At 56.3% G+C, this 56272-nt stretch carries 58 protein-coding genes and 1 pseudogene (1 of these 59 cut by a window edge); 21 read left to right on the top strand and 38 right to left on the bottom strand.

Features of this window, described 5'->3' with window-relative positions:
* Positions 1 to 162 precede the first annotated feature (162 nt).
* From QLG21_RS18320 to gspC, 12 genes are read right to left on the bottom strand one after another with little or no spacing between them, the layout of a single operon-like run.
* Positions 163 to 960 (bottom strand): A24 family peptidase, encoded by a 798-nt coding sequence (locus tag QLG21_RS18320; protein ID WP_282484935.1) that lies wholly within the window; start codon positions 958 to 960, stop codon positions 163 to 165.
* Positions 957 to 1442 carry a type II secretion system protein M gene (locus QLG21_RS18315; RefSeq protein WP_006174356.1) on the bottom strand — a complete coding sequence of 162 codons (486 nt, stop codon included), beginning with the start codon at positions 1440 to 1442 and terminating at the stop codon, positions 957 to 959. The genes QLG21_RS18320 and QLG21_RS18315 overlap by 4 nt, the downstream gene beginning before the upstream one ends.
* Positions 1439 to 2578 (bottom strand): type II secretion system protein GspL, encoded by a 1140-nt coding sequence (gene gspL, locus QLG21_RS18310; protein ID WP_282484934.1) that lies wholly within the window; start codon positions 2576 to 2578, stop codon positions 1439 to 1441. Before gspL ends, QLG21_RS18315 begins: the two co-directional genes overlap by 4 nt.
* A gap of 15 nt (positions 2579 to 2593) precedes the next feature.
* The gene (gspK, locus tag QLG21_RS18305; RefSeq protein ID WP_282484933.1) at positions 2594 to 3604 is read right to left on the bottom strand and encodes a type II secretion system minor pseudopilin GspK; all 1011 of its coding nucleotides are present in this window, start codon (positions 3602 to 3604) and stop codon (positions 2594 to 2596) included.
* Complete coding sequence (gspJ, locus tag QLG21_RS18300) at positions 3601 to 4278, bottom strand: type II secretion system minor pseudopilin GspJ (RefSeq protein WP_282484932.1); 678 nt, start codon at positions 4276 to 4278, stop codon at positions 3601 to 3603. Before gspJ ends, gspK begins: the two co-directional genes overlap by 4 nt.
* Entirely contained in the window at positions 4275 to 4655 is a 381-nt protein-coding gene (gene gspI / locus QLG21_RS18295; RefSeq protein WP_006174344.1) for a type II secretion system minor pseudopilin GspI, read from the bottom strand. The genes gspJ and gspI overlap by 4 nt, the downstream gene beginning before the upstream one ends.
* Positions 4648 to 5133, bottom strand: coding sequence for a type II secretion system minor pseudopilin GspH (gspH, locus tag QLG21_RS18290; protein ID WP_006174343.1), 486 nt, complete (start codon positions 5131 to 5133; stop codon positions 4648 to 4650). The genes gspI and gspH overlap by 8 nt, the downstream gene beginning before the upstream one ends.
* Positions 5133 to 5582: a type II secretion system major pseudopilin GspG gene (gspG, locus tag QLG21_RS18285; RefSeq protein WP_282484931.1), complete on the bottom strand. Its 450-nt coding sequence runs from the start codon at positions 5580 to 5582 to the stop codon at positions 5133 to 5135. The genes gspH and gspG overlap by 1 nt, the downstream gene beginning before the upstream one ends.
* Before the next feature lie 3 nt (positions 5583 to 5585).
* A complete protein-coding gene (gene gspF / locus QLG21_RS18280) occupies positions 5586 to 6794 on the bottom strand; it encodes a type II secretion system inner membrane protein GspF (RefSeq protein WP_006174341.1) in 1209 nt (402 codons plus the stop codon).
* Complete coding sequence (gene gspE / locus QLG21_RS18275) at positions 6794 to 8272, bottom strand: type II secretion system ATPase GspE (protein WP_282484930.1); 1479 nt, start codon at positions 8270 to 8272, stop codon at positions 6794 to 6796. The genes gspF and gspE overlap by 1 nt, the downstream gene beginning before the upstream one ends.
* Before the next feature lie 14 nt (positions 8273 to 8286).
* A complete protein-coding gene (gene gspD, locus QLG21_RS18270) occupies positions 8287 to 10218 on the bottom strand; it encodes a type II secretion system secretin GspD (protein WP_006174339.1) in 1932 nt (643 codons plus the stop codon).
* 13 nt (positions 10219 to 10231) lie between these two features.
* The gene (gene gspC / locus QLG21_RS18265) at positions 10232 to 10963 is read right to left on the bottom strand and encodes a type II secretion system protein GspC (protein WP_282484929.1); all 732 of its coding nucleotides are present in this window, start codon (positions 10961 to 10963) and stop codon (positions 10232 to 10234) included.
* A 300-nt stretch (positions 10964 to 11263) separates the two neighbouring features.
* Between gspC and QLG21_RS18260 the strand changes: the two genes are divergently transcribed.
* Entirely contained in the window at positions 11264 to 12841 is a 1578-nt protein-coding gene (locus QLG21_RS18260; RefSeq protein WP_282484928.1) for a peptidoglycan-binding domain-containing protein, read from the top strand.
* On the top strand, positions 12841 to 13473 hold the full coding sequence (locus QLG21_RS18255; RefSeq protein ID WP_282484927.1) for a hypothetical protein: 633 nt from the start codon (positions 12841 to 12843) through the stop codon (positions 13471 to 13473). Before QLG21_RS18260 ends, QLG21_RS18255 begins: the two co-directional genes overlap by 1 nt.
* Here QLG21_RS18255 and QLG21_RS18250 read toward each other — a convergent pair whose 3' ends face one another.
* The 3 genes from QLG21_RS18250 to QLG21_RS18240 form a co-directional block, all read right to left on the bottom strand.
* Positions 13474 to 14097, bottom strand: coding sequence for a helix-turn-helix domain-containing protein (locus tag QLG21_RS18250; RefSeq protein ID WP_137848979.1), 624 nt, complete (start codon positions 14095 to 14097; stop codon positions 13474 to 13476).
* Positions 14098 to 14359: 262 nt separating this feature from the next.
* Positions 14360 to 15190 carry an N-acetylmuramoyl-L-alanine amidase gene (locus QLG21_RS18245; protein WP_137848980.1) on the bottom strand — a complete coding sequence of 277 codons (831 nt, stop codon included), beginning with the start codon at positions 15188 to 15190 and terminating at the stop codon, positions 14360 to 14362.
* The gene (locus tag QLG21_RS18240; RefSeq protein WP_006174327.1) at positions 15187 to 15510 is read right to left on the bottom strand and encodes a heavy metal-binding domain-containing protein; all 324 of its coding nucleotides are present in this window, start codon (positions 15508 to 15510) and stop codon (positions 15187 to 15189) included. The genes QLG21_RS18245 and QLG21_RS18240 overlap by 4 nt, the downstream gene beginning before the upstream one ends.
* A gap of 107 nt (positions 15511 to 15617) precedes the next feature.
* On the opposite strand from QLG21_RS18240, the gene QLG21_RS18235 reads away from it, so the two are divergent.
* From QLG21_RS18235 to artJ, 6 genes are all read left to right on the top strand, one after another.
* On the top strand, positions 15618 to 16136 hold the full coding sequence (locus QLG21_RS18235) for a lipoprotein (protein ID WP_006174325.1): 519 nt from the start codon (positions 15618 to 15620) through the stop codon (positions 16134 to 16136).
* A 226-nt stretch (positions 16137 to 16362) separates the two neighbouring features.
* Entirely contained in the window at positions 16363 to 17091 is a 729-nt protein-coding gene (gene artP, locus QLG21_RS18230) for an arginine ABC transporter ATP-binding protein ArtP (protein WP_282484926.1), read from the top strand.
* Positions 17092 to 17110: 19 nt separating this feature from the next.
* Complete coding sequence (gene artI, locus QLG21_RS18225; RefSeq protein WP_006174322.1) at positions 17111 to 17842, top strand: arginine ABC transporter substrate-binding protein ArtI; 732 nt, start codon at positions 17111 to 17113, stop codon at positions 17840 to 17842.
* Between the two features lie 6 nt (positions 17843 to 17848).
* On the top strand, positions 17849 to 18565 hold the full coding sequence (gene artQ / locus QLG21_RS18220) for an arginine ABC transporter permease ArtQ (protein WP_006174319.1): 717 nt from the start codon (positions 17849 to 17851) through the stop codon (positions 18563 to 18565).
* Positions 18565 to 19233, top strand: a complete 669-nt coding sequence (gene artM, locus QLG21_RS18215; RefSeq protein ID WP_282484925.1) for an arginine ABC transporter permease ArtM — start codon at positions 18565 to 18567, stop codon at positions 19231 to 19233. Before artQ ends, artM begins: the two co-directional genes overlap by 1 nt.
* 177 nt (positions 19234 to 19410) lie before the next feature.
* Positions 19411 to 20142, top strand: a complete 732-nt coding sequence (artJ, locus tag QLG21_RS18210) for an arginine ABC transporter substrate-binding protein ArtJ (RefSeq protein WP_006174316.1) — start codon at positions 19411 to 19413, stop codon at positions 20140 to 20142.
* Between the two features lie 87 nt (positions 20143 to 20229).
* On the opposite strand, the gene QLG21_RS18205 is transcribed toward artJ, so the two are convergent.
* The 11 genes from QLG21_RS18205 to nfsA all read right to left on the bottom strand — a co-directional run bounded on the left by QLG21_RS18205 (position 20230) and on the right by nfsA (position 30953).
* Complete coding sequence (locus tag QLG21_RS18205) at positions 20230 to 21696, bottom strand: ATP-binding protein (protein WP_282484924.1); 1467 nt, start codon at positions 21694 to 21696, stop codon at positions 20230 to 20232.
* Positions 21683 to 22390, bottom strand: a complete 708-nt coding sequence (locus tag QLG21_RS18200; RefSeq protein ID WP_058610357.1) for a response regulator transcription factor — start codon at positions 22388 to 22390, stop codon at positions 21683 to 21685. Before QLG21_RS18200 ends, QLG21_RS18205 begins: the two co-directional genes overlap by 14 nt.
* 121 nt (positions 22391 to 22511) lie before the next feature.
* Entirely contained in the window at positions 22512 to 23639 is a 1128-nt protein-coding gene (gene rlmC / locus QLG21_RS18195; protein WP_282484923.1) for a 23S rRNA (uracil(747)-C(5))-methyltransferase RlmC, read from the bottom strand.
* Between the two features lie 40 nt (positions 23640 to 23679).
* Entirely contained in the window at positions 23680 to 24177 is a 498-nt protein-coding gene (locus tag QLG21_RS18190) for a YbjO family protein (RefSeq protein WP_088207598.1), read from the bottom strand.
* A gap of 42 nt (positions 24178 to 24219) precedes the next feature.
* Entirely contained in the window at positions 24220 to 25065 is an 846-nt protein-coding gene (gene potI / locus QLG21_RS18185) for a putrescine ABC transporter permease PotI (RefSeq protein WP_058610359.1), read from the bottom strand.
* Positions 25062 to 26015, bottom strand: a complete 954-nt coding sequence (gene potH, locus QLG21_RS18180; RefSeq protein ID WP_282484922.1) for a putrescine ABC transporter permease PotH — start codon at positions 26013 to 26015, stop codon at positions 25062 to 25064. Before potH ends, potI begins: the two co-directional genes overlap by 4 nt.
* A 9-nt stretch (positions 26016 to 26024) precedes the next feature.
* Positions 26025 to 27158, bottom strand: a complete 1134-nt coding sequence (gene potG / locus QLG21_RS18175; protein ID WP_058610382.1) for a putrescine ABC transporter ATP-binding subunit PotG — start codon at positions 27156 to 27158, stop codon at positions 26025 to 26027.
* A 98-nt stretch (positions 27159 to 27256) separates the two neighbouring features.
* Positions 27257 to 28369: a spermidine/putrescine ABC transporter substrate-binding protein PotF gene (potF, locus tag QLG21_RS18170; RefSeq protein ID WP_282484921.1), complete on the bottom strand. Its 1113-nt coding sequence runs from the start codon at positions 28367 to 28369 to the stop codon at positions 27257 to 27259.
* A gap of 349 nt (positions 28370 to 28718) precedes the next feature.
* Positions 28719 to 29195, bottom strand: a complete 477-nt coding sequence (locus QLG21_RS18165) for a YbjN domain-containing protein (RefSeq protein ID WP_006174300.1) — start codon at positions 29193 to 29195, stop codon at positions 28719 to 28721.
* Positions 29196 to 29258: 63 nt separating this feature from the next.
* Positions 29259 to 30161 carry a 30S ribosomal protein S6--L-glutamate ligase gene (rimK, locus tag QLG21_RS18160; RefSeq protein WP_042319402.1) on the bottom strand — a complete coding sequence of 301 codons (903 nt, stop codon included), beginning with the start codon at positions 30159 to 30161 and terminating at the stop codon, positions 29259 to 29261.
* Positions 30162 to 30230: 69 nt separating this feature from the next.
* A complete protein-coding gene (gene nfsA / locus QLG21_RS18155; RefSeq protein WP_042319399.1) occupies positions 30231 to 30953 on the bottom strand; it encodes a nitroreductase NfsA in 723 nt (240 codons plus the stop codon).
* A 185-nt stretch (positions 30954 to 31138) separates the two neighbouring features.
* On the opposite strand from nfsA, the gene QLG21_RS18150 reads away from it, so the two are divergent.
* Complete coding sequence (locus QLG21_RS18150; protein WP_042319398.1) at positions 31139 to 31408, top strand: GrxA family glutaredoxin; 270 nt, start codon at positions 31139 to 31141, stop codon at positions 31406 to 31408.
* Between the two features lie 27 nt (positions 31409 to 31435).
* Here the strand turns inward: QLG21_RS18150 and QLG21_RS18145 are convergent, their stop codons facing one another.
* Entirely contained in the window at positions 31436 to 31807 is a 372-nt protein-coding gene (locus QLG21_RS18145; protein ID WP_202561914.1) for an inner membrane protein YbjM, read from the bottom strand.
* Between the two features lie 273 nt (positions 31808 to 32080).
* Between QLG21_RS18145 and QLG21_RS18140 the strand changes: the two genes are divergently transcribed.
* A complete protein-coding gene (locus QLG21_RS18140; protein ID WP_006174289.1) occupies positions 32081 to 33766 on the top strand; it encodes an aspartate:alanine antiporter in 1686 nt (561 codons plus the stop codon).
* A gap of 335 nt (positions 33767 to 34101) precedes the next feature.
* Positions 34102 to 34256, top strand: a pseudogene (locus QLG21_RS18135) (terminase); the annotation flags it as partial.
* Between the two features lie 387 nt (positions 34257 to 34643).
* On the opposite strand, the gene QLG21_RS18130 reads toward QLG21_RS18135, so the two are convergent.
* Positions 34644 to 36314 (bottom strand): hypothetical protein, encoded by a 1671-nt coding sequence (locus tag QLG21_RS18130; RefSeq protein WP_282484920.1) that lies wholly within the window; start codon positions 36312 to 36314, stop codon positions 34644 to 34646.
* A 557-nt stretch (positions 36315 to 36871) separates the two neighbouring features.
* Between QLG21_RS18130 and QLG21_RS18125 the strand changes: the two genes are divergently transcribed.
* The 3 genes from QLG21_RS18125 to arsC are packed head-to-tail and all read left to right on the top strand — an operon-like array spanning position 36872 to position 38967.
* Positions 36872 to 37189, top strand: a complete 318-nt coding sequence (locus QLG21_RS18125) for a metalloregulator ArsR/SmtB family transcription factor (protein ID WP_220711265.1) — start codon at positions 36872 to 36874, stop codon at positions 37187 to 37189.
* A gap of 44 nt (positions 37190 to 37233) precedes the next feature.
* Entirely contained in the window at positions 37234 to 38526 is a 1293-nt protein-coding gene (locus tag QLG21_RS18120; protein ID WP_282484919.1) for an arsenic transporter, read from the top strand.
* Positions 38527 to 38535: 9 nt separating this feature from the next.
* A complete protein-coding gene (gene arsC / locus QLG21_RS18115) occupies positions 38536 to 38967 on the top strand; it encodes a glutaredoxin-dependent arsenate reductase (RefSeq protein WP_006174283.1) in 432 nt (143 codons plus the stop codon).
* Positions 38968 to 38986: 19 nt separating this feature from the next.
* Here arsC and QLG21_RS18110 read toward each other — a convergent pair whose 3' ends face one another.
* Complete coding sequence (locus QLG21_RS18110) at positions 38987 to 39550, bottom strand: TetR family transcriptional regulator (protein WP_088207605.1); 564 nt, start codon at positions 39548 to 39550, stop codon at positions 38987 to 38989.
* A gap of 81 nt (positions 39551 to 39631) precedes the next feature.
* On the opposite strand from QLG21_RS18110, the gene QLG21_RS18105 reads away from it, so the two are divergent.
* Both QLG21_RS18105 and QLG21_RS18100 read left to right on the top strand, forming a co-directional pair.
* Positions 39632 to 40843: an MFS transporter gene (locus QLG21_RS18105; RefSeq protein ID WP_006174280.1), complete on the top strand. Its 1212-nt coding sequence runs from the start codon at positions 39632 to 39634 to the stop codon at positions 40841 to 40843.
* Positions 40833 to 41645, top strand: coding sequence for a Cof-type HAD-IIB family hydrolase (locus tag QLG21_RS18100; protein ID WP_282484918.1), 813 nt, complete (start codon positions 40833 to 40835; stop codon positions 41643 to 41645). Before QLG21_RS18105 ends, QLG21_RS18100 begins: the two co-directional genes overlap by 11 nt.
* A 36-nt stretch (positions 41646 to 41681) precedes the next feature.
* Here the strand turns inward: QLG21_RS18100 and QLG21_RS18095 are convergent, their stop codons facing one another.
* A complete protein-coding gene (locus QLG21_RS18095; protein WP_102891181.1) occupies positions 41682 to 42914 on the bottom strand; it encodes an MFS transporter in 1233 nt (410 codons plus the stop codon).
* Positions 42915 to 43081: 167 nt separating this feature from the next.
* Between QLG21_RS18095 and QLG21_RS18090 the strand changes: the two genes are divergently transcribed.
* The 3 genes from QLG21_RS18090 to deoR all read left to right on the top strand — a co-directional run bounded on the left by QLG21_RS18090 (position 43082) and on the right by deoR (position 45252).
* Positions 43082 to 43810 carry a phosphatase PAP2 family protein gene (locus tag QLG21_RS18090; RefSeq protein ID WP_042319381.1) on the top strand — a complete coding sequence of 243 codons (729 nt, stop codon included), beginning with the start codon at positions 43082 to 43084 and terminating at the stop codon, positions 43808 to 43810.
* Positions 43811 to 43817: 7 nt separating this feature from the next.
* The gene (gene ybjG, locus QLG21_RS18085) at positions 43818 to 44426 is read left to right on the top strand and encodes an undecaprenyl-diphosphate phosphatase (protein WP_282484917.1); all 609 of its coding nucleotides are present in this window, start codon (positions 43818 to 43820) and stop codon (positions 44424 to 44426) included.
* A 67-nt stretch (positions 44427 to 44493) separates the two neighbouring features.
* On the top strand, positions 44494 to 45252 hold the full coding sequence (deoR, locus tag QLG21_RS18080) for a DNA-binding transcriptional repressor DeoR (protein ID WP_088207609.1): 759 nt from the start codon (positions 44494 to 44496) through the stop codon (positions 45250 to 45252).
* A 375-nt stretch (positions 45253 to 45627) separates the two neighbouring features.
* Here deoR and dacC read toward each other — a convergent pair whose 3' ends face one another.
* Positions 45628 to 46833 carry a serine-type D-Ala-D-Ala carboxypeptidase gene (gene dacC / locus QLG21_RS18075; protein ID WP_058610372.1) on the bottom strand — a complete coding sequence of 402 codons (1206 nt, stop codon included), beginning with the start codon at positions 46831 to 46833 and terminating at the stop codon, positions 45628 to 45630.
* A gap of 235 nt (positions 46834 to 47068) precedes the next feature.
* Between dacC and QLG21_RS18070 the strand changes: the two genes are divergently transcribed.
* Entirely contained in the window at positions 47069 to 47695 is a 627-nt protein-coding gene (locus QLG21_RS18070) for a glutathione S-transferase family protein (RefSeq protein WP_088207610.1), read from the top strand.
* Here the strand turns inward: QLG21_RS18070 and QLG21_RS18065 are convergent, their stop codons facing one another.
* Positions 47696 to 48814 carry a PQQ-dependent sugar dehydrogenase gene (locus QLG21_RS18065; protein WP_282484916.1) on the bottom strand — a complete coding sequence of 373 codons (1119 nt, stop codon included), beginning with the start codon at positions 48812 to 48814 and terminating at the stop codon, positions 47696 to 47698.
* Between the two features lie 107 nt (positions 48815 to 48921).
* Positions 48922 to 49305: a biofilm formation regulator BssR gene (gene bssR / locus QLG21_RS18060; protein WP_282484915.1), complete on the bottom strand. Its 384-nt coding sequence runs from the start codon at positions 49303 to 49305 to the stop codon at positions 48922 to 48924.
* A 216-nt stretch (positions 49306 to 49521) separates the two neighbouring features.
* Between bssR and rimO the strand changes: the two genes are divergently transcribed.
* Positions 49522 to 50847, top strand: a complete 1326-nt coding sequence (rimO, locus tag QLG21_RS18055; protein ID WP_058610375.1) for a 30S ribosomal protein S12 methylthiotransferase RimO — start codon at positions 49522 to 49524, stop codon at positions 50845 to 50847.
* 58 nt (positions 50848 to 50905) lie between these two features.
* Here rimO and gsiD read toward each other — a convergent pair whose 3' ends face one another.
* The 5 genes in view from gsiD to iaaA are tightly spaced (at most 23 nt apart) and all read right to left on the bottom strand, a layout consistent with a single transcriptional unit that may run on beyond the window.
* Positions 50906 to 51817 carry a glutathione ABC transporter permease GsiD gene (gene gsiD, locus QLG21_RS18050; protein WP_058610376.1) on the bottom strand — a complete coding sequence of 304 codons (912 nt, stop codon included), beginning with the start codon at positions 51815 to 51817 and terminating at the stop codon, positions 50906 to 50908.
* 1 nt (position 51818) lies between these two features.
* Positions 51819 to 52739, bottom strand: a complete 921-nt coding sequence (gene gsiC, locus QLG21_RS18045; RefSeq protein WP_006174252.1) for a glutathione ABC transporter permease GsiC — start codon at positions 52737 to 52739, stop codon at positions 51819 to 51821.
* An 8-nt stretch (positions 52740 to 52747) separates the two neighbouring features.
* A complete protein-coding gene (gsiB, locus tag QLG21_RS18040; RefSeq protein WP_282484914.1) occupies positions 52748 to 54286 on the bottom strand; it encodes a glutathione ABC transporter substrate-binding protein GsiB in 1539 nt (512 codons plus the stop codon).
* A gap of 23 nt (positions 54287 to 54309) precedes the next feature.
* Positions 54310 to 56175, bottom strand: a complete 1866-nt coding sequence (gene gsiA / locus QLG21_RS18035; protein WP_137848992.1) for a glutathione ABC transporter ATP-binding protein GsiA — start codon at positions 56173 to 56175, stop codon at positions 54310 to 54312.
* Between the two features lie 11 nt (positions 56176 to 56186).
* On the bottom strand, positions 56187 to 56272 hold the end of the coding sequence (gene iaaA / locus QLG21_RS18030) for a beta-aspartyl-peptidase (RefSeq protein ID WP_282484913.1). Its footprint extends 853 nt past the window's final position; the window shows 86 of its 939 coding nt (coding positions 854-939); its start codon lies beyond the right edge, outside the window; it ends in the stop codon at positions 56187 to 56189.

The raw sequence follows: 56272 nt of genomic DNA, 5'->3' as shown, positions 1-56272 counted from the left end.
AACGACCCGTTACCAAAAACAATAATAATGTGCTGTATTCCTCCATAAAAAAACACAAGCCGCAATTCCGTGTAGCTTATGTTCTTTACGATACACATAAGGCAAAACAGATTCCTTCTGTTTGCTTATCGAAAAAGATTTAAAAAAAACTTGACCGTTTTTTTAGAAAGTGACAGAGAAAATTTGTCCTGCCATAACGGCAATGCCGGCAAACGCTAAATAAGGTCCGAAAGCAATTGTTTGGGTATTTTTATTCTGCGCAGCAAATACGAGATACCCAATAATACCGCTGAGCGCGGCCAGTAATTCAATTGTTGGCAGTGCCTGCCAGCCGCACCAGGTACCCAGCGCCGCCAGCAGCTTAAAGTCACCGTATCCCAGCCCTTCCCGGCCGGTCGTCAGACGAAACGCCCAGTACAGCAGCCACAGCGACAGATACCCCGCCACGGCGCCAAAGAGCGCATCACGCAGCGGCAGGCCCGTTCCGCAGGCATGGACCAGCAATCCGGCCCACAGCAGCGGCTGCGTCAGGCAGTCTGGCAACAGCTGATAGCGCCAGTCGATCATCGCTAACGGCAGCAAAAACACCGCCATCAGCCAGAGTGAAAACAGGTCCTGAAGGCCAGGAACGGCCCAGGCGGTGGTGCCGAAAAAGAGTGCGGTAATCAGTTCAATCAAAAAGAGGCGCAGCGGGATGGGGCGTCGACACTGGCTGCATCGTCCGCGCAGCAGAAGCCAGCTTACCAGCGGAATGTTTTCCCAGGCCGCCAGGGCGTGCTGACAGTCCGGGCAGTGCGAGGCGGGAAAAAGCAAATTGCCGCTCCCGTCCTCCTCCAGCACCATCGCCGGGACGCGCTCGGCCACCACGCCGAGGAAACTCCCGACTATCGCGCCTAACGCGGTACTCATCGCCGCAAACCCAATCGGGTAAACCTCCCGGATTGGCAGGAGCGTCATCATGCGTTCTTTTTCCAGGTAAGCTGAATCTCTGCCCGCACGTCGCTAAGATGATCGACAGGTTTCAGCGTCATCTTTTCCAGCCGGACGCCGGAGGTCTGGTTGATTTCCCGCAGCCAGTTTTTTAGCTCATACACGTTCACCCGGGGCACCACAAACGCCAGCGACTGCCCATCCTGATGCAGCTCCGTCAGGGAGAGATCAATCTCATGCGCGCTGCTTTCAATTACGCTGCGGGGATTATTGGTTTTGATCTGCTGCACCTGAAGATGGTTTTTATCAATTTCAGTGCGCATCCAGTTCAGCGTTTCCTGCTGGCGCGCCAGCGTTGATCGGCTATTTTGAATAATATTATCCAACGGGGTAACTCCTGCGTAATAAACCACGGCGCAGAACAGGGTTATCGCTCCGGCCTTAAATAATGTTTTTTCGCGTGCTGAATAGTTTTGATAACGTGATTTCAGCTGCGCAATTCGCTCTTTCATTTATATTTCCCTGTTATCATGGCGGTGTAAGGCGCGTCCTTCGAAATAGGCTGTAAGGTAAAATCAAATTTCGTATTCGCCTGATTAATAAATTCCTGTAACGCTGGCTGGTTTTGCGCGCTGACGCTCAGCGTTAATGCATCCTGATTGCTGTCATATTCCAGCAGGTCAATTTCCATCGCCGGGACTGACTGCTTAATCTGCGCCAGCTCGTCGAGCTGCAGGAAGAATCCTTTGCGCTGCTTCTTAAGATTCTGACCAAAGTGGTACTTGATGTTGGTTTGCTGGCGCATGCTCGGGAAGTGGTGCTGATAAACCTCCACAATCTCCTGCTGCACGCGGTTTTCCTGCTGCACCAGCATCCATGCCATCCCCACCCGCGGGCCTAACAGCAGGCCGAGCGACAGAATGCCCATCACCACCATCGCTCTTCTGATGCTTTTTTCCACCTTCGCACTGGCGGCTGCGTCGCTGAACTCGCCGTGCAGAAGCGTGATGCGGCATTTCTCCCACTGGGGCTGGATCAGCACCAGCGGGTGCACCCAGGGCAGCGTGTCTGCGTCAACGCCGGCAGGGGCGTCGCCGTAACAGCAGATCTCCCCCTCGCCCGCTTTTTGCATCAGCAGCGAAACGAGGGTGGCATCCACCTCCGTTGCGGTATGGTCGCCGAGCCGCAGCCAGTAGTTATCGTCCAGCGAAACCAGCGTACTGCCGCCCGCTGAAACGGGCAGCAGCCAGGCATCCGGCAGCGCCTGGATCACCTGAAGCCCGGCGTCGCGGCAGCGGGTCAGCCAGTGACGCAGACGCGTGGCGTCTATCGCCACCGCATCCACTTCGCGCCCTTTTTTGTGCAGCACCGTCCAGTGGAGATTATCCACGTCACCAATCAGCGTCTCTTCCGCCATCCAGGAGAACGCCGTCGCCTGCGAGGCCATCTTCTTTGGCAGCGTAAAGTGGCGGAAGATCATGTCACTGGCAGGCAGCAGCAGGCAGACGCGCGCCGCCAGAGGATGATCCGCCAGGGTGGCAAGCGCCTCCAGGCTGTCCAGAGTACCCACCTCCTGACTACCGGATCCGCACCACCATATTTTCCCGTCCTTGCGGCTGTCGGGACGAATAAAAAGCACCTGTTTCATAGAGTTCGACTTTGGTTATTCAATCATTCGGTAACGACGTTGCCACGTCACGATCTCACCGGCTTCGTTATTGACCTGAAGCTGGCTCACCACGCGAAGCGTTAGCTCGTCAGTGTTGCCGGTATAGTTGACGCGGAAATATCGGCTATTAATGGCTATCAGTTCAGCCACCTGGGGCAAATCATCTTTTAGCTGCGGAAAATTCTGTTCCAGCGCTTTGCTGAACGTTTCCATACTTTCCCATCCCTCTTCCGGACGGGCCTCAATCAAATGCCGGGCCTCTTCTTCGGTTAATTTCCCGGGGAAGAGCGCCGCGACTACCGCAGCCCGCGCCGGATCAAGGGTGTTGATGTCCACTTTGGTGGCCGTATCCGGCAGCGCACAGAGCAGTTTGCTGACCTTTGGCCACGCGGCGGCAGGAAACGCCGGAAGCTGCTTTATTTCAGCAATGGTGCGCATCATCTGGTTTGCCGGTTGCCGGGCGGGTATCACCCCGGCCCAGGCGTCGCTCTCCGCGCCCTCTTTCACCGTGGTCGCGTCACCGTCGAGATAATCCACCAGCTGCTGATACACCTCTTCGGCGTTCGCCTGGCTTAAGCCGCTTTCGGTGAGGAGTTGCTCAAGGCTCTTCTCTCTGCGCGGTTTTTCCGGCACGGCGGCCGCATCCGTCGCGGCGGGGGTTTTCTCCGCCGCCAGCAGGGTATTGACGTTAAAGCAGTCCTGCGCGTCCTCGACCTGGCCCACCACGGTGTAGTCTTCACCCTGGGTTTCCAGCGGCTGATGCCAGTCACCGTCGGGTGCCAGCGCTTTACTTTCGCCGCTCGCATCGGTCTGCAAACGGTCTTTTATCTCTTTTTCCTGCGCCTGAATGGCCCAGCGGATCTGCTGCTGGCCCACCTGATAATGGGTTTTCTGCAGGTTGCGGCAGAACTGCTGGCTGATTTTGGCGGCGAGCGCCGACATCATCACCAGCAGGATCAGCACCACCAGCAGCGCGACCCCTTTCTGTTTAGCGATGCGATTCATGGTTTGCTCCCGGGCACAGGCTGTGGCGCGACCGGCGGCGTTGCGCCGTTTGCAGGAGCCTTGTCACCAGACGGAGCAGGCGTTTCGCCGCCCTCTTTTGGCGCGACTTGTGGCGCAGGCAGATCCCCCGGGGTAGTAAACACCCAGCGCCAGGTATCGCCATTCTCCATTGTCAGCGTCGCCTCCACGCCATCAGGCTGATGGCCTGCATCCGTCCAGCTTTTCAGCCAGCCGTTGCGGTAGAAGCGCCACTCCAGGGATTTCACCTCGTTGACGATCGGCACCGCTTCCGGCTTGACGTCCGCCGGGCCGTCAATCGCGGGCCAGACATCGCGATACAGCCGCCCCTCCTCCAGCCGCCAGCGCACGCGTTCCAGCTGAACCGTGCCGCTCACGCCGTTGAGCGTGGTCATCTCCAGGCCGTTGTCATCCTGGCGAAACAGATCCGGCTCGTTGCGCGGCGCGCGCGCCTGAAGCTGAAAGAAGTCGCGCTCCATCAGGCTCCAGGCACGCTGGAGCTGGTTAAGCTTTGCTGCACTGGCATCGGTCGCGGAGCTGGTCCGCATGGCACCGTCGAGAATTTGCCAGGCCAGCGTGCTGATCACCGCAAAGATGGTCAGGGCAATCATGATCTCCAGCAGGGTAAAACCGCGCTGGCGTCGCGTGTTGTTCACTTGATCTCTCCCGGCGGAATAATCTGCAGCGTGATGGCCGGCTGGCTTTCGTCGCCTTCGGCATAGACGCGGATCTCATTGGCCCACACGCCATCGGCCTTCTTGATACGCTGCTTGCGCCAGTTCCAGCTGCGCCCGCCCATGGTCTCGGTTCCCTGCTGTTCGGCGTCGGGGAAATCTGATCGCGTGAGCTGCGCTTCCGCTAACTGGTTTTCCGCCACCCAGCTGGCCTGCAGCGTTTCGCCCAGCCCCTGGGTGAAACGCACGTTAAGCGACACCGAGTTCATCAGCGCCAGCGCGGCGGTAGAGAAGATGACCAGCGCGACCATCACCTCCAGCAGGGTCATCCCCTTTTGCGTTCTCTTGCCTTTAGTCATCGTTCTCTACCGATACCGGAGCGGCACCCTGCGACACCACGCGGAAGCGGTGCTGCTTGTCATAACTTTGCAGCGACAGCGTGAAGCGGCCAATCTCGCCGTCAGGTAAAAACACAATCTGCGGATCGGCATCGATCGTGGCGGCCAGCCGCTGCGGCGACAGAGAAACGTGCATCTCTTCGGGGAAATCACCTTTGGTCGTAATACGCCCTGCGGTTAACGGCACCCAGCGCTGTTCTGCGCTTTTAACGTCAAGCGTCACCAGCTGGTATTTATCCGCGGTAATCACTAACCCAACGATATTTCCATCCATCACCGCACGGTCAGAACCATAATCAACGAGGGCTTTTAACTGCTGGCCAAATATATCCGCACCGCTACGTGAAGGTATTGTCGACACCACCATCATGGCGCAACTGGCAAATATCACCAGCGCCAGAATAATTTCCAGCAGCGTAAACCCGCGTTGCTTATTCATTATTTCTCTTTTTTATCGAGAGACCAGTTAGTAATATCATCTGCGGTATTGGCTTCACCGTCAGGGCCTGCGGAAAATACGTCAACCGCGCCATGTTCGCCCGGGCTGACCATCAGATAGTCGCTGCCCCACGGGTCCTGCGGCAGGCGGCGAATATAGCCGTCAGCGCGGTAGCCGTTCGGAATTGGCGCGATTTCAGGTTTGGTGACCAGCGCCTGCAGGCCCTGTTCGGTGGTCGGATAACGGTGGTTATCCAGCTTATACATATCCAGAGAGCCTTCGAGCGCGACAATATCGCTGGTCGCTTTTTGCGAGTCAGCTTTCTCTTTATTGCCCATTAAGTTCGGTACCACCATACTCGCCAGCACGCCGAGAATAACAATTACCACCATTAATTCGAGCAATGTGAAGCCCGCCTGGCGAGCCAGGTTTTTACGTTTTATAGCCATTATTTACCCTACCATGTTATTAAGTTGCAGAAGCGGTTGTAATATTGACAGCACAATGAATAAAACAATTGTCGCCATACTGACCACCAGCGCCGGTTCAAATACCGACAGTGTTAACGTAATTCGATGCTGCAGCGCCGACTCCTGGTTTTCCGCCGCGCGGTCCATCAAATTGCCTAATTCGCCGCTCTCCTCACCGGAGGCGATCATATACAGCATGGTCGGCGGAAAGAGCTTCGCCTGTTCCAGCGCGGCATACAGCGAGGCCCCCTGGCGTACGGTATCCGCCGCCTGCTCCAGCACCTGCCGGGCATAGAGGTTTTCAATCCCGTCCATCGCGATGTACATCCCTTCCAGCAGCGGGACGCTACTGGCCTGCAGGATGCTCAGCGTGCGGATATAGCGCGCGCTGTTAATGGCGCAGACCAGCTTTTTAATCGGCGAACCGTTAACCAGCCAGCTGTGCCAGCGAAAACGGTTTTTGACGTTTCTGACCCAGGCTTTGAAGCCGACAATCCCCCCGCCGATGCCGCCCGCGATATAAATACCGTAAGCCTGCAAAAAATCGCTCACTGCAATCAGCGTGCGGGTGGTGATCGGCAGCTGCTGCTTCATGTGGGTGAACTGTTCGATCACCTGCGGCACCACCGCCACCAGCAGAATGCTGATCACCGCGATGGCGACCACCGTCAGGGTGATCGGGTAGACCATCGCCTGCGTCAGCTTGCTTTTCATCTTCTGACGCTGCTCGTTGTACTCGGCCAGCTTTTCCAGCACGTCGCCCAGGTGACCGGTTTTTTCACCGGCCATCACCAGGGTGCAGTAAAGCTTGTCGAAGGTGCGCGGGAACTGGCTGAATGCGTCAAACAGCGTATGCCCTTCCACCACCTTCTCGCGGATCTCCACCACCATCGCCGCCAGCTTTTTGTCTTCCGTCTGTTTGGAAATCGCTTTTAACGCGCTCTCCAGCGGCAGCGCCGCGTTGACCAGCGTCGAAAGCTGACGGGTGAACATCGACAGCACCGGCGTGGAGAGCTTCGTCCCGGTTTTGGCTTTTCCGGCCACCGCCGCTTCGCGCGTTTCGCTGATGCTCACCGGCATCAGCTTTTGCTCACGTAGCCACTGGCGAACCTGCTTTTGCCCTTCCGCCTGCAGCGTGCCGCGCTGGCTTTTGCCCGCCGCGTCCGTAGCCGTCCATGCGTAGAAGGCCATCAGACGTCTCCCCCGCGTTCGGCGGTAACGCGCATCACCTCTTCAAGGGAGGTCACGCCGCTAATCACCTTCAGCAGCCCGTTTTCACGCAGGCTGTAGGCCTGCTTAAAGAGCTGCGTTTCGATGGACATTTCGTCTTTATCTTCGTGAATGGCGCGGCGCATCGGCGTATCAACAACCAGGAACTCGTGGATACCCGCGCGCCCCTGATAGCCGCTCTGGCGGCAATGTTCGCAGCCAACCGCACGATAAATCGCCTTCGGTGGCGTGGGCATAAAGCTGAACAGCGCCTTTTCATTGTCATCCAGCGGACTGGTGGTGCGACAGTGGGTACACAGCCGACGCACCAGACGCTGGGCAATGACACCGAGCAACGATGATCCAATTAAAAACGACTCCAGCCCCATGTCGCGCAGACGCGTAATCGCGCCCGCGGCGCTGTTGGTGTGCAGCGTAGACATGACCAGGTGACCGGTCAGCGACGCCTGCACCGCGATTTGCGCGGTTTCACCGTCACGGATTTCCCCGATCATCACCACGTCCGGGTCCTGGCGCAAAATGGCGCGCAGCCCGCGGGCAAAGGTCATGTCCACGCGCGGGTTAACCTGCGTCTGTCCCACCCCTTCCAGCTCATATTCAATCGGGTCTTCAACGGTCAGGATGTTGCGTTCATGGCCGTTCAGCGCCGACAGAATGGCGTACAGCGTGGTACTTTTACCGGAGCCTGTCGGCCCGGTGACCAGGATAATGCCGTGCGGGCGGTCGATCAGCCCTTTTAACTTTTCCAGCTCCTCATCAATCAGCCCGAGCTTGTTGATATCCGGCTTCAGGTTGCTTTTATCCAGCAAACGCATGACCACGCGTTCGCCGTACTGTGACGGAATGGTCGAGACACGCACGTCGATGGCCTTGCGGCCAATGCGCAGCGAAATACGGCCATCCTGCGGCAGGCGTTTTTCTGCAATATCCAGTTTGGACATGACTTTAATACGCGACACCAGCAGCGGCGCGAGCTTGCGCGCCGGTTGCAGCACCGGGCGCAGCACGCCGTCGACGCGAAAACGGATGCTCAGGGTGCGCTCGAAGGTTTCGATATGAATATCCGAGGCCCCCTCTTTCACCGCTTCACCGAGAATGGCGTTGATCAGGCGGATCACCGGCGAGTTTTCGTCGTTATCCAGCAGATCCTCGTTGTCGGGGATCTCCTCGGTTAACGCCATTAAGTCGATGTCGGCATCCATATCGTCAACCAGCTGCTGCGACACGCCGCTGCTCTGCTGCCAGATTTTCGCCAGCAGCTCCTCGAACGCGTCCGGCGTCAGGGTGACGGGAACAAAGGACCGCCCCAGCACCCGACGCATCTCAAGCAGCGCAAACGCAGGCGCATCGTCACGGACATAGACGTCATCGTTATAAATCAGCACGCCGTTGTCTTTTGCGTAGCTACTGCTGCACAGGGTTTTGCTCAGTTCGTCCACGTTGCGCCTCCGCCTTATTGTTTAAACGGATTACGCGTCGTGGTTGCGCTGGCTTTCACCGGCGCAGCGCTCACTGACGGCTCGCTCGGATATGCGGGCATCACCGGGTTGTTGGCGTTCGTCACGATCCCAAGCTTCTGCTCTTCCAGACGCTGCTGCTGACGCGCGCGGATCTGGTCATATTTCTCCTTCGACGCGGCGCTGTAGTTATCGTCGTCGCGCAGCACCGTGGTATGGATAAACACCATCAGGTTACGCTTCGAGGTATCCTCGGAGGTGTAGCGGAACAGCTGGCCCACCAGCGGGATATCCCCCAGCAATGGCACCTTGGAGACGGTCTCTTTGGTGACGTTCTCCATCAGGCCGCCCAGCACCACGGTCTGGCCGCTGTGTACCATCACTTCGTTATTGATGGTACGGGTGTTAAAGGTCGGGCCGAGGCTCGCATCTTCGGTGGCGCTGGCGTCCACGCTGGACACTTCCTGCTCAATCTTCAGGTGGATCATGTCGCCGTCGTTGATCTGCGGCACAATCTTCAGCTTGGTACCCACCGTCTTACGCTCCACGGAGTTAAAGACGTTGTCGCCGCTGGTGGTCTGGGAACCGGACAGTACCGGCACATCCTGACCCACGTTGAACGACGCTTCTTTGTTATCCAGCGTCACGACGCTCGGCGTAGAGAGAATATCGTTCTTCGACCCGGTGGAGAGCGCGGTCACCAGCGCACCGAAGTCGCCGTTGAAGAAGCCGGTCGCCAGGCCGGTGAACGCGGTGCCTTTCATGGTGCCGTTTTTCACCTGGCTGATAGGCAGGCCCGTTGCGCCGAACTGAACGCCACCGTGCTTGCCGGTCCACTGCACGCCCAGATCCATGCCGTTACCGTCCTGCACTTCCGCAATGATGGCTTCCACCAGCACCTGCGGACGACGGATATCGAGCTTGTCGATCACTTTTTCCAGCGAGTTCATCACGTTAGGCTGGGCGGTGATCACCAGTGAGTTGGTGGACTCGTCGGCGGTAATGTTCAGATCGCTTGAGGCCGTGGCGGTTTTGCTTTTCGGCGCGCCCGGTTTGTCTTTCAGCTGCTCGCCGATGCCGGTCAACACCGGAACCACCTTGGCGGCGTTAGCATATTTCAGGTAGAACACGCGGGTGTTACCCTCGTTGTTCTGCTCGCGATCCAGCTGGCCGATCAGGGTACGGGTGCGCGAACGTGCATCTTCCGAACCGCTGATCACCAGGCTGTTGGTTTCGTCGTCGGCCACGACTTTGGTCGCCAGCTGCGGCGCGTTCTGCCCTTTTTGCTCTTCGTTGTTGAGGTTATTCAACATTTCCGACAGCTCTTTGGCAGAGGCGTAGCGCAGGGGCACAATCTCACGGCGCTGCACGCCGTCTCTGTCAACGCGCTGCACCAGGTCCACCAGGCGGTTCACCACCGAGGCTTTACCGGTTAACAGCAGCACGTTAGACGGCTCGAAATGCACCACGTTACCGATGCCCGAGGCGTCGTTAAGCTGGCGCAGCAGCGGGGCCAGTTCACGCACCGGCACGTTTTCCATCCGCACGACGCGGGTGATGATCTCATCGCCCTTGCCGGGGTTTTTGCTGTCCGCCAGCGGTACGCCAGCGGTACGTGCTACGCTTGAGCGCACCACTTTCACCATCCCGTTGTCCATCGGGATCACCGACAGGCCGTACAGGTCCAGCACGCTCAGGAAGAACTGATAATATTCATCTTCCGACAGCACGTTATAGGTTCTGACCGAGACCGTTCCCTGAACGGAAGGATCGACCAGAATCGTTTTATTAAGATTACGACCGACCGTATCGATAAATTCACGGATATCGGTATTTTTAAAACTTGCGCTAAAGTTAGCTGCAAACAGCGAACCGGAATATAACGACAATGCGGTCAGCGCCACGCACGCCCATGGAAATTTCTTCATGTCTGTACACTTGTTAATTGTTTAGAACATTAACCCGAATATTTTCAAGGTGAGCGTGACGTTTCACAACGACCTCCGCTTCTTTCATTTTTGACCAGCTGGCAATAATGTTTTTTGCTTCAGCTTGTTTGGTCATATCGACAGAATTGACTTTCACCGCCACATCGCCTTTTTGCAGGCCGGAGTGGCTATAAAAGGCAGAGGCATTGCGTGGATTGATGTTGTATCCCTCCAGTTCGCCCTTTTCGATTAACGGTTTTAGTACCAGATAATCATCCAGATGCAGATTTTCCGCGCCCGGATCTTTTGTCGATTTGGTTACCGGGCCGCTGTCGACGCCGCCCTTAAAGTAGTCTGGTTTTTTGAGCGCCAGCACCTGCTCGGTGCCTGCGTAGTTGACCACCACGTTATCGCGGTTAATTTCTTCGATATACGCATCGTCAAATCCAGTGAGGTTTTCCCCCTCCCGGTAGCTTTTCTGGCCCGCAGGCGTTTTAATCACGGCAAACGACAGCCACGCCTCGTCGCTGCTGACAATACCTTCGATTTCAGCAGCCAGTGGGGCTTTTGCCGCAGCGGGCAAACTTTGCTGACGGACGGCGGCAGTGAAAAGCGCAAACGCTTTTTCATCCTGACGTTTTTTTTGCGGTTTTACATTCGCGTTCGCCAGTTTGTTTGACACTCTTTTATAATCTTTAAAGATGACGTATCCCTGCTGACCGCAAAAAATCAGGGTCAAAAACATAATACAGGGCATCATCAACCGGGGAAGAAATGAGAACCTCATTATTCATCTGGCCTTTAGCAAAGCGATAATAAGCAGCATCGTGCTGCGCCAATATGTGACATAAATAGTAATTATCTGCTCGCGAAGCGACCACCTGCTTCGCCATTAACTTTGATGAAGAAAAATATTGACCGAGAAAAAACGGGATGTTAGAGGGTCACAACAGGTTATTTTTACCCTGATGGCAAATTGACCACCCGACGGGCTTAACGTACTTTTCTGCGCTGTTGCTATTCATGTGAAGAGACGGTAAGTCGTATGTATCAGAGTCATTTTAATTTCCAGAAGCCGCCGTTTAAAAAAGTCACTCGCGCCTCGGGTGATTTTTTTGTGCCTTATCATCAGGACATCTTTAATCTGTTGAAGGAAAAAACCCAGCAGGCGGGTATTACGGGACTCTTTTGCAACGATGCCCCCCTGCTCGGCGAATTCAGCGATGCGCTGAAATCTCACAGCCAGACGGTCCTTGCGATTAACGCTTTCCCTAAACTGAGCGCCAGTAGCCTGCTGTACAAGCTCAGTCCGGGTACGAAAGAGAGTAAAACCCGCATTCAGGCCATCGACGCCGTGATCCGCCAGTGGCAGGACTCCGCCTCTTCACGCAAACCTGCCGGCAAAGTGGTGATCGTCTCTCACATGGAAGCCATGAAGGATAACTGCCGTGAGGTCCTGGGCATGTTGTTGACCCGCGCACAGGAGCTGGAGTTTCGCTTGTCGATTGTGCTGATGGGGTCAGCCGAGCAGGAAGCGGTGCTGATGCAGCACTCCGGCCTTCAGGAGTATGTCCACACCCACCACACCCTGCGATCCATGACCTGCCGCGAAACCCTGAGCTATGTTCAGGCCCAGTGCGAAGACAACGGCGGTGAAACGTCACCGCTCGCCCCGGCCCGCGTGCGCAAAATGCATACGCTGACCAAAGGCAGCATCAGCAAATTCAACGCCCTGGCCCATCTCGCCCTGCTTGCCGCCTGGACAGAGCGTGCGTCGGCGGTGGGTCCACGTCATTTACGTCTGGCCACCAGCGAAATTTTACCGGCCAAAAAACACGGGACGCGCCTGGCGACCGTCGGTTTATTTGCGTCGGTGCTGTTTGCCGCCTGCGGCTGGTATATGACCTCGGCGATTACCGCAAAATTGCCGGTGCAGCTGCCCGTCCCGGTGAGCTGGAAACAGCAGACGCCGCATAAAACGGCGCCGGTTGTGCCGGTTATCGACCACGAAGTGGTTAACCAGCCGGATGCCATGCATCAGCTTTATCAGATGTGGGGGTATGAAGCTTCCGCCGACGATGCGCTGTGCCAGAACGCACCGAAGGTTAATTTGATGTGTCGCCAGGGCAACGCGCCGCTGAGCGAACTGGCAAAAGAGGGGTATCCGTGGGTCAGCGAAATGCACACCGGCGGCCACCTTAACTATGCCGTTGTCGCCCGCGTCGGGGATAACACCCTGGATCTCTTAATGAACGGTCGGACCTGGCAGGTGACCCGCAATTGGTATAGCCAGCACGCAACGGGGAACTACACCCAGCTGCATCGTCTGACGCCGCAGGGCAAAGACGAAATTAGCGCTGCCAGCAGCGGTAAAGATCTGGAATGGCTCGATCAGCAGCTGAGCCAGGCGCTTGCGGAGCCTGAAACCCACGCGCAGAGCTGGACCGCTGAAATGATGAAACGCACCCGTGAGTTCCAGCAAAAAATGGATCTCCATGTCGATGGCATCCCCGGCGAAGATACGCTGATGCAGTTGATGCGTGAAACCAATACTACCCCTAGCGTGCTGATCCAGGCATCGCAGTCGGGATCGGATGCGACCACGCAAGAGAAGAAATCATAATGTCTACGATATGTCTCGCTGCCCAGCGCAGCTACGAGACCGGGGAAGCGGTCTGGTTTTCGTATCGCTTCCCCGGCCTGAAAAAAATCTTCGGCACCACCTTCTTATGGCTGCTGGGGCTGTGCGTCCTGATTGGCGCAGGACTGTACGCGCACGTTTACTGGAACCTGCGCCACCCTGCGCCGGTCACAACGAAGGTCAACACGGTGAAGCCGGAAGCCACCTTGTCTGATATGCATTATATATATGTCAGCAAGCCGTTCCCGCATCCGCAGCCTAAGCCGATCCCGGTGCATGAGGATGTTCCCGCGATGCAGGATGTGCCGATTAACAGTGACGATGCAGACTGGCAGCAGGCGCCGGACGGCGTTGCAGAACCCGAGCACGATACCTCGCGGGATACCCTTCCCGGAACGGAAGAACATGACGCGGCGAACGCAGAGTCCGATGACGATTCATCGTCCCTGAAGACGTTGTTTATGAAGGCATTAAAAGAACAACAGCAAGATTATTCTCAAGGAAAAACGCCCGCGCCACCGATTGATGAAACGCAGGATATATCACATATTAACGATACTCATCAGGAAAAAGCGCCGTCTCCTTTAAGTCAAAAAGGAGATCGGCTGGAGTGATTAATATTTTTCTGGCAGCGTAGTGAGATTCAGGAGACGTCCTTTTTCCACCACGATATATTGACCTTTTTTCAGGTCGGAGAGAATTTTAATGATGGTACTGCGGGCCAGGTTGGTGTATTCCTGAATATAATCATAAACGTTAATATCGCGTTGATGATGAACAATCAGCTCATTAATTTCTAACAGGAATTCACGTACAACCGAATAGGCGCTGCGGGCAACGAGAACATCGTCACGCTTGCTGAGCATGCAGATGTACCAGGAGAGCACTTTCGTCAGCTGTGGCCACAGGTTTTTGTCGGTCATTAACGACATGAACTCTTCTTTGTCGATGGAGCGTACCACCGTGTTGGACCGCACCAGGCCGTACATATGGGAGGAGTTGTAGTAAATGGACGAGAGGCCGAAGATGCACTGCCCCTGCAGTGAGAACATGCACAGCTCGTCAGATTCTCGGCGGAATTCCACATCACCGCTGACGATGATATGGATTTTGCCTGAATCGGCTGTGGAAATTTTTTGCCATTTCTTTAAGGTTTTTTCTTCATAACCTGAGGTTGCAGAAATAATGGCTTCCATTTCCTGTTGTGGACGTAATTTTTTACCGTAAATACTTAACATTGTTATACCCGCATAAGATTAAAGTTAAAATAAAATGAGGTTACGGAAGAAACCGAAACCTAAAAAAGAGATCCTGATAGGCAAAAAAAAGAAAAGAGAGAAAATCGTCTTGTTTATTTTTATGATTACTTAGCAAGCTATGTGTCTATATTAAATGCGGGTAAATTTAAGTCAATTTACTAAAAATTAATTTAGATTGAATCTAGGATTAATCTGATGAAAGTAAATGTAAAACGACCAGGTTCGGAGTAATCCCGAAGGATTACCCCTGTCCGTATTTTTCTAAAAGCGCTTCGGCGATGGCCATCGTTTCCCGATCGGCAACACCGTCCCAGCGCTGCGGGCGAAAATGCATCTGGAAAGCCATAATGACGCGCTTTTGCTGCGCGGCAGTGCTGTTTTCCGGCACCTCGTAGCCATAGCGCGCCAGCAACCCGAGCAGTGCGGCGGTATCCACCGCCTGATAAGGCGGCTGTCCGTCCAGGTAAAAGGCGACGCGGTGCGGATCGGGCCAGGCGCCAATGCCCTGCTGCGCCAGCTCACGCCACGGGAAAAGCGGCCCCGGATCGTCTTTGCGCTGCGGGGCAATATCCGCATGGGCCACCACGTTTTCGGGCTTAATGTTGTAGCGGGCGACAATATCTTTGGCGAGCGGGATCAGCGCGGCGATCTGTGCCGGTTCAAACGGCGCGAAATACTTCATGCCAGCCGCTTTTTGCCAGCCGCGATTTTCCAGCTCAATGCCTATCGAGGTGTCGTTTATGCGATTGGTTCCGCGCCAGAAGCTGATGCCCGCATGCCAGGCCAGCTCGCTTTCGGGGACCAACTGCCAGATGCGCGGTTTGCCGTCGGGCGCGGGTGGGCGGGCGGGGATCAAATAGTGCGAACTGACATTTTTGTCCGTCAGCGTGGCAAGCGAGGTATCAAAATCATCGGCGGTATAGTGAATAACCAGCACCTTGATACGCGGGTAGGCCGCCTGCGCCTGATGGCGTGTATCCAGCTCGTAGGCACCTTTATCAACGATGCCTTTTTCCGTGGCACAGCCTGCCAGCATCAGCGCCAGCAGGAGCGTTGAGAGCGTACGTTTCATCGACGGGTTTTCACCGCCGTACCGCTGACGCTGACCATCAGCATACTGGCATCTTTGCCGACGGTTTCGTAGTCGATATCAATGCCGACTACCGCATCCGCCCCGAGAGCTTTCGCCTGCTCGCCCAGCTCTTTGAAGGCAATTTCTCGCGCCTTACGCAGCTCTTTCTCATACGCGCCAGAACGTCCGCCGACGATATCGCGGATCCCGGCAAAAAAGTCGCGGAAGATGTTGGCACCCAGAATGGCTTCACCCGTGACGACGCCGCAATATTCGGTAATAGGCTGCCCTTCCAGGGTTGGGGTCGTTGAAAATTGCATGGTTAATCTCCTTCTTTAGCGTTCAATGCCTTAGGCCATAACTTCATCAGCATTATCGGTTCGTTACGCTATGATTGAAAGGATAGTTAATAAATAAGGAAATCAACATGCGCTACTCTGCTTTAACGCTTTTAGTGCCTTGCGCGCTGGTGCTCAGCGCGTGCACCACCCCGGTGACACCCGCCTTTAAGGATATTGGTACCCGCAGCGGCCCCTGCATCGAGGGTGGCCCGGATGCCGTCGCGCAGCAATTCTATGATTATCGCATTCAGCATCGCGGTAACGACATGACTGCCCTGCGCCCTTACCTGAGCGACGGCCTGGCAAAACTGCTTAACGATGCGTCGCGTAATCCTCAGCATAACGCCCTGCTGAGCGCCGATCCGTTCTCAAGCCGTGCAACGCTGCCGGACAGCGCCGAGGTCTCAAGTGCGTCCACCATCCCAAACACCGATGCGCGCAATATTCCACTGCGCGTAAAACTGACCCAGGGCTCCCAGACCTGGCAGGATGAAGTGCTGATGATCCGCGAGGGCCAGTGCTGGGCCGTTGACGACGTGCGCTACATCGGCGGCAACGTTCATGCCCCGGCGGGCACGCTTCGCCAGTCGATTGAGAACCGCTAAACCCATCGGTGGAAATGTGTTAACCCGGTAAAATGTCCGGCATTTCTGATGGAATGCCGACATTTATTCTCGCGGTCTTAGGGCATCGCTATTTTGTGCTATGTTTAGAGGAGTTAACGGGTTATATTTAACTTTTAACGCAGAAATATTGCATAACTATTCTGTCAACGGTACTATCTGCGGCCTCAATTGCTATAGATTGCCTGGATGAGTAAAGACTGCCCCGATGAGTATTCAACTAAACGGCATTAACTGCTTCTACGGCGCACACCAGGCGCTGTTCGACATCACGCTGAGCTGCCCCGAAGGCGAAACCCTGGTTTTACTTGGCCCAAGCGGCGCGGGTAAAAGCTCTCTTCTGCGTGTCCTTAATCTGCTTGAAATGCCCCGTTCAGGTACGCTGGCGATCGCCGGTAACCATTTCGATTTCGCTAAAACGCCTTCTGATAAAGCGATCCGCGAACTGCGTCAAAACGTCGGCATGGTATTCCAGCAATACAATCTTTGGCCTCACCTTACGGTGGTGCAGAACCTTATTGAAGCGCCGTGCCGCGTGCTTGGCTTAAGCAAAGACCAGGCGATGGCGCGTGCCGAAAAGCTGCTGGAGCGTCTGCGCCTTAAGCCGTACAGCGATCGTTATCCGCTGCACCTTTCCGGCGGTCAGCAGCAGCGCGTGGCCATTGCCCGTGCGCTGATGATGGAGCCAGCCGTGCTGCTGTTTGATGAGCCTACCGCCGCGCTGGACCCGGAAATTACCGCCCAGATCGTCAGCATTATTCGTGAACTGGCGGAAACCAATATTACGCAGGTCATCGTTACCCATGAAGTGGAAGTGGCGCGCAAAACCGCCAGCCGCGTGGTGTACATGGAAAACGGGTATATCGTTGAGCAAGGTGATGCGAGTTGTTTCACTCAACCGCAAACCGACGCCTTCAAAAACTACTTATCACACTGATGTGTTAGGGAAAAAGATAATGAAAAAAGTATTGATTGCCGCGCTGCTCGCTAGCGTCAGCCTTTCCGCTACCGCAGCTCAGACCATTCGTTTCGCCACTGAAGCGTCTTATCCTCCGTTTGAATCCATTGATGCCAACAATAAGATTGTCGGCTTTGATGTGGACCTGGCTAACGCCCTGTGTAAAGAGATTGATGCGACCTGTACCTTCAGCAACCAGGCCTTCGACAGCCTGATCCCAAGCCTGAAGTTCCGTCGTATCGACGCCGTAATGGCGGGCATGGACATCACCCCTGAGCGTGAAAAACAGGTTCTGTTCACCACCCCTTACTATGACAACTCTGCGCTGTTCATCGGTCAGAAAGGGAAATACGCCTCTGTTGATCTGCTGAAAGGCAAGAAAGTGGGCGTGCAGAACGGCACGACGCACCAGAAATTCATCATGGATAAGCATCCGGAAATCACCACCGTGCCGTATGACAGCTACCAGAATGCGAAGCTGGATCTGCAAAACGGTCGTATCGATGCGGTGTTCGGGGATACGGCGGTTGTCACTGAATGGCTGAAAGCCAACGACAAGCTGGCCGCCGTGGGTGACAAAGTGACCGATAAAGACTACTTCGGTACCGGCCTGGGCATTGCCGTGCGTCAGGGCAACACCGAGCTGCAGCAGAAATTCAACGCTGCGCTGGAGAAAGTGAAGAAAGACGGCACCTACGAAACCATCTACAAAAAATGGTTCCAGAAGTAATTCCTGATGAATGAAATTTTTCCTTTAGCAAGCGCCGCCGGGATGACCGTCGGCCTTGCCGTTTGTGCACTGATTATCGGCCTCGTGCTGGCGATGTTCTTTGCGGTGTGGGAGTCAGCGAAATGGCGTCCCGTCGCATGGGCAGGCTCCGCGCTGGTAACCGTGCTGCGTGGGCTACCCGAGATTCTGGTGGTCCTGTTTATCTATTTCGGCTCCTCACAGCTGCTGTTAACCCTGTCGGACGGCTTTAACATCAATCTTGGCTTTGCACAGATCCCGGTGCAGATGCAGATTGAAAACTTCGACGTTAGCCCGTTCCTGTGCGGCGTGATTGCCCTCTCCCTGCTCTACTCCGCCTACGCCTCGCAAACCCTGCGCGGCGCGCTGAAAGCGGTGCCGCAGGGCCAGTGGGAGTCCGGCCAGGCGCTGGGGCTGTCGAAAGCGGCGATCTTCTTCCGTCTGGTGATGCCGCAGATGTGGCGTCACGCGCTGCCGGGGCTGGGCAACCAGTGGCTGGTGCTGCTCAAAGACACCGCGCTGGTCAGCCTGATCAGCGTTAACGATTTAATGCTGCAAACCAAGAGTATCGCTACCCGCACCCAGGAGCCGTTTACCTGGTACATCGTGGCGGCGGCTATCTACCTGGTCATCACGTTGCTTAGCCAGTACATCCTCAAGCGTATTGATCTGCGTGCAACGCGTTTTGAACGGAGACCAGGCTGATGCTTGACTATTTACCCGAGTTGATGAAAGGGCTGCACACCAGCCTGACGCTGACCGTCGCCTCCATCGTGGTGGCGCTGATCCTGGCGCTGATCTTCACCATCATCCTGACGCTGAAAACGCCGGTGCTGGTGTGGATTGTGCGCGCCTATATCACGCTGTTTACCGGTACGCCGCTGCTGGTGCAGATCTTCCTGATTTACTACGGCCCGGGTCAGTTCCCGTCGCTGCAGAAGTATCCGGTTATCTGGCATCTGCTCTCGGAGCCGTGGCTGTGCGCCCTGATTGCGCTCTCGCTCAACAGTGCGGCCTACACCACCCAGCTGTTCTACGGGGCCATTCGCGCCATCCCGGAAGGCCAGTGGCAGTCCTGCGGGGCGCTCGGCATGAGCAAGAAAGACACCCTGGCGATCCTGCTGCCCTACGCCTTTAAGCGTGCGCTCTCTTCATATTCCAACGAAGTGGTGCTGGTGTTCAAAAGTACCTCCCTGGCCTACACCATCACCCTGATGGAAGTGATGGGCCACGGACAGCTGCTGTACGGACGCACCTACGACGTGATGGTGTTTGGCGCGGCGGGTCTGGTCTATCTGGTGGTCAACGGTTTGCTGACCCTGATGATGCGTTTGATTGAGCGTAAAGCGCTGGCGTTCGAGCGCAGATCGTAGGCCGGGTAAGCGCAGCGCCATCCGGCAAGAAATGCATAAATGTGATTAATAAACGCGGGTAACTTTCTGGTTATCCGCTTTTTTTTATCCTGATATAAATATTTAATCATTTATATTGCATACAAATTCATTAAATGGCATTGTACTTTCATAAGACCTACAGACGGGAGTCGTACAATGAAAAAGTTAGTCCTGGCCGCATTACTGGCAACCTTTGCCGCTGGCGCATCCGCTGCGGATAAAATCAATTTCGGCGTTTCCGCCACCTATCCGCCGTTTGAATCACTGGATGCCAGCAACCAGATCGTCGGGTTTGATATTGACCTGGCAAAAGCGCTGTGCAAACAGATGCAGGCCGACTGCACCTTCACTAACCACGCGTTCGACAGCCTGATCCCGTCTCTGAAATTCAAAAAATATGACGCGGTGATCTCCGGGATGGACATCACGCCGGAGCGCAGCAAGCAGGTCTCCTTCACCGACCCGTACTACGCAAACTCTGCCGTGGTGATTGCGAAGAAAGGCGCTTATACCGCTTTCGATCAGCTGAAAGGCAAACGCATTGGGATGGAAAACGGCACCACGCATCAGAAATACCTGCAGGACAAACATCCTGAAGTGAAAACCGTGGCCTACGACAGCTACCAGAACGCGATTATCGATCTGAAAAATGGCCGTATCGATGGCGTCTTTGGCGATACCGCCGTGGTTAACGAGTGGCTGAAAACCAACCCGCAGCTGGGTACCGCCACCGAGAAAGTGACCGATCCGCAGTACTTCGGCACCGGTCTGGGCATTGCCGTGCGTCCGGACAACAAAGCCCTGCTGGAGAAACTGAACGGCGCGCTGAAAGCGATTAAAGCTGACGGTACTTATCAGAAAATCAGCGATCAGTGGTTCCCGCAGTAATTCCTTTTGCCGGGTGACGGCTTCGCCTTACCCGGCCTACGGGGGTGGTCTGTAGGCCGGGTAAACGCAGCGCCACCCGGCGATTTCTCACAGTGGCACGTAAAACCTGAACCTGGCCCCGCTCACCGACTCCATCAGTCCAATCCCGCCGCCGTGCAGTTCCAGCATTCTTCTCACGATCAACAGCCCTAACCCGCCCCGGTTTTCCCGCGATGCCTGCGGATTGAGCGCAGAAGGACGCTGAAACAGATCGTCACGCAGCGCGTCATCGACGCCCGTTCCGCTGTCTGCCACCTCAACCTGCAACTGCCCATTCTCCTGCCACATCGTCAGGCGGATCTCGCCACCGGTGGGCGTATGGCGAATGGCGTTATCCAGCAGGTTGGTCACTACCCGCTCGATCATCGACACATCGGCGTTGACCAGCGGCAGCGGCCCCGGCACGTCAACATGCAGCTTCAGCTCACGCGTGCGCGCGGCCAGCTCGAACTTCTGCACCACGTCGGAGATCAGCTCCGCCATGGCAAAACGTTCGCGCTGGGGTTTGATGCCGCCATGCTCCAGCCGCGCCAGCTCAAACAGCTGCTGCGACAGATGACGCACCTTCTGCCCCTGACGCAGGGCGGTCGCGAGATACTGCTGATGCTCCTGCGGAGTCAGCGTGGCGGATTTGAGCGACAACGTCTCCAGATAGCCCAGCAGCGAGGTCAGCGGCGTGCGCAGATCGTGCGAGATATTGGCGATAAACTCCCGGCGCTGGCGGTCGCTGTCGGCCAGCCGATCCCACTGAGAGGTGATTTTGCGGGCCAGCTCGATAAAGGTATTGCGCAGGATCGCGACTTCGTCGTTCAGGGCCGGCTCAAGCGGCTCTGCCGCCAGCTGTTTGATGGCGGTGATGCTGTCGTGCTCAAGCCCGGTCACCTCGTGCGTAAGCTGTTTAACCGGACGCGTGACCCAGTACCAAATCAGAACGCCGGCCAGCAGGCCAAACAGCGCCACCCACAGCAGCGACCACAGCACGGTGCTCCAGAGCGCTTTGTGCCAGGCCATCCCGGCCAGCGCGTTAGACTCCTCGCCCTGCAAAATGATGTACAGATAGCCTTTCAGCTCCCCGTCCTGGCGCAGCGGCGTCGTGCTGAATACTTTCTTATTCTGGCTGCGCGGATCGTCACCCAGCACCGGCATTGAGGCGCCGCTCAGGAAGGACTGCACGGGCGCAAGGTCGATTTTTTGCCGCTGGATATGGCCCGGCGGCGCAGCATCGGCCAGCACGTCGCCATCGGGAGAGATAACGTACAGCTCGACGCTCGGATTAAAGGTCATCAGCCGGTCAAACAGCGGTTTCAGCGCGCTGCGGTCAACGGTGCCCTGCGCATCGAGAATCGGCTCACGCTGCACAATTTGCTGGGCAAGCCCGCCGGACAGGCGCTGGACCATGGCGTTACCGTACTGCATGCTGGTGTAGAGCTGCACCGCGCAGGCGACGGTGGCGCAGAGCATCATCAGCAGGATAAACAGCAGCGTCAGGCGCTGGCTCAGGCTAAAGCGGCGCATCGTCGTTCAGCTCCGCAAATTTATAGCCCTTGCCCCAGACGGTGCGCACGATCTCCGGCTCGGCGGCATCTTTTTCAATCTTGATCCGCAGGCGGTTGATGTGGGTGTTAACCGTGTGCTCGTAGCCTTCGTGCTGATAGCCCCAGACCTGCTCCAGCAGCTCGAGACGCGAAAAGACTTCTCCGGGGTGGCGGGCAAAAAAGTAGAGCAGCTCGAATTCGCGCGGGGTGAGATCAACCTCCTGCCCGTTAAGCCGCACCGTGCGCGCCAGCGGATCGAGCGTCAGGCCGTGCGCGTGAATGTGTCCGTCGTTCTGCGCCTGCCCCATCGCCTGCTGGCGGCGGAACAGCGCTTTAATGCGCGCAATCAGCTCCTGCACCGAAAAGGGTTTGGCGAGGTAATCGTCGGCCCCGGTTTCAAGGCCGGTAATACGGTCGGTTTCGCTGCTGCGGGCGCTGATAATGATCACCGGCAGGTAGCGGGTCATCTGGCGGATGCGGCGACAAATTTCGAGGCCGTCGACACTGGGGAGCATCAGGTCGAGGATCACCGCGTCCCAGGGCTGTTTTTCAAGCAGGCGTAACGCGTTGCCCCCGTCAGGCTCGTGGGTAATGGTGTAGCCTTCGTCTTCCAGGTTGAGGCGCAGGAGCGCCGCAATATCGCGATCGTCCTCCACCAGCAGGATTTGCTTCATGGGTAAGCCTTTATTCAATTCTTATGAGGTAAGCTTACCTGATTTTGAGGGCGGGAAGAGTTCACATTTTGTTGAACATTGTGCGGGGTTTATGCCGGGTGGCGGCTACGCCTTACCCGGCCTACGCTTTGGCTAACAACGTCAACACTTCGTAATGCGCGGTATGCGGGAACATATCAAAAAGCTGAACGCGTTCAATGCGGTAGCCCGGCAGGTGAGCAATATCTTTCGCCATCGTCCGGGCGTTGCAGCTGGAATAGACGATGTACGCCGGTGCCATCTGGCTCAGATAATCGCAAAGCGGTTTGCCGATGCCGCGGCGCGGCGGGTTGACCAATACTAATTCCGGTACATTGCCCTGCCCGGTCGCAAACTGGGTGGAATCCAGCGCCTGGAAGTGGAGGTTTGTTAACCCCAGTTCGGCGGCGGACTGCGTCGCGCAGGCAATCGCCTCGGCGGAGATTTCAATCCCGGTCAGCTGCATCTCCGGGGTGGCGCAGTGCAGGCCAAAGCCGCCCACGCCGCAGAACAGATCCCACATATGGCCGATATTGAGGGCACGAACCCAGTCGCGCGCGGTGGCGTACAGCGCGCTCGCCACCGTCGGGTTGGTCTGGAAGAAGCTCTGCGGGCGGATCCACAGCGGCACGCCGTTGAAGGTTTCCGCCAGCGCGTGCTGCCCGGTAAGAAAGATCTCTTTCTCCCCCTCCATGATCGCCATATGCACCGGCTGAATATTCACGGTGATGACCTTTAGCTGCGGAAGCTGCTGTTGCAGCCACGGCAGCGCCGCGCGAAGCTGTTCCAGCCGGGATTCTGAGCGCAGGACAAAGCGCAGCATCATGCCGCCGTCCCTTTGGCTTTCGGTGAGCAGCAGGTATTTCAGCTCGCCGCGCTTGCGGGCAACGTTATAGGGCGTTAATCCGGCGCGGGCGATAAACGGCTTGAGTGCCGCAAAAACCGGTTTAAAGGATTCTGGATAAAGCGGGCAGTCGATTAAATCTTCCGGCGTGCCGTCGCGGTGCAGCATGCCCAGCAGCGGTCGTTCCACGCTGCCGCTGACCACCATTTTGGCCTTATTGCGAAAACCCTGCTCTGGCCCACTGACGGGTGCGCACCACTCGCCCACCGCATGGTCAGCCAGGAGGTGCTGAAGGTCGGCCATTTTGGCGGCGAGTTGTTGGGAGACCGGCTGTTCAATCCACTGACAGGAGCGGCAGCGACCGGCGTCATAGAGTGCGCACTGCATATGAAAACCTTAAGAATGGCGGGGGCTGCGATTATACACATTATTGCAGACGGAAAAACCGCCTGCTTGCGGCGGGTGCAAAGAGCAGGCACAGCACCAGCGCATCCGGAAGTTTTTGCATCACCAGCGAATGGAATATCTCGCGCTTAGAGCCTCCCGCGATGCTGAACAGCTCCGGGTAGCCATAGCCCAGCGAGGCGGCCCACAGGTAGGTGGCGGCAGTCACCTGGGTCAGCAGATAGGTCCAGCGCGCCCAGTTGCGCCCCTTCACCAGCGAGAAGGCACAGTAAATTTCAATAAATACCAGCGCCAGGCTGCTCATAAAGACCAGCGTCAGGTTCCAGGTCTGGACGCTGCGGTGAATAAATTCTCCCATGCCGCGCACGCCCAGGGTGTTGAAGATCATCAACACGTCCAGACAGCGGATCATAATAATGGCGAGCGCCGCCACCTGCACCAGCGCAGGGACGTTCGGACGAGCATGCGTATGACGTGTTTTTTGAAAGAATCCCAATGTTTTTACTTCCCTGAAAAACAGTGCCGCGTCTTGCGCGGCACTTCACTGGAAATTTTAAATGCTTCAGCCGCGTCTTGCACGCTGGATATCGCGCACACGCTGTTTTTCCGCGCGCGCCATCAAATACCAGGCGATAAATCCGACAATTCCGACCACCCCAAGGATGATGGAGGCCAGGGCGTTGATCTCCGGGTTCACCCCCATGCGTACGCTGGAGAAGACCAGCATCGGCAGCGTGGTAGCGCCAGGCCCTGAGACAAAGCTGGCGATGACCAGATCGTCCAAAGAGAGCGTGAACGCCAGCAGCCAGCCGGATATAACCGCCGGCATGATCATCGGCAGGGTGATGATGAAGAACACCTTCAGCGGCGTGGCACCCAGATCCATTGCCGCCTCTTCGATGGAGCGATCCAGCTCCCGCAGCCGCGAGGAGATCACCACCGCCACGTAGGCCGTGCAGAAGGTGACGTGCGCCAGCCAGATGGTCAGCATCCCACGATCCGCCGGCCAGCCGATGGCGTGCGCCAGGGCGACAAACAGCAGCAGCAGCGACAGCCCGGTAATAACATCCGGCATGACCAGCGGGGCGGTGATCATAAACGCAAAACCGTTCGCGCCGCGAAAACGCCCGAACCGCACCATCACCATCGCCGCGATCGTCCCGAGTATCGACGCCATCGTGGCCGCCAGCGCTGCGATGGTCAGGCTCAGTCCCACCGCGCTCATCATGGCATCATCGTGGAATAGCTCGCTGTACCAGCGCGTCGACCAGCCCGCCCACACCGTCACCAGCTTCGAGCTGTTAAAGGAGTAGATCACCAGCATCAGCATGGGTGCATACAGGAAGGTGAAGCCAATGACCAGGATCAGGATCCGCCACGGGGAGCGCACTACCGGTAAGTTGTTCATCCGTGGTCTCCCATCTGTTTCTGCTGATGCTTGTGGAACCACATGATCGGTACGATCAGCAGCAGCAACATCATGATCGCCACCGCCGAGGCCACCGGCCAGTCGCGGTTGTTGAAGAACTCCTGCCACAGCACGCGGCCAATCATGATGCTGTCCGGGCCACCCAGCAGTTCCGGGATCACAAACTCCCCTACCGCCGGGATGAACACCAGCATCGACCCGGCAATAATGCCGCCTTTGGTCAGCGGGACGATCACGCTGAAAAAGGTCTTCAGCGGACGCGCGCCGAGATCCAGCGAGGCCTCCACCAGCGAATAGTCGATGCGCGTCAGGGCGGTATAGATCGGCAGCACCATAAACGGCAGATAGGCGTAAACGATCCCAATGTACACCGCGAGGTTGGTGTGCAGGATCGTCAGCGGCTGGTCGATGACGCCAAGCCACAGCAGAAAGTTATTGAGAATGCCGTTGTTTTTCAGGATACCCATCCACGCGTAGACGCGGATCAGGAACGAGGTCCACGACGGTAAAATCACCAGCAGCAGCAGGATGTTGCGCGTCGAGGGTTTACTGTGCGCCACCGCCCACGCCAGCGGGTAACCCAGCAGCAGACAGCAGATCGTCGAGATCCCCGCCACCTGCAGCGACTGCAAGTAGGCCTCCACGTACAGCGGATCGTCGGTGAGCTGCAGGAAGTTCCCGAGGTTAAGGGTGAGCGTCAGCTGCCCGTCGGCCCAGTCCATCAGGTTGGTGTACGGCGGGATCGCCCGCGCCATCTCCGCCAGGCTTATCTTAAAGACAATCAGGAACGGCAGCAGGAACAGCAGGATCAGCCAGACGTACGGCAGGGCAATCACCAGCTTGCGCCCGTGCGCCATCTGCATACGCGTCAGCCAGTGGCGAAAACCGCCCGGTTGTTTGACGCGGGCTGGAGGTTCAAGTGTACTCACGATCGCTCCTTATGCTGTTAACACGACGCAGCTGTCCGCATCCCAGCACAGGCGCACTTCGTCGCCCCAGGTCGGCTGGCCCTTGCGATAGCGGTGTTCGTTCTGCAGCTGGGCGCTGAGCATCTGCCCGCTTTGCAGACGCACATGGTAGATAGAGAGATCGCCCAGATAGGCGATATGCACCACCTCACCCACGGCAAAGTTATAGCCATCGGCTGGCGGCTCGTCACAGAGCATGATTTTTTCCGGCCGCAGGGCGACGTACACCGGCACGTTATCCACCACCGAGCTATCAGGATCGACCTTCAGCGGGTGAACCAGCCCCGGAGAGTCAATCACCAGCCCGTCGTCCTCACGCGCCTTCAGCAGCCCTTCAAAGACATTCACCGAGCCGATGAATTCCGCGCTGTAGCGGGTGGTCGGGTGCTCGTAAATCTCCTCCGGCTCGCCGGTCTGCACGAATTTACCGCGATTCATGATCGCAATACGCCCGGCCATGGTCATCGCCTCTTCCTGGTCGTGGGTTACCATCACGCAGGTCACGCCGACGCGCTCAAGGATGTCCACCACCTCAAGCTGCATGCGATCACGCAGCTTTTTATCCAGCGCCCCCATCGGCTCGTCGAGCAGTAGCAGCTTCGGGCGTTTCGCCAGGCTTCTTGCCAGCGCCACGCGTTGACGCTGGCCGCCGGAAAGCTGGTGCGGTTTACGTTTGGCGAACTCCTGCATGTGGACCAGGCTCAGCATCTCGGCCACGCGTTCGGTAATCTCCGCCTTCGGCAGTTTGTCCTGCTTCAGGCCAAAGGCGATGTTCTGCTCAACCGTCATGTGCGGGAACAGCGCGTACGACTGGAACATCATATTGATCGGGCGCTGATACGGCGGCACGCGGGAGAGATCGACGCCGTCCAGCACGATCTGCCCGGCGGTCGGCTGTTCAAAACCGGCCAGCATGCGCAGCAACGTCGATTTACCGCAGCCGGACGGGCCAAGCAGGGCAAAAATTTCGCCTTTGTAGATCGTCAGGCTCACGTCGTCCACGGCGTGTTGCCCGTCGAAGGATTTGGTGAGATTACGGATTTCAAGAAGCGGGGTCAGCGCTTTACGGACTTTCGCCTGCGGGCGGGGGATCACGTCATTCACGGGGTGTTCTCCGGCAAAGATCAAATCAGGGTGCAGGCGCACCAGAACGGTGCACCTGTTGCCGGGGGCGCTTCGCTTGCCCGGCCTACGACAGCGGTTTATTTACCGCTTTTCACCTTGGTCCACGCACGGGTGCGCACGCGGTCAATTTTTGGGTCCTGCACTTTGAGGGTGAACAGCTTGGCAAAGACGTCCGCTGGCGGATAGATAGCCGGATTATTGCGGATCTCTTCGCTGACCATCGGGGTGGAAGCCTTGTTACCGTTGGCGTAATAGACGTGGTCGCTGATGTGGGCGATCACCTCCGGACGCATCAGGTAGTTCAGGAACTGATACGCTTCGTCTTTGTTTTTCGCATCCGCAGGCATGGCGAAGACGTCGAAGAAGGCCAGCGCCCCCTCTTTCGGAATGAAGTAAGAGACATTCACGCCGTTTTTCGCCTCTTTCGCGCGGTTTGCTGCCTGCCAGACGTCGCCCGCCCAGCCGATCGCCACACAGATATCGCCGTTGGCGAGGTCGTTAATGTACTGAGAGGAGTGGAAGTAGCGAATGTTCGGGCGCAGCTTCAGCAGCAGATCGGTGGCCGGGCCGGTGTAGTCATCGGCCTTGCTGCTGTTCGGATCTTTGCCCAGATAGTTCAGCACGGTGGCGAAAATCTCTTCCGGTGCATCAAGGAAGGAGACGCCGCAGCTTTTCAGCTTCTCAAGGTTTTCCGGCTTGAGCACCACGTCCCAGCTGTCGAGCTTGACGTCTTTCCCCAGCACGGCTTTCACTTTATCGACGTTATAGCCGATGCCGGTGGTGGCCCACAGGTAAGGCATGGCGTATTTGTTATCCGGGTCGTGTTTGGCGACCAGCTTCAACACGTCCGGATCGAGGTTTTTCCAGTTGGATAATTTGCTCTTATCCAGCGGCTGGAACACTCCTGCCGTCAACTGGCGCTCCAGGAAGCTGGCGGAAGGCACCACCAGGTCAAAGCCGGTGCTGCCCGCCATCAGTTTACCTTCCAGCACTTCGTTGGAATCGAACACGTCATACACGACCTTAATGCCGGTCTCTTTTTCAAAGTTTGCGACGGTGTCCGGCGCAATATAGTCCGACCAGTTATAAACGTGGAGCGTTTTTTGTTCCGCAGCGAGCGTGCCGGCAGAGACGGCCATCAGAGCACCCGCAACCAGACCCGATACCCATTTTTTATTCAAGGCGATCATATCGTTATTCCTTCTGAAAGCTCGTTAACACACGAACTAAAACTGTGCACTCTGACGATATGCAAGAATCATGCATACTTTGTCGCTCTGGCCGAAAAGGAATAAAAGATTTTTCCGGCAGGATCCGCTCGCTTTTGTAAGCATCGCAAGAATAACTGTAGCCCTTGTCCCGGGCTATAGCCCAGACGAAAAAACGCCTTTTATCAATTTTTTATGCAGAATATGTCTATGTGATAAGCCGAAATGGCCTTTAAGGAGGTGAAATAATCTTGAAAGGAGGGTTTAAGACAGCAGAAAAAATGGCGTTACGCAGCCGCCGTGGCAGCGACTGCGCCATGCTCAGACAGCGTTAGTGCAGAAAAGTGGGAGATGCATCATTATTCTCTGCATCATCTTCGGCGCTGTACAACAGGTGATGCGCGTTAGCTTCCATCATCACCATGGAAATCTGCTCTTCGCCCATGCGCATAAACCAGGCAAACTGCTTGAAGGATAACCCTGCCCCGGAGAATAAAGACTCGCACACCACCAGTTTCGGCAGATTATCATCCTGTATGTCGAGAAATGCTTTCACCGTCAAAGAACTGGCGTTGATGGCAGACAGATCGGACGCCAGCGCCAGCAGCGCAGAGGGTTTAACCTCGGCCAGCGCGGAGAAAAGAATGACGTCATTAATCAGATCGATCTTGGCATCAAAAATACCGTCGAAATTTTGCATGTGAGGCAGATGCAGCGCCTGGCAGGAGTCGCATTCAAAGAAGGTAATTCCGGCATCATCGAGCCATTGACGTAACGTATCCAGTGTTGGAACGACCTGTAAATCCATCGCTGTGCAGCCTCTTAAATAATAACTTCGCTTAGAGTACGCAAAAAGTGCGCGATAATCTATTTAACCGCCCGTTTTCAGGCAAAATCCCGGGGTCGCGTGGCATTCAATCCAGGCGATCATTTTGCCCGCAATGTCCACGCCCGTGGTTTTTTCAACCCCTTCCAGCCCTGGCGAGGCGTTGACCTCCATCACCAGCGGGCCGCGCGTGGCGCGCAGCAAATCGACGCCCGCCACGTCCAGCCCCAGCGTCTGCGCCGCTTTTACTGCAATCACGCGCTCGCGCTCGCTGATCTCTGCGATACGCGCCACGCCGCCGCGGTGCAGATTCGAGCGGAAATCGCCCTCTTTCGCCTGACGCTCAATCGCTGCCACCACCTCATCGCCGACCACAAAGCAGCGAATGTCGCGCCCTTTGGCCTCTTCGATATACTCCTGCACCAGGATATGGGCGTTGAGTCCGCGGAAGGCATCGATCACGCTTTCCGCCGCCTGGCGCGTTTCGGCCAGCACCACGCCAATGCCCTGCGTGCCTTCCACCAGCTTGATGACCAGCGGCGCGCCGCCCACCATGTCGATCAAATCGCTGGTGTCATCCGGTGAATGAGCGATGCCGGTAACGGGCAGGTCGATGCCCTGTCGGGCCAGGAGCTGCAGCGAGCGGAGCTTATCGCGGGCGCGCGAAATGGCGACGGACTCGTTTAGCGGATAGCTGCCGAGCATCTCAAACTGACGCAGCGCGGCGGTGCCGTAGTAGGTGATCTGAGAGCCGATGCGGGGGATCACCGCATCGAAATGCGGCAACCTGCGGCCTTTATAATGAATCGACGATGCCGCCGGATCGATGTTCATATAGCAGGACATCGGATCGAGGATTTCGATCTGATGCCCGCGCTTCGCCGCGGCTTCCCGCAGGCGTCTGCATGAATAGAGCGTTCCATCCCGGGACAATATGGCAATTTTCACCCTGCACCTCTCTAAAGACCTGGTAAAAGCCTGCGTATCATACACGCAGCGAGGCACAGGATGAATGGACTATCGCGTCGCCCAGCCCTGCTTGTGCAGATAATCGAGAATAAACGGGCGGTTCTCTTTGATGATGGTGCGACGGATATGGTCAGTCCAGGTATCGCGGCGGTTGTTGCTGTCGCGCGTCAGATAGTAGTTCGCCAGCTCCTCATCGTATTGATTCAGAACCTCCTGGTCGACCGGCTGGTAGTGGTTCTCATGCACCAGCATCGCTGCAGGGATACGCGGTTTGAGATCCGGGTTATCCGCAGGCCAGCCCAGGCACAGGCCAAACAGCGGCAGGACATGTTTTGGCAGCTTTAACAGCTCGGTTACGCTTTCAATGTTGTTGCGCAGCCCGCCGATGTAAACCCCGCCCAGCCCCAGCGATTCCGCCGCCGTAAAGGCGTTTTGCGCCATCAGGGCAGTATCGACCACGCCCAGCAGCAGCTGTTCGGCGAGGCCCAGTTCCGCCTCAGGGCAAATTTGCAGGTGACGGTTAAAATCGGCGCAGAAGACCCAGAACTCCGCCGCCTGGGCTACGTGCTTCTGCCCGCCGGTCAGCGTCACCAGCGTTTCACGCATCGCCGGATCGGTAATGCGGATTATAGAGCTGCACTGCAGGAAGCTGGAGCTGGACGTTCCTCGCGCGCTGTCGATAATGGCTTCGCGCTGGGCCTCGGTAATAGGTTCATCCGTAAAGTGGCGAATGGAACGGTGGGAACGGAGCAGGTCAATCGTTGGCGTCATCGTGTCTCTCTTTGTCTTGCTTAAAACGTATCGCAGCCAGTATAGGCAATGATCCGCGCGCTGTAATTGGCGAAACATAGCTCGAAGGTATTAAAGCGACAGGTGAAACCTTCTTTCCATGACGGCAGGTTATCGTGCACTATACGTCGTATTCGCCGTCAGGCTTGTTTTTTGAGGAGAGAGAAATGTTTGCAGTGATTTTTGGTCGTCCAGGATGCCCTTACTGCGTGCGCGCAAAAGAACTGGCTGAGAAACTGACCGCAGAGCGGGATGACTTCAACTTCCGCTACGTGGACATCCACGCGGAAGGGATCAGCAAAGCCGACCTGGAAAAAACCGTGGGTAAACCGGTTGAAACCGTACCGCAGATTTTCCTCGACCAGCAACACATTGGCGGCTTCACCGATTTTGAAGCCTACGCCAAAGAAAACCTGGGCCTGTTTGCTGCTCAGTAAGCGTAAAACGCCCTCATTATGAGGGCGTTATTGTTTGTGCCGCCGCTGCAAAAGGTTGCTGATACATAAATAGCATAGCGCCCCCAGCGCGCACCAGAACACGCCGCTTAACAGCCACGCCAGCTCCTGCCAGATGGTTCTGGAAGAGGTCAATACCAGCCGCATCAACAGCAGGCACAGCGGTGCCGCCAGTATGGCTCCCAGCAAAGGCTTAAACACTTCGCCCCCGCGAGAGAGAAAGCTGGCCGCCGCGCCCGGCAGAATGAAAAAGAGCAAACCCAGCTCAGGATGGCCGGATGCACGAAACGCCCCTTTTACATTAAACGCTAACGACAGGCAGACAACGGTAAACAGCAAAAAACAGCTGATCGCGCCCACCCAGTTTCGCCTTAAATTCAAACTATCCTCCTGATGTTTCTCTATCAAATACACCTTCGTCCTGTGGACGCCCAGTCAGATAAAGCATTGCGGCAATCCTTGCCAAAGCTCGCACAGCGTTGTGCGATAATGAGTAGCCGTCGTTAGCTAATACGACTAAACTACCCACCTGCTAGTGTTTTTGGGAATTAAGAAAGAAACAGGAAATGCTGAAACGCTGCCCTGTCATCCAAAACAGTAGCCCAAAAAACCACTTCATTCAACAACTTACTGGTAAACAAGAAGTTAGCCTCCGTGAATATAAACGTCGCAGACTTGTTAAATGGGAATTACATCCTGTTATTATTTGTGGTACTGGCATTGGGCCTTTGCCTGGGAAAATTACGCCTCGGGTCGGTTCAACTTGGTAATTCCATTGGCGTTTTAGTCGTCTCTTTATTATTAGGTCAGCAGCATTTCAGCATTAACACGGACGCCCTCAACTTAGGCTTTATGTTGTTTATTTTTTGTGTGGGTGTTGAAGCGGGTCCCAACTTTTTTTCAATTTTCTTCCGCGACGGCAAAAATTACCTGATGCTGGCGCTGGTGATGGTTGGCAGCGCGCTGCTGATTGCGTTAGGCCTGGGTAAGCTGTTTGGCTGGGACATTGGCCTGACGGCGGGTATGCTTGCCGGCTCGATGACCTCCACCCCGGTTCTGGTGGGTGCGGGCGATACCCTGCGCCACTCCGGGATGGCCGGAGCGCAGCTGTCCACCGCGCTCGACCATCTGAGCCTTGGCTATGCCCTGACCTACCTGATTGGGCTGGTGAGCCTGATCGTCGGCGCGCGTTATCTCCCTAAACTCCAGCATCAGGATCTGCAGACCAGCGCCCAGCAGATTGCCCGCGAGCGCGGTCTGGATACCGATTCCAAACGCAAAGTTTACCTGCCGGTGATCCGCGCCTACCGCGTAGGGCCAGAGCTGGTGGCCTGGGCCGACGGTAAAAATCTGCGTGAGCTGGGCATTTACCGCCAGACGGGCTGCTATATCGAACGTATTCGCCGCAACGGTATTCTGGCGAACCCGGACGGCGACGCGGTGCTGCAGATGGGCGATGACATCGCGCTGGTCGGTTATCCGGATGCCCATGCGCGCCTCGACCCGAGCTTCCGTAACGGCAAAGAGGTCTTTGACCGCGACCTGCTGGACATGCGTATCGTCACCGAAGAGATTGTGGTCAAAAACCACAACGCCGTTGGTCGCCGCCTGGCTCAGCTGAAGCTGACCGACCACGGCTGCTTCCTCAACCGCGTGATCCGCAGCCAGATTGAGATGCCTATCGACGATAACGTGGTGCTCAACAAAGGTGATGTGTTACAGGTGAGCGGCGACGCGCGCCGCGTGAAAACCGTTGCGGACCGTATCGGCTTTATCTCCATTCACAGCCAGGTCACCGACCTGCTAGCCTTCTGCGCCTTCTTTATCGTGGGCCTGATGATCGGGATGATCACCTTCCAGTTCAGCAACTTTAGCTTTGGCATCGGTAACGCCGCCGGGCTGCTGTTCGCCGGGATCATGCTGGGCTTCCTGCGTGCCAACCACCCGACCTTCGGCTATATCCCACAGGGTGCGCTAAACATGGTGAAAGAGTTCGGGCTGATGGTCTTTATGGCCGGTGTTGGCCTGAGCGCGGGCAGCGGCATTGGCAACAGCCTGGGCGCCGTCGGCTGGCAAATGCTGGTGTCCGGCCTGATTGTCAGCCTGGTGCCGGTGGTGATCTGCTTCCTGTTTGGTGCCTACGTGCTGCGCATGAACCGCGCCCTGCTCTTCGGCGCCATGATGGGCGCACGTACCTGCGCGCCTGCGATGGAAATCATCAGCGATACCGCGCGCAGCAATATCCCGGCACTGGGGTACGCAGGCACCTATGCGATCGCTAACGTCCTGCTGACGCTGGCGGGTACGCTTATCATCATCATCTGGCCGGGGCTCGGATAACTCTCAAGTTTGCGCACGGACGAAAATATTTTCGTGATGCGCAGAACTTTTAAGAAAGGGGGCAGTCATAACTATTGCCACTGCTTTTCTTTGATGTCCCCAATTTGTGGAGCCCATCAACCCCGCCGTTTTGGTTCAAGGTTGATGGGTTTTTTGTTGCCTGAAATTCAGATCCCTTCTAATCAGAAACTTACAAAAAAATCTTTTCCATGAATGGCGACAAAGGGGCGGCAGCGCTTTTACTATGGCGGCAATAGGCAGTAATAAACTCGTCAGCGAAGGGTCAGTATCAGTAAGGTAAGTGTTCATGCATTCTTTTCGGATGAGGTGGTGCAGCGTTAATTGACGCCATTACTAACGTCCTCAACCGGATTATTCTCTCAACCAGTAAGGCGCAGGCGCACGTCTTTAAGCTGTACATCATCGACTTTGCAAAAGAGTTTGATGTGATCCGATGACGTTACGCAAGGACGCATGCCTGTACTTCCTCATCCACCAGGCAATGAAAAGCCCCAAAAATTTGGGTAACTTTCGCAACCTGTTTATGTATTCGCCGAATAGGAAAAAGGGCGGGATTCAGATCATCCCATTGACAGAGGTGGCGGCAAAGGATGAATTTCTGAATATCAAGAACGTGAGCCGGGACGACATGATGTCAGCGCGCCGCGTACTGCCGCAGATGATTGGGATTATGCCGAGTAATGTTGGTGGATTTAGGAATGTGAAGAAGGCGAGCAAAGCATTTATGCGAAATGAATTGATATCTTTGCAAAAGTGCTTGCAAGAAATTAATATTTGCTATGATGAGGAAATAATTAACTTTCAAAGTTACACCTTGAATTGAAAAAGGGCCACTACGGCCCTGTCCTTTTAAAAATCACTTCCGACTAAACATTAGACCTGTCGCTGTTTTTTTATAATTATTCATTTTCTCATGACTGCTTTTAAAGCTGGTACGTATATCCTTTAGGGTCGGCAATCCTATACTGCCTAAAACTACGCTTGCCATAGCAAGTTCAGGTTTATTAATCAATGCAGAAGCCATCCCAAATGCACCATTTACTATAAACGGAACAACTTCAACACCCAAAATTTTCAACTTATCTCTTTTGACTTTCTCTAAGAAACGCTGATGCTGAATGAATGCTCTATCAACATTATCAATAACTCTTTGTGATGTTGCATCGTAATTTCTTGGCGATGTGTTAATTAATTCAGAAACACCGCTCGATAAAATATCCCTGACCTCAGGCATTAATCCATTACGACGGATATCTAATATATTCTTTATTGGAACATTGCCGAGCCACGAAAACCCATCATTCATGCCTTTAGACAAAGCATTTACCATATGAAGATTTTTTAAAGCTGCTTCATCAAAATTAAAACCTAAAGCTTCATATTCCATTAACCATTTATAGTATGTCCAAGAAGTATCGGCATTAATATATGGTGTACTTCTTAACTCCTGAGCATTCATTCTTGCGGCTAGAGCTTGGGGCATACGCCCCACACAAGAGAGCATTACTTCAATTCCGGGAGTATCTTCCAGAGCAGGAGTCACTAGCCTTTCTTTACTTGCCATATGCTGTTCTAACTGAGCGCGACCAGCTGGTCCCCACTCAGTGTCAAAGAGCAATCGATCAGGGCGTTTCAATTCTTTAAATAATTTATCAAAATCAGTTAAAGAAGAGCTAAATTCATGCAAATCTTCCATACTCTCAAACTCACGATCATATAAATAATGCGCATGCGCAAGAATGAATGGTAATGAACGTTGATGGAGCTCCTCTTGACTCTCGTCCTTAAAATTATTTTTTTCTGGCAGAACAAGAGCAATAGCAGGTTCAATTTCCTCTAAAGCAAGTTCACGATACGTCATACATGTTAGAACGTGTTTAATTAATAAGTAACAAAAGTACTTCTTATCAGTCACACCATGCAACCCTCCAACCCTTAGTATTGGGCAAGGCAAAATAATTGTATCTACATATAAGCCTGTAGTCGATACCGCATTTTCACTATAAGATGGGAATAGATCACCTGCAAAATTTGCTTTTAGCTGCTTACCATCTTGTAGATGAACCTCTCCTATTTCATAGACTGCCGACCAAAAACCTCTGACATCATTCAATAAATCGGGAAATATTTCATCAAGATGTTTTACGATATCTTCTTGTTCAGAAACCACATGAGCTATCTGATAAGGTTCAGCCTTGCTTTTGATCATATTTTCATAGAAGGCTGCGAAATTTCCGAATAAAATTTTGAAATATGTTTCTTGAAAATCAACGATAGTATATTTTTTTTTGATTTCATTGCGCTCAAAAAAGTGCTGTACCGCTACGCCCATAGCTCTTATACGTCCGTCGACAGTGGTAGGGTCGACTTTACCATCAGCACGAAGTCTAATTTTTTGGAAGCTTTCTTTGAAGCCAGCCTCTAGATGATTGGAAATAAATAGCTTTCCAGCCTCAAACTGACTTTGAATCAAAAATACCCTATCGGTCAAATCCGCGATGTATGATTCGTCAACGTCTCTGTTCATAACTTCTCCAGCTTAAGCCTACAATTCGAAGGGTAATTGAATGGAAAGCTATCATTGATCCTACTTAAGTCTAATACAACTATTTCCATCATTTGCGCTCGCTCGTATCCCGCTACGCCTACCCGCAATTTTTAGTAATTTTCATGTAGGTGCATGACAGGCCGGAAAGCGTGCCAGCTCTGCGCTCCCGTTCCGATCCTTTTTGAATCATGCAACTCCATGCACCATAGACATGCACTGCTTATTCAAACCGCAGGATTCCATATGGGAGGGAGTTTCCCATGGTGCGGAATCACAATGCGTGCTCTCATCCTGCCCTACTCCATATTCATTCAACTTGGTATCGAGATCGCTCACCACTCCGACAGCCATGAAATCGCAACTTCCTTGTCGTCATCGCTACAATCTGTAGCTGGCAACCAGTCTGGCCATAACGTTTATCCGCTGCAATATAAGTAACGCCATAAACAAAGCATACGTAACGCCCTCTCTTCCCTTTCCCTACTCAAACATATATGCTTAACCATATATGTTTCATCCAACCTCCAGGACTCCCAATGCAACACCCCGTCCACCTTTTCAAGGCTCTTTCAGACCAAACGCGGCTGTCCATCGTGATGCTTTTGCGTGAGGCGGACGAGCTGTGCGTCTGCGATCTCTGCGCGGTGACTGGTGAGTCGCAGCCTAAAATTTCGCGTCATATGGCGTTGCTGCGCGAGTCCGGGCTGGTTCTCGATCGCAAGGAGGGCAAGTGGGTCTATTACCGATTGTCACCCGCCATTCCGGCGTGGGCGGCCGCCATTATCGACAGCAGCTGGAACTGCCTGAGAGAGGAGACCCGCCTGAAGCTCAAAAACAGGGCGGGCTCGTGTTGAGCAGAACTCACACATTCACTAAAACATATATAACGGAGTAAACGATGTTGCTGGCAGGGGCTATTTTTCTCTTCACGCTGGTTCTGGTTATCTGGCAACCCAAAGGGCTAAGTATCGGGTGGAGCGCCACGCTGGGTGCCGTGCTGGCGCTGGTAAGCGGGGTCGTTCACATTAACGACATTCCGGTGGTCTGGAATATCGTGTGGAACGCGACAGCGACCTTTATCGCCGTCATTATCATCAGCCTTCTTCTGGATGAGTCCGGCTTTTTTGAGTGGGCGGCGCTGCACATCGCCCGCTGGGGTAACGGCCGGGGGCGGCTGCTTTTTACCTATATCGTTCTGCTGGGCGCGGCGGTGGCGGCGCTGTTCGCCAACGATGGCGCTGCGCTGATATTAACGCCTATCGTGATCGCGATGCTGCTGGCGCTGGGCTTCAGCAAACAGGCCACCCTCGCCTTTGTGATGGCGGCGGGGTTTATTGCCGACACCGCGAGCCTGCCGTTAATTGTCTCGAACCTGGTTAACATCGTCTCGGCAGATTTCTTCACGCTGGGCTTCAGCGAATACGCTTCGGTCATGGTCCCGGTGAATATCGCGGCTATCGCCGCCACGCTGGTGATGCTACACCTGTTCTTTCGCAAAGAGATCCCGCCGACCTACGAGCTGGCGAAACTTCGTCAGCCCGCCCTTGCCATCCACGATGTCGCCACCTTCAGAACAGGCTGGGTCGTGCTGCTTCTGCTGCTGATCGGCTTCTTTGTGCTTGAGCCGCTCGGCATTCCCGTCAGCGCCATTGCGGCGTCGGGCGCGTTAATTTTATTTGCCGTGGCAAAACGCGGACAGGCGATCAATACCGGCAAAGTGCTCCGCGGGGCACCGTGGCAAATCGTCGTCTTCTCGCTGGGAATGTATCTGGTGGTTTATGGTCTGCGCAATGCCGGGCTGACGGACTCCTTATCCGGCGTGTTGTCTATGCTGGGCCAGCATGGACTCTGGGCCACCGCGTTGGGCACCGGCTTTATTACCGCCTTCATGTCTTCGGTGATGAACAATATGCCGACGGTGCTGATTGGCGCCCTGTCGATTGAGGGCAGCACCGCGTCCGGGGTGATCAAAGAAGCGATGATTTATGCCAACGTGATTGGCTGCGATTTGGGTCCCAAAATCACGCCGATCGGCAGCCTGGCGACGCTGCTCTGGCTGCACGTGCTGGCGCAGAAAAATATGTCGATCGCCTGGGGCTATTATTTCCGAACGGGCATCATCATGACCGTGCCCGTATTGTTCGTGACGCTCGCCGCGCTGGCGTTACGACTCTCTTTTACACTGCAATGAGTAACCGATATGAGCCACATCACCCTCTACCATAACCCGGACTGCGGCACCTCGCGCAATACTCTCGAGATGATCCGCAACAGCGGTAATGAACCCGAGATCGTCTTGTATCTCGACACGCCGCCGTCGCGCGAAACGCTGTGTAAGCTGATCGCGGACATGGGCATCTCGGTACGGGATTTACTGCGCACGAACGTCGAGCCCTATGCGCAACTCGGGCTTGCCGATGGGCAGTTCAGCGACGAACAGCTGATTGATTTCATGCTGCAATACCCGATCCTCATCAATCGCCCGATTGTCGTGACCCCGCTGGGAACGCGCCTGTGCCGCCCTTCTGAACGCGTGCTGGATATTTTGCCCGATCCGCAGCGCGCGGCGTTTACCAAAGAGGACGGCGAAGCGGTGGTCGACGCGTCGGGAAACAAAATTCGCGGGAAATAGTCCCGACTGGCCCTGCCGTTTAGCGCAGGGCCGTGCGGCTCCCCTCGCCTGCAATTCTCCCCACCATCGTGCGGATCTCCTCCCGCGTTAACGGTACTCTGTCGGTAACGTAGTGCAGCGTCATCCCCTCGATAAACGCATCCAGCGCGCGGGCCGTCGCCGGATCAAACCACTGTTCAAGCGTGGTCTGGCTCATTTTCATCCAGTCCTGCATCACGGTTTTCAGCGCTGCGCTACGGTTCATAAAGGCGTACAGCTGGTACATCAGCGCCATGTTGTGCGGCGTGGTCACTTCCGAACTGTGGATTAAGGTCGTGATGGACTCGCACGCCATCTCCGGCCCGCTGACCCCGGCAAAGTAATCCCGATACTGCTGCGACATCTTCCGCGTGAACCACGTAAACGCCTCCTCCAGCAGCGGTTCCTTGCCGTCGAAATAGTAGGTCATCGACCCCAGCGGCACGCCTGCGCAGCTGGCGATTTTACGGTGCGTGACGGCGTGGATCCCGTGCTCGGCAATGGTATCCAGGGTCGCCTGGAGGATTTTCTCGCGGCGATGAGGATCGTTGGGGGGTCTGCTCATAAATACCTCATGTAGTTTATGTACAAATGTACACAAACTTGCTAGTGTTGTCGCTATTGTTGTACTTCTGGTGCTTACCCAATGACGCTGACCTCCCCTCGTAAAGCCCTGCAGCTACGCATGTGGGCGCTGTTTATGTTCTTCTTTATTCCCGGGCTGCTGATGGCCTCCTGGGCGACACGTACGCCCGCTATCCGCGACATTTTATCCGTCTCAACCGCGGAGATGGGCATCGTGCTGTTCGGTCTGTCGATTGGTTCCATGAGCGGCATTCTGTGCTCCGCCTGGCTGGTGAAGCGCTTTGGCACGCGGGCGGTGATCCGCACCACCATGTGCTGCGCGGTGCTGGGCATGGTGGTCCTGAGCGTGGCGCTGTGGTTTGCTTCTCCGCTGATGTTTGCGCTGGGGTTGACGGTCTTTGGCGGCAGCTTCGGCGCGGCGGAAGTAGCGATCAACGTTGAAGGGGCAGCCGTTGAGCGCGAGGTGAACAAAACGGTACTGCCGATGATGCACGGCTTTTACAGCCTCGGCACGCTGGCGGGCGCGGGCGTTGGCATGGCGCTGACGGCGTTTGGCATTGCGGCGAATCTGCATATTTTGCTGGCGGCGCTGGTATGCATTATCCCCATTTTGACCGGCATCCGGGCTATCCCCGACGGTACGGGCAAAAACTCGACCGGGGAGCAAAAATCTGCGGCGAAAGGGCTGCCGTTCTATCGCGATATTCAGCTCATGCTCATCGGCGTGGTGGTGCTGGCGATGGCCTTCGCCGAAGGCTCCGCCAACGACTGGCTGCCGCTGCTGATGGTTGACGGTCACGGCTTCAGTCCCACCTCCGGCTCGCTGATTTATGCCGGATTTACGCTCGGCATGACGGTGGGGCGCTTTACCGGCGGCTGGTTTATCGACCGTTACAGCCGCGTGGCGGTGGTTCGCGCCAGCGCCCTGCTGGGCGGGTTAGGCATTGCGATGATCATCTTTGTGGATGTCGACTGGATTGCCGGCGTCTCGGTTATCCTCTGGGGTCTGGGCGCCTCGCTCGGCTTCCCGCTAACCATTTCCGCCGCCAGCGATACCGGCCCGGACGCGCCAACGCGGGTCAGCGTGGTAGCGACAACCGGCTATCTCGCCTTCCTGGTGGGGCCGCCGCTGCTCGGCTTCCTGGGTGAGCACTACGGGTTGCGCAGCGCGATGCTGGTGGTGTTAGGGTTAGTGATTATTGCCGCACTGGTGGCGCGTGCGGTCGCAAAACCGGAAGCAGAACAGACACTGGAGAATGGATATGAGCGTTAAGCTGATTGCAGTAGACATGGATGGAACCTTCCTGAGCGATGCCAAAACCTATAACCGGCCGCGTTTTCTGGCGCAGTATGCGCGTATGAAAGCCCAGGGCATCCGCTTTGCGGTGGCCAGCGGGAATCAATACTACCAGTTGATCTCCTTTTTCCCGGAGATCGCCCACGAGATTGCCTTTGTGGCCGAGAACGGCGGCTGGGTCGTCTGCGCCGGGGAAGATGTCTTTAACGGCGAACTGTCGAAAGAACACTTTGATACCGTCGCCGCCGTGCTTAACGACGTCGTGGGGATTGAGATTATCGCCTGCGGCAAAAGCAGCGCCTACACGCTAAAAGAGTATAACGACGCCTTCCACGACATCGCGGCGAAATACTATCACCGTCTGGAGAAGGTCAGCCATTTTGGCAACCTGAACGATATCTTCTTCAAGTTCGGGCTTAACGTCTCCGATGACGAGATCCCGCGCATTCAGGCCCTGCTGCATGAAAAGCTCAACGACATTATGGTGCCGGTGACCACCGGCCACGGCAGTATCGACCTGATTATCCCGGGCGTGCACAAGGCGAATGGTTTGCGGATCCTGCAACAGCGCTGGGGCATTGAGGACAGCGAAGTGCTGGCCTTTGGTGACAGCGGCAACGACGTGGAAATGCTGCGCCAGTCGGGCTACAGCTTTGCTATGGCCAATGCCGGACCGCACATCAAGGCCGTCGCCCGCTACGAAGCCCCGAACAATAACGAGGAAGGCGTGCTGGATATCATTGAAAAAGCGTTGAACGGGGAAGCGCCGTTTAACTGAGTTGAGGCCCTCTCCTGCACGGAGAGGGCAATTCGCTTACGGCTGTAACGCGCTGCCGACGCGTTTATCTTTCAGGAACACCACCATCAGCCCCACCCACAGCAGACCGTTTGCGAGGTTAAACAGGCTGAACAGCCCATTGCCGCCGAAAGCGTAGGCATGCTTGCTCACTTCGATTCCCACGGTGAAGATCAGCATCTGCAACATGCCCATTGCGGCGGACACCGTGCCTTTACTCATCTCGCTGGCAAACAGCGTCAGACGTACCAGCCCGGCGTTCGCCAGGCCAATCCCGAAGGCATAAATGCTCAGCCCCGCCGTCATCCACAGGTAGGCATGGGAGGACGCAACTGTTGCAACCGCCGCCACCATCAGCCCTGCCGCAATCGGCCAGCCGCCCATAACGATCAGCGACCGCACGGTGCGGCGCGCGGTCAGGCGGGCCAGCACCAGGTTACCCAAAATCAGCGCGCCAAAAATCGGCACCTGCAGCAGGCCATACTCGTAGCTGCTGAGCTGCTCGCCGCTGATGATAATGACCGGTGACTGGGCAATCCACGCCAGCAGCGGCAGGCTAACAAAGCCCGTCGCCAGCGCACCCGCCACAAAGCGGACGTTCTTCAGAACCAGTTTGTAATCCCGGCCCAGCTCTTTCAGAGAGAGCTTCTCCCCCAGGCGCGTAGCGGTTTCGGGCATGGCGCGGTGCAGGCCAAAGAAGGAGATGGCGGCAAGCAAGGCGAAAAGCACAAACATGCCTTCCCACGGTGCAACGTGTACCCACGCCGCCCCCACCAACGGTCCTAACAGCGGCGCAATCAGCGCGACGTTAGCCATCAGCGCCGTAATTTTGATACAGACCGCCTCTTCAAACGATTCCTGAATGGCGGCATAGCCCACCGCGCCGATAAAGCACAAGCTCACCCCCTGCAGGAAGCGCAGCAGGGTAAATTGCTCGATGTTTTGCGCGAGCAGCGTGGCGAGGCAGGTCACGATAAACCATACCACGCCGGTCAACATCACCGGACGACGGCCAATACGATCCGACAGCGGCCCCAAAAGCCACTGCAGAAACATGCCGCCAGCCAGATAGGCGGTCATGGAGGTCGGCACCCATTCAATACCTGCGTTGTACTGTTCGACAACGGCCAGCATCCCGGGCTGGATCATATCGTTGCCGATATAGGTAGAGAATTCGTAGAGCACCAGACACAGAGGGAAAAGTAACGCCTGACGACCCAGACGGTTACCGGAAGAAGAACGGTTTAACATGCCATCTCTTTATAAAGAAAAAATCGCGATGAGTGTAATGAATTGCCGCAGCCTGAGATAGTAAATAATCGAGACGAAACAGAAATAAAGCACGTATCGTTGTCGTTTAAGGTTTCCTTAAGTTGCCCCCTTTAAGATAGCCTTTTTTCCCGTTAATGACCTTGACTATGGCACACGGCGTCAGCCCTTCAGAATTATCTAACTTACAGACAGATAAGACTAAATCCCTTTACCGATTACCGGTACGCTTTTATGGTTATCAGCTTTTCGTGCTGTTAATCCTCGCGGTGCTGTTTATCTGGCTGTCTCGCGATGAAACGCTCGACAAATGGATCACCGGCTTTTGGTATGACGCGGCGACACACGGTTTTCCGCTACAGCAAAATCACCTGCTGGATCTGATCAACCACCGGCTGGCGAAATACGTTGCGATTACAACTGGCGCGCTGGCGCTGATTATCGGGGCCTGGCGACGCAATACCCGGCTGGTCACTGCCGCCCTGCTGATGGGGCTGGGTGCGCTGGTGGTCGGTGCGCTGAAAAGCATAAGCCACCACAGCTGCCCGTGGGACCTGGTGGAGTACGGCGGAAAAGCGCTTTCGTACCCGCTGTTTAGCGCGGTCCCTGAGGGCAGCGGCCCCGGGCGTTGTTTCCCCGGCGGGCATGCATCGAGCGGCTTTATGCTGATGGGGCTGTTTTTTGCCTTCTGGCGCGAACGTCCGCGACTGGCCTGGGCCTGTGTCGCACTGGGCGTGATTGCCGGGCTGGCGATGGGCTACGGGCAGGTTATGCGCGGCGCGCATTTTTTCTCTCACAACCTGTGGGCCGGGTGGTGGGTTTGGTTTTCTCAGGTGGCCGTCTACGGGCTGGTTTCTACCTGGTTTGCAAAAGAGTGACGAGGGTATGTTAGAAAATCTAAATTACAGTCTGTTCTATCTGATTAACGCCACCCCCGCTTCCCCGGCGTGGATGATCGATTTTGCCACCTTTATCGCGCGCGATGTGATAAGCATAGTGCCCGCGCTGGCCGTTATTCTGTGGCTGTGGGGGCCGCGCAAGCAGGTCGATGCGCAGCGCCAGCTGGTGATCAAAGTGGCGATGGCTATCGGCGTCAGCGTGGTGACAAGCTATTTGCTCGGCCACGCCTTCCCGCACGACCGTCCGTTTGTCGATCACGTCGGCTATAACTTCCTGCATCACGCCCCGGACGACTCCTTCCCGAGCGACCACGGCACGGTGATCTTCACCTTTGCGCTGGCATTCCTGTTCTGGCATCGCCTGTGGTCTGGTGCGCTGCTGATGGCCATGGCGCTCGCTATCGCCTGGTCTCGCGTCTATCTTGGCGTGCACTGGCCGCTGGATATGGTCGGCGGGTTCCTGGTCGGGCTGATTGGCTGCGTCAGCGCGGCTATTCTCTGGAGCTTCTTTGGTCCGGCGCTGCATCGCGGGCTATCTGTGGTGTACCGCACCCTCTTCGCGCTGCCGATCCGTAAAGGCTGGATACGTGACTAACCCCGCGCTGACAGGTTACACTTGAACCCCCGCCCTGCGGGGGTTCACTTTTTCAGCCCGAGGATCTATGGAAACACGCCGCGATGACCGCATAGCCCAGCTGCTACAGGCGCTGAAGCGCAGTGATAAGCTGCATCTCAAAGAGGCCGCCACGCTGCTTGGCGTTTCAGAGATGACCATTCGTCGTGACCTGAACAGCAACAGCGCGCCCGTGGTGCTGCTGGGTGGGTACATTGTCCTGGAACCCCGCAGCGCCAGCCACTATCTGATAAGCGATCAAAAAACGCGTCTGGTTGAAGAGAAACGCCGGGCCGCACGGCTTGCCGCCTCCCTGGTCCAGCCGCATCAAACCCTGTTTTTTGACTGTGGCACCACCACGCCGTGGATCATCGAAGCCATCGACAGCGCCATCCCCTTCACGGCGGTCTGTTATTCCCTGAACACCTTTCTGGCGCTACAGGAGAAACCCGAGTGCCGGGTTATCCTTTGCGGCGGCGAGTTCCATGCCAGCAACGCCATCTTCAAGCCGCTTAACCTGCACGACACGCTGAGTAATGTCTGCCCGGATATCGCGTTTTATTCCGCGGCGGGCGTCAATGTGCGCCAGGGAGCGACCTGCTTTAACCTGGAAGAACTGCCGGTGAAGCACTGGGCGCTCAATGCAGCGCAGTACCACGTGCTGGTGGTGGATCACAGTAAATTTGGCAAGGTGCGTCCGGCGAGAATGGGCGAGCTGGCACAGTTTGACGCCATCGTCAGCGACTGCCGCCCGGATGATGACATCGTGGCCTGCGCGAAAACGCAGCAGGTGAAGTTGATGTATTGAGGTTTTACCGGGTGCGTGCTTTCCCCCTCTCCCTGTGGGAGAGGGTTGGGGTCAGGCCATCAGGCCGCAACGCACTCTGGTTCGCCGGGTGGCGGCTTCGCCTTACCCGGCCTACGGGCCCGTGTTTTCGCCCTCTCCCCGTGGGAGAGGGTTGGGGTGAGGGGATCAGGCCGCAATACACTCTGGTTCGCCGGGGGGCGACTTCGCCTTTCCCGGCCTACGGGCCCGTGTTTTCCCCCTCTCCCCGTGGGAGAGGGTTGGGGTGAGGGCATCAGGCCGCAATACACTCTGGTTCGCCGGGGGGCGGCTTCGCCTTACCCGGCCTGGGTTCGAGCCGATGCAGGCCGGGTTAACGCAACGCCACCCGGCAAACACTTAGCTAAACCAGCTGCCAAACCATCCGTGGAATTTCATTAATACAAAGTCCCACATCCGGCTGAAGAAGCCGCCCTCTTCGACCGCCTCCATGACGATCAGCGGACGCTGCTCAATGGATTTACCGTTCAGCTGGAAATCAATCGTCCCGACAACCTGGCCCTTTTTCAGCGGCGCGGTCAGCTGCGGATCGGTCAGGGTATAGCTGGCTTTCAGGTTTTTCAGCTGACCGCGAGGAATGGTCACCGAACCCGCTTCGCCCGCGCCAAGATTCACGTCGCGCTTATCGCCAAACCAGACGCGCTGGCTGATGAACGTCGCATCCGGCTTGATTGGCGTGACGGTTTCGAAGAAGCGGAAGCCCCAGGTCAGCAGTTTTTCCGATTCGTTAAAGCGAATGCGGTCGGTTTTGGTGCCAAGCACGACCGAAATCAGGCGCATATCGCCCTGCGTGGCGGACGCCACGAGGTTATAACCCGCACCTGCCGTCGTCCCGGTCTTCATGCCGTCGACGTTCACGTTGCTGCTCCACAGCAGACGGTTACGGTTCGGCTGGCGGATTTTATTGAAGGTAAACTCTTTCTCTTTGTGGATGGCGTACTCTTCCGGCACGTCGTGGATCAGTGCTTTGCCCAGCAGCGCCATATCACGCGCGGTACTGAACTGCCCCGGCGCGTCCAGACCGTGAACGGTCTTAAAGGTGGTGTTGGTCAGACCCAGCCTTTGCGCATAGCCATTCATCAGGCCGATAAAGGAATCCTGGCTGCCCGCCACGTAATCCGCCAGCGCAATACAGGCATCGTTGCCTGACTGGATTATCACCCCTTTGTTCAGGTCGGAGACCGATACCCGATCGCCCGGTTTCAGGAACATCACCGATGAACCGCGCAGCGCCGGGTTACCGGTTGCCCACGCGTCTTTCCCGACGGTCACCATGTCATCGAGCTTAATTTTTCCGGCCTTCAGCGCCTGACCCACCACATAGCTGGTCATCAGTTTGGTCAGGCTGGCAGGATCGAGTTTTTCGTCGGCGTTCCCTTCCGCCAGCACTTTACCACTGGCGTAATCCATTAAGATCCAGGCACGCGCATCAACCGGAGGCGCTTCGGGCGCCGCCTGTTCCGCCGCATAGAGCGTGGGTGCAAAAAGGAAAAGAAGCGCAGAGCCCGCCGCCAGGCTGCGCAGAGAAGAAGTTTTTAGCGTCATAAATGCCACCCGAGTGTCCATTCTAAAAATTACGTCACATCACCGTGTCGCAACAAGCGATGAGTAATAGCGCACTACAACTGTTAAGGAAACCTCAACCAGGTAAAGTTTTTAAAGTTTATGCAATACCCGACGGATACGCTTCGATTCACGGGATTTTTTTCTCTTCTGTTGCGTAATTGTTAGGTTTATCTCACCATGGCGACTCTCAGGTTTGACTATTTGGGGAATAACAATGATTACGCTGTGGGGCAGGAACAACTCGACCAACGTGAAGAAAGTTCTGTGGACGCTGGAAGAGCTGGATTTACCGTTTGAGCAGGTGATGGCAGGTTTACAGTTTGGGGTGAATAAAGAGGCCGAGTATCTCGCCATGAACCCGAATGGCCTGGTGCCGTTGCTGCGCGACGAAGAGACCGGCGTCACGCTCTGGGAGTCGAATACTATCGTGCGGTATCTGGCCGCCCAGTACGGCCAGAGCCGTCTGTGGATTGAAAACCCCGCCAGCCGTGCGCAGGGTGAAAAATGGATGGACTGGGCGAACCAGACGCTCTCCCCGACCCACCGCGTGATCCTGATGGGCCTTGTGCGCACGCCAGAACCCGAGCGCGATTACCCTGCCATTCACGCCGCGCAGGACGCCTGCGAAGGGCTGTTCGCCATGATGGACGAGGAGCTGTCTCAACACGCCTGGTTCTCCGGCGATGCCTTTGGCACAGGCGACATTGCCGTTGCGCCGTTCGTCTGGAACCTGACCAACCTGGGGCTTAAATGGACGCCGCGCCCGCACCTTGAGCGCTGGCTCGCGCAGCTCAGCGAGCGCCCGGCGTACCGTAAAACCGTGATGATCCCGGTAAGCTGATCACCCGCCGGACGGGCTGACTTTCAGCAGTTGCCCGTCCGTCTCGTCGGTCAGGACGTACAGATAACCATCCGGCCCGACGCGCACGTCGCGAATACGCTGATCTCTGTCCCCCAGGATCCGTCCCTCTTCCGTCACCTTGTTGCCATCAACGTTCAGCACGATAACGTCCTTTTCTTTCAGCGCCCCGATGAACAGCCTGTTTTTCCACTGCGGGAAAACGTCGCTGTTATAGAACGCCATGCCGCTTACCGCGGGGGAGACTTTCCAGACGAACAGCGGTTTTTCCGTGCCTTCGACGTGCTCGCCTTTGGCCTCCGGGATCTTCAGGCCGCTGTAGTTAATACCGTGCGTAGCCAGCGGCCAGCCGTAGTTTTTGCCTTTTTCCGGGATATTAATCTCATCCCCGCCGCGTGGGCCGTGCTCATTAAGCCACAGCGTGTCGCTCCACGGGTTCATCGCCATGCCCTGCGGGTTGCGAATGCCATAGGACCAGATTTCAGGCCGTGCGCCGGCGGTGTTCACAAAGGGGTTATCAGGCGGGACTTTACCCTCTTCGGTCAGGCGAACCACTTTGCCCTGCAGTTTGTCGAGATCCTGCGCCGTTGCGCGCTGGTTGTTCTCGCCAAGGCCGATGAATAAATAGCCTTTACCGTCAAACACCAGTCGGCCACCAAAATGGTTACCGGTGGAGAGTTTCGGCATCTGGCGGAAGACCACCTGGAAGGCTTCAATGCGCGAAAGATCGTCGCTCAACCTGCCGTAGCCCACCGCCGTGCCCGCTTTCCCGTCCTGTCCCGCTTCGGCGTAGCTCAGCCACACCCGGCGCGATGTGTCAAAATCCGGGGCCAGCACTACGTCCAGCAGTCCCCCCTGGCCGTTCGCCCATACCTTTGGCACACCGACGATGGGATCGGATAACCCCTTCCCGGCCTGCCAGTGCTTAAGCTGGCCTCCCTTCAGGGTGACAAGCAGGCCTTTATTGTCGGGCAGAAAGGCCATCGACCAGGGGTGATCGAGTCGGTTTTGCAGCACCTCAACCTTAACCGCACTGGGCGCAGCCAGGAGCGAGACGGGGAAAAATAACGCAGGGAGGAAAATCAACGAGGATCGATGCATAACGCGCTCCTTTATCAGCATATGGCATAAAGATTAGCCACAACGTCCGGGCGCGTTACCACTTTTACAAAAGCTTAATCAGAAGGGGGAGTTGCCTCCCCCGGGGCTTAGTGCTGTTCGAGCTTCGCGTGCTCGTTCAGACACATAATGCATAGCGAGATCGTAGTCAGGCAGTTTTCGAGCTTCTCTGCGTTAACGGCGATAAACGTTGGGCAGTCATGACGTCCGGTCATCAGGCATACCCCTGCTGCGGTGAGCATTTCGGCGGCACGACGCAGGGCAATCAGTTCGCTCTCGTCGTACTCCATTTTCAGGATCGGGGCTTTTTCACGCATGAAATTGCACAGTTCAAACAGATTATCACGCAGATGTTCGCTTTCGCTGACTGACATATAGCCTTTCGCTTTTCTTAACTGCAGATAGGCGGCAAGGTCGATGCGGGCATTGATCAGCTTGTTCAGCAGTTCGCGCTTCAGTCTGTCAACGGACATGCTTTTTCCTCCTCTGTCAGCCATGTTGCATAATGAGCATAAGGTTATTTTTTGTACAATGTAATGTATGAGATCAATAAATCGTAACTGATTAACATTCTTTACAATGTAACAACGTTCGGGAGCGTCATCTGCCCCGCAAAGAGTGTATAAATCGCCCGCGATACGCTGTAAAATCCCGCCCTGATAACTCCATAATTGATGAATTTTTAACCTATGAGCAATGTTACGCACCCGCCGAAGATTGGCTTCGTCTCCCTCGGCTGCCCGAAAAACCTGGTAGATTCTGAACGCATCCTGACCGAACTTCGTACCGAAGGCTATGACGTGGTGCCAAGCTACGACAACGCTGACATGGTGATTGTGAATACCTGCGGTTTTATCGATAGCGCGGTTCAGGAGTCGCTCGAAGCCATTGGTGAAGCGCTGACGGAAAACGGTAAAGTGATTGTGACCGGCTGCCTGGGTGCCAAAGTGGATCAAATCCGCGAAGTACACCCGAAGGTTCTTGAGATCACCGGTCCGCACAGCTACGAGCAGGTGCTGGAACATGTGCACCACTATGTGCCAAAACCAAAGCACAATCCGTTCCTGAGCCTGGTGCCGGAACAGGGCGTGAAGCTGACCCCGCGCCACTATGCCTACCTGAAGATTTCCGAAGGCTGCAACCACCGCTGCACCTTCTGCATCATTCCGTCCATGCGTGGCGATCTGGTGAGCCGTCCGATTGGCGAGGTGCTGGCCGAAGCTAAACGTCTGGCCGATGCTGGCGTGAAAGAGCTGCTGGTGATTTCGCAGGACACCTCCGCCTATGGCGTTGACGTCAAGCACCGTTCAGGCTTCCACAACGGCGAACCGGTGAAAACCAGCATGGTCGGCCTGTGTGAACAGCTCGCGAAACTGGGTATCTGGACGCGTCTGCACTACGTCTACCCGTATCCGCACGTTGACGATGTGATCCCGCTGATGGCGGAAGGCAAAATCCTGCCGTACCTGGATATTCCGCTGCAGCATGCCAGCCCGCGCATTCTGAAGCTGATGAAACGCCCTGGCTCCGTTGACCGCCAGCTGGCGCGCATCAAGCAGTGGCGTGAGATCTGCCCGGACCTGACCCTGCGTTCGACCTTTATCGTTGGCTTCCCGGGTGAAACCGAAGAAGATTTCCAGATGCTGCTCGACTTCCTGAAAGAAGCCCGTCTGGATCGCGTAGGCTGCTTCAAATACAGCCCGGTGGACGGCGCGACCGCTAACGAACTGGCGGATCAGGTGCCGGAAGAGGTAAAAGAGGAGCGCTGGAACCGTTTCATGCAGCTGCAACAGCAGATCTCTGCCGAACGTCTGCAGGAGAAAGTGGGCCGTGAAGTGCTGGTCATTATCGATGAGGTGGACGAAGAAGGCGCCATTGGCCGCAGCATGGCGGACGCCCCTGAAATCGACGGCGCGGTCTACCTGAACGGCGAAACCAACGTGAAACCGGGTGATATCATTCGCGTGAAAGTTGAAAACGCCGACGAGTATGACCTGTGGGGAAGCCGGGTGTAATTTCTGCCCTTACCCTGCCCCTCTCCCACCGGGAGAGGGGATCACAATCCCTCTCGAATTACCCTTTCACTTTCGGATCCAGCGCGTCGCGCAGTCCATCCCCTAACAGATTAAACGCCAGCACGGTCAGGAAGATCGCCAGACTCGGGAAGATGGCGACGTGGGGGGCAATCACCATATCCGCCCTGGCTTCGTTGAGCATCGCGCCCCACTCCGGCGTGGGCGGCTGCGCGCCCAGCCCCAGAAACGACAGGCTGGCCGCCGAAATAATCGACAACCCGATACGCATCGTGAAATAGACCACGATAGACGACACCGTGCCCGGCAGAATATGGCTGAACAGGATCGTGGCATCGCTGGCCCCCATGCTGCGCGCCGACTCGATAAAGGTCTGCTGCTTAATCACCAGCGTATTGCCGCGTACCAGGCGTGCAAAGGCCGGGATGGAAAACACGGCCACCGCGATGATCACGTTCGCCATGCCGCTGCCCATAATGGCGACCACCGCAATAGCCAACAGAATGCCCGGGAAGGCAAACAGCACGTCGCACACGCGCATGATGATGCGATCCCACCAGCCTTCGTAATACCCGGCAACCAGGCCTAATACCGTTCCGATAACCGCGCCAATCAGCACGGCAAACACCCCGGCGGTGAGCGAAATCTGCGCCCCGACCAGCACACGGCTAAAAATATCGCGCCCCAGGGAATCAACGCCAAACCAGTGCATCATCGACGGCCCGTCGTTCAGGCGGTCGTAATCAAAATAGTTTTCCGCATCAAAGGGGGCGATCCACGGGGCGAGGATCGCCACCGCGATCAGCAGCAGCACGAACAGCCCCGCCGCCATCGCCACGGGCTGACGGCGAAAACGCCGCCAGAATTCGAACCACGGGGTGCGGATATGGTCCGGTTTCACCCCCGGCATCGCGTTTAAAATGGCCTGACGTCGCCAGTTCAACAATCGCATCTTATTTGTACCTGATGGCCGGATTAATGGCGGCGTAAAGCACATCCACCACTAAGTTGATAAGAATAAACTCCAGCGAGAAAAGCAGCACTTCCGCCTGAATCACCGGGTAATCGCGCATGTCGACCGAGTCGACCAGCAGACGCCCCAGCCCCGGCCAGTTAAACACCTTCTCCACCACGATAGAGCCGCCCAGCAGGAAGCCAAACTGCAGCCCCATCATCGTCACCACCGGGATCATCGCATTACGTAAGCCGTGTTTAAGAATGACCCACTTCTCACTCACCCCTTTCGCCCGCGCGGTGCGGATGTAATCCTCGCTCAGCACCTCAACAAACGAGGCGCGGGTAAAGCGCGCCATCACCGCCGCCACGGCAGCGCCCAGGGTCAGGGAGGGCAGGATATAGTGCTTCCAGGTATCGGCCCCGACGGTCGGGAGCCAGCCCAGCTCTACGGAGAAAATCTGCATCAGCAGCATGCCGAGCGCAAAAGCCGGGAAGGAGATCCCCGTCACGGCCAGCGCCATGCCGAGCTTATCCGGCCAGCGGTTGCGCCACACGGCGGCGACAATCCCGGCCCCCAGGCCGAACAGCACCGCCCAGCCCATGCTGGCAAGGGTCAGCCAGAACGTCGGCATGAAGCGGCTGGCAATCTCTTCCGACACCGGGCGGCGCGAGACCATCGAGGTACCAAAATCACCCTGCAGCACGTTCGCCATGTAGTGCAGGAACTGTTTATACAGCGGCTGATCGAGGCCCAGCTGTTTGCGCACCAGGTCAATCACCGTCGCATCGGCTTCTGGCCCTGCAATCAGCCGCGCCGGATCGCCCGGCAGCAGATGGACAAACAGGAACACCAGCACCGCCACGATGAACAGGGTCGGGATAAGCCCCAGCAGCCGTTTACACACATAATTCAACATGGGTTATCTTATTTTAAATCCGCGTCATCAAAGCTAAAGCCCGTGTCCGGCATGATATAGAAGCCGGTCAGCGCTTTGTTATGCGCAGAAACCAGTTTTTCCACCACCAGCGGCACCCACGGTGACTCTTTCCAGATGGTGTCCTGAGCCTCTTTATAAAGGCGCGCTTTCTCCTCCGGTTTGGTGGTTTTCAGCGCGTCGGCCAGGTCTTTGTCCACCTGCGGGTTGCTGTAAAACGCGGTGTTAAACAGCGTTGGCGGCCAGTTCTGTGAAGCAAACAGCGGCGACAGCGCCCAGTCGGCTTCACCCGTCGAGGCCGTCCAGCCGGTGTAGAACATCCGCACCCCGCTCTCTTTCTGGCCTTTGCCCTCCACTTCTGCCGCACGCTGCCCGGCATCCATAGCGGTAACCTGCGCCTTAATCCCCACCTGCGCCAGCTGCTGCTGGGTGAACTGCAGCACTTTCTGCGCGGTACTGTGATTATGGGAAGACCACAGCGTGGTGCTAAAGCCGTTCGGGAAACCGGCCTCTTTTAACAGCTCGCGCGCTTTAGCCGGATCGTACGGCCACGGCTGGTACTGTTGGGCATAGTCAATCGACGGCGGCAGCACGCCCGTTGCTGGCGTGGCGAAGCCCGCGAAGGCCACCTTCACCAGCGCCTGACGGTTAATGGCATAGTTGATGGCTTCACGCACCTTTGGGTTATCAAACGGCTTTTGCGTCACGTTCATGCTGATGTAGCGCTGCATGATGGACGGGCTGGCAACCAGCTCCAGCTTGCTGTTTTTCTGCAAAATCGCCGCCTGCTCATAGGGGATCGGGAAGGCGAACTGCGCCTCGCCGGTTTGCAGCATCGCCGCGCGGGTGTTGTTGTCCACTACCGGACGCCAGGTAATGGTGTCGAGCTTCGGCAGGCCCGGCTGCCAGTATCCGTCGAACTTCTTCACCTTCACAAAGTCGGTCTGGTTCCAGGTCAGCAGCTCGTACGGGCCGGTGCCCACCGGGTGAAAGCCGATCTCCTGGCCATATTTTTTCAGCGCCGCCGGGGAGATCATGGCCGTCGCCGGATGCGCCAGAATATTGATAAAGGCCGAGAACGGCTCTTTCAGGGTGATTTTCACCGTGGTCGGATCCACTACCTCGGTACTGCGGATATTTTTATACAGATTATACCGCTTGAGGCTGTTGTCCGGGTTGCTGGCGCGGTCAAGGTTGACCTTCACCGCGCCAGCATTGAAATCGGTCCCGTCCTGGAACTTCACGCCGCTGCGCAGCTTAATGGTATACACCAGCCCGTCATCGGAGACGGTATACCCCTCTGCCAGCACGTTTTTCAGCTTCATATCCTTATCCAGGCCAAACAGCCCCTGGTAGAATGATTTCGCCACCGCCTGTGACAGGGTGTCGTTTGCGTCATACGGGTCCAGCGTGGTGAAGTTAGACCCCACTGCGACCACCACATCTTTGGCAGCAAATGCGGGGGCGGCGGCCAGTGCCATCGCCACGCTCGCGGCTAACCACCCTGTCCGGGCAACAAATTTAACCATGGTGTTCTCCTGCCTGTTGTAAGTTATAACCGCGAGAAGGCATTGTCCTGGCGCGGGGGGGCCACAAAATGTCCGGGGCCGACCTCACGCAGCGCCACGCGCTCCATGTGCTCACCCCGTTTACGAATATTGCTCGGCATTTCATCCTGCAGGAGCACGCGCCGGGCATGGCGATGGGCAGGATCGGCAACCGGCACCGCCGCCATCAGCTTGCGGGTATAGGGGTGCTGCGGGTTCTCAAAGACCGCCCGCCGCGGGCCAATCTCCACAATTTGCCCCATGTACATCACCGCCACACGATGGCTTATCCGCTCCACCACGGCCATATCGTGAGAAATAAACAGGAACGCGATGCCTAAATCGCGCTGAAGATCGAGCAGCAGATTGATGATTTGCGCACGGATTGAAACATCCAGCGCCGAGACGGATTCGTCTGCAATCACCACTTTTGGGTTCAGCGCCAGCGCGCGCGCAATACAGATGCGCTGGCGTTGGCCGCCGGAAAACTCATGCGGATAACGCCAGGCGTGTTCCGGCTTGAGGCCCACGCGCTCCAGCAACCAGGCCACACGACGCTGGGCAGCTTCGCCGTCGAGCAGGTTATGCACCCGCAGCGGCTCCATAATGGAATAGCCTACCGTGTGGCGCGGATCGAGAGAGGCGAACGGGTCCTGGAAAATAAACTGGATATCCCGGCGCACCGCCTGCAGCCTGCTGTCCGCAAGGGTATCGATACGCTCACCGTTAAAGGTGATGCTCCCCTCCTGAGACGCCACCAGCCTGAGCAGCGCCCGTCCGGTGGTGGATTTCCCGCAGCCGGACTCGCCCACCAGCGCCAGCGTCTCGCCCGGCCAGAGGTCGAAACTGACGTTTTCCACCGCATGCACTTCGCGTTTTACGCGGTTGAAGATGCCGCTGCGCAGCGGGAAACGGGTCACCAGATTACGCACTTCCAGAATTGGCTTGCCCGCCACCACGGTATCCTGCTCGACTTCCGGTTGCGGTTCCTCGCCCTGAATAATCAGCGGGAATCGGCGCGGTAAATCGCTGCCGCTCATGGCCCCCAAGCGCGGGACCGCCGCCAGCAGCGCTTTGGTGTAGGGATGAGCCGGAGCATGAAAAATCTGCTCCACGCGTCCGGTTTCCACCACCTGGCCCTGATGCATGACCAGCACGCGATCGGCGATATCCGCCACCACGCCCATATCGTGGGTGATAAAGATCACCCCCATCTCCATCTCTTGCTGCAGCACTTTAATAAGCTGGAGGATCTGCGCCTGAATAGTAACATCCAGCGCCGTGGTTGGTTCGTCGGCGATCAGCACGGCCGGACGGCACGACAGCGCCATCGCGATCATCACGCGCTGACGCATCCCGCCGGAGAGCTGGTGCGGGTAACGCCCTAAAATCGATTGCGCTTCGGGAATGCGCACCCGGTCAAGCATCCGCTTCGCCTCAAGGAGCGCCTCATCGCCGCTCAGCCCCTGATGCAGGCGTATTGATTCGGCGATCTGTTCGCCCACCGGAAAGACCGGGTTCAGGGAGGTCATCGGCTCCTGGAAGATCATCGCGATGTCCGCCCCGCGCACGCGCTGCATCTGCGAGGCGCTCAGGGCGTTGAGATCCGTCACCTGGTGGTTACGACGGCGCAGCAGCAGCCTGTCGCTGGTGACCTGCCCGCCCGTCTGTTCCAGCAGACGCATCAGCGCCAGCGCGGTGACCGATTTCCCGGAACCGGACTCACCGACAATCGCCAGCGTTTCGCCGCGGTTCAGCGAAAACGATAAATTTTGCACGGCGGGGATGAACTGCCGCTCCTCCTGGAACGCAATGTTCAGTTGATGGACGGACAGTACTTCCCGGCTGTCCATCGCTTCAGCGTGCGGCACGTTTTGCCCCCTTATTCACGATAAATTCCCGTACTGGGTTCGTCACCAGCATAACCCCAGGCGCGATACATCCCTTCACTGTTGAAGGGCAGCGCGA

The sequence above is a fragment of the Enterobacter sp. V87_3 genome (assembly GCF_029967835.1).
Taxonomy (GTDB): domain Bacteria; phylum Pseudomonadota; class Gammaproteobacteria; order Enterobacterales; family Enterobacteriaceae; genus Enterobacter; species Enterobacter cancerogenus.
Note: the sequence above shows the minus strand (reverse complement) of the source record. Positions and strands in the feature narration are given on the sequence as shown.

Excerpts from the sequence above, each read along its gene's own strand:
- QLG21_RS18320 (WP_282484935.1), bottom strand. The coding sequence starts at position 960 with ATGATGACGCTCCTGCCAATCCGGGAGGTTTACCCGATTGGGTTTGCG.
- QLG21_RS18315 (WP_006174356.1), bottom strand. The coding sequence starts at position 1,442 with ATGAAAGAGCGAATTGCGCAGCTGAAATCACGTTATCAAAACTATTCA.
- gspL (WP_282484934.1), bottom strand. The coding sequence starts at position 2,578 with ATGAAACAGGTGCTTTTTATTCGTCCCGACAGCCGCAAGGACGGGAAA.
- gspK (WP_282484933.1), bottom strand. The coding sequence starts at position 3,604 with ATGAATCGCATCGCTAAACAGAAAGGGGTCGCGCTGCTGGTGGTGCTG.
- gspI (WP_006174344.1), bottom strand. The coding sequence starts at position 4,655 with ATGACTAAAGGCAAGAGAACGCAAAAGGGGATGACCCTGCTGGAGGTG.
- gspH (WP_006174343.1), bottom strand. The coding sequence starts at position 5,133 with ATGAATAAGCAACGCGGGTTTACGCTGCTGGAAATTATTCTGGCGCTG.
- gspG (WP_282484931.1), bottom strand. The coding sequence starts at position 5,582 with ATGGCTATAAAACGTAAAAACCTGGCTCGCCAGGCGGGCTTCACATTG.
- gspF (WP_006174341.1), bottom strand. The coding sequence starts at position 6,794 with ATGGCCTTCTACGCATGGACGGCTACGGACGCGGCGGGCAAAAGCCAG.
- gspD (WP_006174339.1), bottom strand. The coding sequence starts at position 10,218 with ATGAAGAAATTTCCATGGGCGTGCGTGGCGCTGACCGCATTGTCGTTA.
- gspC (WP_282484929.1), bottom strand. The coding sequence starts at position 10,963 with ATGTTTTTGACCCTGATTTTTTGCGGTCAGCAGGGATACGTCATCTTT.
- QLG21_RS18260 (WP_282484928.1), top strand. The coding sequence starts at position 11,264 with ATGTATCAGAGTCATTTTAATTTCCAGAAGCCGCCGTTTAAAAAAGTC.
- QLG21_RS18255 (WP_282484927.1), top strand. The coding sequence starts at position 12,841 with ATGTCTACGATATGTCTCGCTGCCCAGCGCAGCTACGAGACCGGGGAA.
- QLG21_RS18250 (WP_137848979.1), bottom strand. The coding sequence starts at position 14,097 with ATGTTAAGTATTTACGGTAAAAAATTACGTCCACAACAGGAAATGGAA.
- QLG21_RS18245 (WP_137848980.1), bottom strand. The coding sequence starts at position 15,190 with ATGAAACGTACGCTCTCAACGCTCCTGCTGGCGCTGATGCTGGCAGGC.
- QLG21_RS18240 (WP_006174327.1), bottom strand. The coding sequence starts at position 15,510 with ATGCAATTTTCAACGACCCCAACCCTGGAAGGGCAGCCTATTACCGAA.
- QLG21_RS18235 (WP_006174325.1), top strand. The coding sequence starts at position 15,618 with ATGCGCTACTCTGCTTTAACGCTTTTAGTGCCTTGCGCGCTGGTGCTC.
- artP (WP_282484926.1), top strand. The coding sequence starts at position 16,363 with ATGAGTATTCAACTAAACGGCATTAACTGCTTCTACGGCGCACACCAG.
- artI (WP_006174322.1), top strand. The coding sequence starts at position 17,111 with ATGAAAAAAGTATTGATTGCCGCGCTGCTCGCTAGCGTCAGCCTTTCC.
- artQ (WP_006174319.1), top strand. The coding sequence starts at position 17,849 with ATGAATGAAATTTTTCCTTTAGCAAGCGCCGCCGGGATGACCGTCGGC.
- artM (WP_282484925.1), top strand. The coding sequence starts at position 18,565 with ATGCTTGACTATTTACCCGAGTTGATGAAAGGGCTGCACACCAGCCTG.
- artJ (WP_006174316.1), top strand. The coding sequence starts at position 19,411 with ATGAAAAAGTTAGTCCTGGCCGCATTACTGGCAACCTTTGCCGCTGGC.
- QLG21_RS18205 (WP_282484924.1), bottom strand. The coding sequence starts at position 21,696 with ATGCGCCGCTTTAGCCTGAGCCAGCGCCTGACGCTGCTGTTTATCCTG.
- QLG21_RS18200 (WP_058610357.1), bottom strand. The coding sequence starts at position 22,390 with ATGAAGCAAATCCTGCTGGTGGAGGACGATCGCGATATTGCGGCGCTC.
- rlmC (WP_282484923.1), bottom strand. The coding sequence starts at position 23,639 with ATGCAGTGCGCACTCTATGACGCCGGTCGCTGCCGCTCCTGTCAGTGG.
- potI (WP_058610359.1), bottom strand. The coding sequence starts at position 25,065 with ATGAACAACTTACCGGTAGTGCGCTCCCCGTGGCGGATCCTGATCCTG.
- potF (WP_282484921.1), bottom strand. The coding sequence starts at position 28,369 with ATGATCGCCTTGAATAAAAAATGGGTATCGGGTCTGGTTGCGGGTGCT.
- QLG21_RS18165 (WP_006174300.1), bottom strand. The coding sequence starts at position 29,195 with ATGGATTTACAGGTCGTTCCAACACTGGATACGTTACGTCAATGGCTC.
- nfsA (WP_042319399.1), bottom strand. The coding sequence starts at position 30,953 with ATGACGCCAACGATTGACCTGCTCCGTTCCCACCGTTCCATTCGCCAC.
- QLG21_RS18150 (WP_042319398.1), top strand. The coding sequence starts at position 31,139 with ATGTTTGCAGTGATTTTTGGTCGTCCAGGATGCCCTTACTGCGTGCGC.
- QLG21_RS18130 (WP_282484920.1), bottom strand. The coding sequence starts at position 36,314 with ATGAACAGAGACGTTGACGAATCATACATCGCGGATTTGACCGATAGG.
- QLG21_RS18125 (WP_220711265.1), top strand. The coding sequence starts at position 36,872 with ATGCAACACCCCGTCCACCTTTTCAAGGCTCTTTCAGACCAAACGCGG.
- QLG21_RS18120 (WP_282484919.1), top strand. The coding sequence starts at position 37,234 with ATGTTGCTGGCAGGGGCTATTTTTCTCTTCACGCTGGTTCTGGTTATC.
- arsC (WP_006174283.1), top strand. The coding sequence starts at position 38,536 with ATGAGCCACATCACCCTCTACCATAACCCGGACTGCGGCACCTCGCGC.
- QLG21_RS18110 (WP_088207605.1), bottom strand. The coding sequence starts at position 39,550 with ATGAGCAGACCCCCCAACGATCCTCATCGCCGCGAGAAAATCCTCCAG.
- QLG21_RS18105 (WP_006174280.1), top strand. The coding sequence starts at position 39,632 with ATGACGCTGACCTCCCCTCGTAAAGCCCTGCAGCTACGCATGTGGGCG.
- QLG21_RS18100 (WP_282484918.1), top strand. The coding sequence starts at position 40,833 with ATGAGCGTTAAGCTGATTGCAGTAGACATGGATGGAACCTTCCTGAGC.
- QLG21_RS18095 (WP_102891181.1), bottom strand. The coding sequence starts at position 42,914 with ATGTTAAACCGTTCTTCTTCCGGTAACCGTCTGGGTCGTCAGGCGTTA.
- QLG21_RS18090 (WP_042319381.1), top strand. The coding sequence starts at position 43,082 with ATGGCACACGGCGTCAGCCCTTCAGAATTATCTAACTTACAGACAGAT.
- ybjG (WP_282484917.1), top strand. The coding sequence starts at position 43,818 with ATGTTAGAAAATCTAAATTACAGTCTGTTCTATCTGATTAACGCCACC.
- deoR (WP_088207609.1), top strand. The coding sequence starts at position 44,494 with ATGGAAACACGCCGCGATGACCGCATAGCCCAGCTGCTACAGGCGCTG.
- dacC (WP_058610372.1), bottom strand. The coding sequence starts at position 46,833 with ATGACGCTAAAAACTTCTTCTCTGCGCAGCCTGGCGGCGGGCTCTGCG.
- QLG21_RS18070 (WP_088207610.1), top strand. The coding sequence starts at position 47,069 with ATGATTACGCTGTGGGGCAGGAACAACTCGACCAACGTGAAGAAAGTT.
- QLG21_RS18065 (WP_282484916.1), bottom strand. The coding sequence starts at position 48,814 with ATGCATCGATCCTCGTTGATTTTCCTCCCTGCGTTATTTTTCCCCGTC.
- bssR (WP_282484915.1), bottom strand. The coding sequence starts at position 49,305 with ATGTCCGTTGACAGACTGAAGCGCGAACTGCTGAACAAGCTGATCAAT.
- rimO (WP_058610375.1), top strand. The coding sequence starts at position 49,522 with ATGAGCAATGTTACGCACCCGCCGAAGATTGGCTTCGTCTCCCTCGGC.
- gsiD (WP_058610376.1), bottom strand. The coding sequence starts at position 51,817 with ATGCGATTGTTGAACTGGCGACGTCAGGCCATTTTAAACGCGATGCCG.
- gsiC (WP_006174252.1), bottom strand. The coding sequence starts at position 52,739 with ATGTTGAATTATGTGTGTAAACGGCTGCTGGGGCTTATCCCGACCCTG.
- gsiB (WP_282484914.1), bottom strand. The coding sequence starts at position 54,286 with ATGGTTAAATTTGTTGCCCGGACAGGGTGGTTAGCCGCGAGCGTGGCG.